Origin of the sequence: Psychrobacter sp. BF1 (assembly GCF_019279065.1) — a bacterium.
GTDB lineage: Bacteria > Pseudomonadota > Gammaproteobacteria > Pseudomonadales > Moraxellaceae > Psychrobacter > Psychrobacter urativorans.
This window is the reverse complement of record NZ_JAGYWV010000002.1, coordinates 403701-461371: the sequence shown is the minus strand read 5'-3', so window position 1 is coordinate 461371 and position 57671 is coordinate 403701. Positions and strand designations below refer to the sequence as shown.

46 protein-coding genes and 1 riboswitch (2 of these 47 cut by a window edge) are annotated in these 57671 nt (G+C 41.9%); of the genes, 36 read left to right on the top strand and 10 right to left on the bottom strand.

Going from position 1 to position 57671, the window contains the following annotated elements; all coding sequences use genetic code 11:
• Both KZA12_RS04835 and thiC read right to left on the bottom strand, forming a co-directional pair.
• On the bottom strand, positions 1 to 1159 hold part of the coding region annotated (locus KZA12_RS04835) for an ESPR-type extended signal peptide-containing protein (protein WP_218689404.1) (this coding region is incomplete at its 3' end). 1120 nt of the annotated region lie to the left of the window's left edge; 1159 of 2279 annotated nt are visible.
• Positions 1160 to 1523: 364 nt separating this feature from the next.
• A complete protein-coding gene (gene thiC, locus KZA12_RS04830) occupies positions 1524 to 3491 on the bottom strand; it encodes a phosphomethylpyrimidine synthase ThiC (RefSeq protein ID WP_218689403.1) in 1968 nt (655 codons plus the stop codon).
• 248 nt (positions 3492 to 3739) lie between these two features.
• Positions 3740 to 3862: riboswitch (TPP riboswitch) on the bottom strand.
• Positions 3863 to 4301: 439 nt separating this feature from the next.
• On the opposite strand from thiC, the gene pstS reads away from it, so the two are divergent.
• The 5 genes from pstS (at position 4302) to phoU (ending at position 9502) form a co-directional block, all read left to right on the top strand.
• Positions 4302 to 5447 (top strand): phosphate ABC transporter substrate-binding protein PstS, encoded by a 1146-nt coding sequence (gene pstS, locus KZA12_RS04825; RefSeq protein ID WP_201621567.1) that lies wholly within the window; start codon positions 4302 to 4304, stop codon positions 5445 to 5447.
• A 183-nt stretch (positions 5448 to 5630) separates the two neighbouring features.
• The gene (gene pstC / locus KZA12_RS04820) at positions 5631 to 6587 is read left to right on the top strand and encodes a phosphate ABC transporter permease subunit PstC (protein WP_201621568.1); all 957 of its coding nucleotides are present in this window, start codon (positions 5631 to 5633) and stop codon (positions 6585 to 6587) included.
• Positions 6588 to 6662: 75 nt separating this feature from the next.
• The gene (gene pstA / locus KZA12_RS04815) at positions 6663 to 7556 is read left to right on the top strand and encodes a phosphate ABC transporter permease PstA (RefSeq protein ID WP_201621569.1); all 894 of its coding nucleotides are present in this window, start codon (positions 6663 to 6665) and stop codon (positions 7554 to 7556) included.
• A gap of 272 nt (positions 7557 to 7828) precedes the next feature.
• The gene (gene pstB, locus KZA12_RS04810; RefSeq protein WP_201621926.1) at positions 7829 to 8608 is read left to right on the top strand and encodes a phosphate ABC transporter ATP-binding protein PstB; all 780 of its coding nucleotides are present in this window, start codon (positions 7829 to 7831) and stop codon (positions 8606 to 8608) included.
• A gap of 141 nt (positions 8609 to 8749) precedes the next feature.
• The gene (phoU, locus tag KZA12_RS04805) at positions 8750 to 9502 is read left to right on the top strand and encodes a phosphate signaling complex protein PhoU (RefSeq protein WP_201621570.1); all 753 of its coding nucleotides are present in this window, start codon (positions 8750 to 8752) and stop codon (positions 9500 to 9502) included.
• Between the two features lie 121 nt (positions 9503 to 9623).
• Here the strand turns inward: phoU and KZA12_RS04800 are convergent, their stop codons facing one another.
• The gene (locus KZA12_RS04800; RefSeq protein ID WP_201621571.1) at positions 9624 to 9917 is read right to left on the bottom strand and encodes an oxidative damage protection protein; all 294 of its coding nucleotides are present in this window, start codon (positions 9915 to 9917) and stop codon (positions 9624 to 9626) included.
• Between the two features lie 292 nt (positions 9918 to 10209).
• Positions 10210 to 11583 (bottom strand): argininosuccinate lyase, encoded by a 1374-nt coding sequence (gene argH / locus KZA12_RS04795; protein WP_201621927.1) that lies wholly within the window; start codon positions 11581 to 11583, stop codon positions 10210 to 10212.
• A gap of 227 nt (positions 11584 to 11810) precedes the next feature.
• On the opposite strand from argH, the gene KZA12_RS04790 reads away from it, so the two are divergent.
• The 6 genes from KZA12_RS04790 to KZA12_RS04765 all read left to right on the top strand — a co-directional run bounded on the left by KZA12_RS04790 (position 11811) and on the right by KZA12_RS04765 (position 18028).
• On the top strand, positions 11811 to 12836 hold the full coding sequence (locus KZA12_RS04790) for a histidine kinase (protein ID WP_227677080.1): 1026 nt from the start codon (positions 11811 to 11813) through the stop codon (positions 12834 to 12836).
• Positions 12837 to 13212: 376 nt separating this feature from the next.
• Positions 13213 to 13950 carry a LytTR family DNA-binding domain-containing protein gene (locus KZA12_RS04785; protein ID WP_201621573.1) on the top strand — a complete coding sequence of 246 codons (738 nt, stop codon included), beginning with the start codon at positions 13213 to 13215 and terminating at the stop codon, positions 13948 to 13950.
• 220 nt (positions 13951 to 14170) lie between these two features.
• Positions 14171 to 15184 carry a hydroxymethylbilane synthase gene (gene hemC / locus KZA12_RS04780; protein WP_218689400.1) on the top strand — a complete coding sequence of 338 codons (1014 nt, stop codon included), beginning with the start codon at positions 14171 to 14173 and terminating at the stop codon, positions 15182 to 15184.
• 152 nt (positions 15185 to 15336) lie between these two features.
• Entirely contained in the window at positions 15337 to 16389 is a 1053-nt protein-coding gene (locus tag KZA12_RS04775) for a uroporphyrinogen-III synthase (RefSeq protein ID WP_218689399.1), read from the top strand.
• A gap of 46 nt (positions 16390 to 16435) precedes the next feature.
• The gene (locus KZA12_RS04770) at positions 16436 to 17452 is read left to right on the top strand and encodes a hypothetical protein (RefSeq protein WP_218689398.1); all 1017 of its coding nucleotides are present in this window, start codon (positions 16436 to 16438) and stop codon (positions 17450 to 17452) included.
• A 12-nt stretch (positions 17453 to 17464) separates the two neighbouring features.
• The gene (locus KZA12_RS04765; protein WP_218689397.1) at positions 17465 to 18028 is read left to right on the top strand and encodes a thioesterase family protein; all 564 of its coding nucleotides are present in this window, start codon (positions 17465 to 17467) and stop codon (positions 18026 to 18028) included.
• Positions 18029 to 18156: 128 nt separating this feature from the next.
• Here the strand turns inward: KZA12_RS04765 and ribBA are convergent, their stop codons facing one another.
• Positions 18157 to 19269: a bifunctional 3,4-dihydroxy-2-butanone-4-phosphate synthase/GTP cyclohydrolase II gene (gene ribBA / locus KZA12_RS04760; RefSeq protein WP_201621578.1), complete on the bottom strand. Its 1113-nt coding sequence runs from the start codon at positions 19267 to 19269 to the stop codon at positions 18157 to 18159.
• 342 nt (positions 19270 to 19611) lie between these two features.
• Positions 19612 to 20919, bottom strand: coding sequence for a replication-associated recombination protein A (locus KZA12_RS04755; protein WP_218689396.1), 1308 nt, complete (start codon positions 20917 to 20919; stop codon positions 19612 to 19614).
• Between the two features lie 302 nt (positions 20920 to 21221).
• Between KZA12_RS04755 and KZA12_RS04750 the strand changes: the two genes are divergently transcribed.
• A complete protein-coding gene (locus KZA12_RS04750) occupies positions 21222 to 21758 on the top strand; it encodes a type IV secretion protein Rhs (RefSeq protein WP_201621580.1) in 537 nt (178 codons plus the stop codon).
• Between the two features lie 204 nt (positions 21759 to 21962).
• On the top strand, positions 21963 to 22835 hold the full coding sequence (locus tag KZA12_RS04745) for a hypothetical protein (RefSeq protein WP_218689395.1): 873 nt from the start codon (positions 21963 to 21965) through the stop codon (positions 22833 to 22835).
• A gap of 429 nt (positions 22836 to 23264) precedes the next feature.
• On the opposite strand, the gene KZA12_RS04740 is transcribed toward KZA12_RS04745, so the two are convergent.
• Together KZA12_RS04740 and gltA are read right to left on the bottom strand one after the other, a co-directional pair.
• A complete protein-coding gene (locus KZA12_RS04740; protein WP_218689394.1) occupies positions 23265 to 23594 on the bottom strand; it encodes a hypothetical protein in 330 nt (109 codons plus the stop codon).
• Between the two features lie 471 nt (positions 23595 to 24065).
• Positions 24066 to 25361, bottom strand: coding sequence for a citrate synthase (gltA, locus tag KZA12_RS04735; protein WP_201621584.1), 1296 nt, complete (start codon positions 25359 to 25361; stop codon positions 24066 to 24068).
• 1018 nt (positions 25362 to 26379) lie between these two features.
• On the opposite strand from gltA, the gene sdhC reads away from it, so the two are divergent.
• From sdhC to KZA12_RS04670, 13 genes are all read left to right on the top strand, one after another.
• Positions 26380 to 26769 carry a succinate dehydrogenase, cytochrome b556 subunit gene (gene sdhC, locus KZA12_RS04730; protein WP_201621585.1) on the top strand — a complete coding sequence of 130 codons (390 nt, stop codon included), beginning with the start codon at positions 26380 to 26382 and terminating at the stop codon, positions 26767 to 26769.
• 20 nt (positions 26770 to 26789) lie between these two features.
• On the top strand, positions 26790 to 27176 hold the full coding sequence (gene sdhD, locus KZA12_RS04725; protein WP_227677108.1) for a succinate dehydrogenase, hydrophobic membrane anchor protein: 387 nt from the start codon (positions 26790 to 26792) through the stop codon (positions 27174 to 27176).
• A gap of 193 nt (positions 27177 to 27369) precedes the next feature.
• Positions 27370 to 29220 carry a succinate dehydrogenase flavoprotein subunit gene (gene sdhA, locus KZA12_RS04720; protein ID WP_201621587.1) on the top strand — a complete coding sequence of 617 codons (1851 nt, stop codon included), beginning with the start codon at positions 27370 to 27372 and terminating at the stop codon, positions 29218 to 29220.
• A 181-nt stretch (positions 29221 to 29401) separates the two neighbouring features.
• The gene (locus KZA12_RS04715) at positions 29402 to 30112 is read left to right on the top strand and encodes a succinate dehydrogenase iron-sulfur subunit (RefSeq protein WP_201621588.1); all 711 of its coding nucleotides are present in this window, start codon (positions 29402 to 29404) and stop codon (positions 30110 to 30112) included.
• A 1047-nt stretch (positions 30113 to 31159) separates the two neighbouring features.
• Positions 31160 to 34027 carry a 2-oxoglutarate dehydrogenase E1 component gene (locus tag KZA12_RS04710; RefSeq protein ID WP_218689393.1) on the top strand — a complete coding sequence of 956 codons (2868 nt, stop codon included), beginning with the start codon at positions 31160 to 31162 and terminating at the stop codon, positions 34025 to 34027.
• Positions 34028 to 34306: 279 nt separating this feature from the next.
• Entirely contained in the window at positions 34307 to 35539 is a 1233-nt protein-coding gene (gene odhB, locus KZA12_RS04705) for a 2-oxoglutarate dehydrogenase complex dihydrolipoyllysine-residue succinyltransferase (protein ID WP_201621590.1), read from the top strand.
• 235 nt (positions 35540 to 35774) lie between these two features.
• Complete coding sequence (gene lpdA, locus KZA12_RS04700) at positions 35775 to 37223, top strand: dihydrolipoyl dehydrogenase (protein ID WP_201621591.1); 1449 nt, start codon at positions 35775 to 35777, stop codon at positions 37221 to 37223.
• A 159-nt stretch (positions 37224 to 37382) separates the two neighbouring features.
• Positions 37383 to 38549, top strand: a complete 1167-nt coding sequence (gene sucC / locus KZA12_RS04695; protein WP_201621592.1) for an ADP-forming succinate--CoA ligase subunit beta — start codon at positions 37383 to 37385, stop codon at positions 38547 to 38549.
• A gap of 136 nt (positions 38550 to 38685) precedes the next feature.
• Positions 38686 to 39561, top strand: coding sequence for a succinate--CoA ligase subunit alpha (sucD, locus tag KZA12_RS04690; RefSeq protein WP_201621593.1), 876 nt, complete (start codon positions 38686 to 38688; stop codon positions 39559 to 39561).
• A gap of 122 nt (positions 39562 to 39683) precedes the next feature.
• Positions 39684 to 40775, top strand: coding sequence for a UDP-glucose 4-epimerase GalE (gene galE, locus KZA12_RS04685; protein WP_218689392.1), 1092 nt, complete (start codon positions 39684 to 39686; stop codon positions 40773 to 40775).
• Positions 40776 to 40938: 163 nt separating this feature from the next.
• Entirely contained in the window at positions 40939 to 41811 is an 873-nt protein-coding gene (locus KZA12_RS04680; protein WP_201621595.1) for a UTP--glucose-1-phosphate uridylyltransferase, read from the top strand.
• A 15-nt stretch (positions 41812 to 41826) separates the two neighbouring features.
• The gene (gene pgi, locus KZA12_RS04675; protein WP_218689391.1) at positions 41827 to 43521 is read left to right on the top strand and encodes a glucose-6-phosphate isomerase; all 1695 of its coding nucleotides are present in this window, start codon (positions 41827 to 41829) and stop codon (positions 43519 to 43521) included.
• 313 nt (positions 43522 to 43834) lie between these two features.
• Complete coding sequence (locus KZA12_RS04670) at positions 43835 to 45193, top strand: UDP binding domain-containing protein (RefSeq protein ID WP_218689390.1); 1359 nt, start codon at positions 43835 to 43837, stop codon at positions 45191 to 45193.
• 128 nt (positions 45194 to 45321) lie between these two features.
• On the opposite strand, the gene KZA12_RS04665 is transcribed toward KZA12_RS04670, so the two are convergent.
• The gene (locus KZA12_RS04665; RefSeq protein WP_218689431.1) at positions 45322 to 46836 is read right to left on the bottom strand and encodes a phosphomannomutase CpsG; all 1515 of its coding nucleotides are present in this window, start codon (positions 46834 to 46836) and stop codon (positions 45322 to 45324) included.
• Between the two features lie 246 nt (positions 46837 to 47082).
• On the opposite strand from KZA12_RS04665, the gene mazG reads away from it, so the two are divergent.
• The 8 genes from mazG to yjgA all read left to right on the top strand — a co-directional run bounded on the left by mazG (position 47083) and on the right by yjgA (position 55001).
• A complete protein-coding gene (gene mazG / locus KZA12_RS04660; protein ID WP_218689389.1) occupies positions 47083 to 47955 on the top strand; it encodes a nucleoside triphosphate pyrophosphohydrolase in 873 nt (290 codons plus the stop codon).
• Positions 47945 to 48337 carry a ComEA family DNA-binding protein gene (locus tag KZA12_RS04655; protein ID WP_218689388.1) on the top strand — a complete coding sequence of 131 codons (393 nt, stop codon included), beginning with the start codon at positions 47945 to 47947 and terminating at the stop codon, positions 48335 to 48337. The genes mazG and KZA12_RS04655 overlap by 11 nt, the downstream gene beginning before the upstream one ends.
• 161 nt (positions 48338 to 48498) lie before the next feature.
• On the top strand, positions 48499 to 50832 hold the full coding sequence (pcnB, locus tag KZA12_RS04650) for a polynucleotide adenylyltransferase PcnB (RefSeq protein ID WP_218689387.1): 2334 nt from the start codon (positions 48499 to 48501) through the stop codon (positions 50830 to 50832).
• A gap of 44 nt (positions 50833 to 50876) precedes the next feature.
• Positions 50877 to 51416: a 2-amino-4-hydroxy-6-hydroxymethyldihydropteridine diphosphokinase gene (gene folK, locus KZA12_RS04645; RefSeq protein ID WP_218689430.1), complete on the top strand. Its 540-nt coding sequence runs from the start codon at positions 50877 to 50879 to the stop codon at positions 51414 to 51416.
• Positions 51417 to 51449: 33 nt separating this feature from the next.
• Positions 51450 to 52250, top strand: coding sequence for a 3-methyl-2-oxobutanoate hydroxymethyltransferase (gene panB / locus KZA12_RS04640; RefSeq protein ID WP_218689386.1), 801 nt, complete (start codon positions 51450 to 51452; stop codon positions 52248 to 52250).
• A 61-nt stretch (positions 52251 to 52311) separates the two neighbouring features.
• On the top strand, positions 52312 to 53187 hold the full coding sequence (panC, locus tag KZA12_RS04635; protein ID WP_218689385.1) for a pantoate--beta-alanine ligase: 876 nt from the start codon (positions 52312 to 52314) through the stop codon (positions 53185 to 53187).
• 154 nt (positions 53188 to 53341) lie between these two features.
• Positions 53342 to 54295 carry an RNase adapter RapZ gene (gene rapZ, locus KZA12_RS04630; RefSeq protein WP_201621603.1) on the top strand — a complete coding sequence of 318 codons (954 nt, stop codon included), beginning with the start codon at positions 53342 to 53344 and terminating at the stop codon, positions 54293 to 54295.
• A gap of 196 nt (positions 54296 to 54491) precedes the next feature.
• A complete protein-coding gene (gene yjgA, locus KZA12_RS04625) occupies positions 54492 to 55001 on the top strand; it encodes a ribosome biogenesis factor YjgA (RefSeq protein WP_201621604.1) in 510 nt (169 codons plus the stop codon).
• Positions 55002 to 55160: 159 nt separating this feature from the next.
• Here the strand turns inward: yjgA and KZA12_RS04620 are convergent, their stop codons facing one another.
• Complete coding sequence (locus KZA12_RS04620; RefSeq protein WP_218689384.1) at positions 55161 to 55781, bottom strand: thiol:disulfide interchange protein DsbA/DsbL; 621 nt, start codon at positions 55779 to 55781, stop codon at positions 55161 to 55163.
• 389 nt (positions 55782 to 56170) lie between these two features.
• Here KZA12_RS04620 and ubiG point away from each other — a divergent pair, with 389 nt between their 5' ends.
• Positions 56171 to 57043 (top strand): bifunctional 2-polyprenyl-6-hydroxyphenol methylase/3-demethylubiquinol 3-O-methyltransferase UbiG, encoded by an 873-nt coding sequence (ubiG, locus tag KZA12_RS04615; RefSeq protein ID WP_201621606.1) that lies wholly within the window; start codon positions 56171 to 56173, stop codon positions 57041 to 57043.
• A gap of 80 nt (positions 57044 to 57123) precedes the next feature.
• Positions 57124 to 57671, top strand: the 5' portion of a protein-coding gene (locus KZA12_RS04610) for an HAD family hydrolase (RefSeq protein WP_201621607.1). Its footprint extends 163 nt past the window's final position; only the first 548 of its 711 coding nucleotides appear in the window; the start codon lies at positions 57124 to 57126; its stop codon lies beyond the right edge, outside the window.

The following is a 57671-nucleotide window of genomic DNA, read 5'->3' as shown; positions in this document are numbered from 1 at the left end:
CAATCATGTTTGCACTGTTCAAACGTGATGCGCTCAGCGTGACCTTTCCTACAGAGCCTTTATTTTTTCCGATCACAATGTCATTAGAAAACGTAGATACTGAACTATCTCCTTCTAGATTCAAATTCGCAACGCTGTCTACACCATTAGCGATAATGATATTCTTATCAGACCGCAAACTTGAATCTGCGCTCAAAGTAGCGTTGGCGACCGTACCATCGCCATTAGCGAGAATAAAATCATCTTTAGAAGATACTGAGCCATTATCTAAGTTAAGACTCCCTGAGCTACCAGTTTGATTAGCGACGATAAAATCAGTCTTGGAACTGACACTACCAGAAGTAGAGATTTGTACAGCACCTTCACCTGCATCACCTATTATAACTCTGCCTGCAGAAATAAATGAATGGGGTCCACTCCTGCTTGGTGTTGACACTTCAACTAGGTTATTTTTGCTACCTGATTTACTACCTACGATAAGGGCTTCTTTAATATTCACTGCGCCTATATTTTTGACAGTGAAATTTCCAGTACCTTCATTTCCAACATATAGGTTTTGTCTAAGACTTACATCAGCTCCTTCGCCATCAATCACAACTTTACCATCACCCGTACTCTTATTACCTATATAAGCGTCTTTGTAAATGAGAAGGGTACCCGTACCTCCTGGTTCTGCATTCGGGTCATCATTTTTTAATGTGAACAAACCTTTACCAGCATCGCCAACGGTCAACGTATTATCAAGATAAAGCCGAGATTTATTTTTAATTAAAACATCACCATTCGCGCCTTCGTTTTGGCCAATAGTAAGTGTAAATGTGTCTAAAGTCCCATTATCAACTAGGGTTAATTTGCCGTTGCCATCTTTACCTACAATCGTTGGAAATTTGGCTTCTATTTCAGTACCTTTACCGCTAACAATCACGTCTTCTGAAATAACATAAGGGTTATCATCAATTACGTGAACTTTACCATCATCATAGGTAACTGCCATTGCCGTCCCTGATAAACCAAGCATCGCTACAGTTAGGGGAGCGAGGATAAGCTTAGTAGCAACTTGAGATTTGCCTGAGGATTTGCCACGAGATTTAGCAAGCTCAGATACGCATTGATATACACCTAGAGAATGATTAAAGACTACACGGTAAATATGATTCATACGAAGACCTTAAGAAATAGTTGACAGTTATGTAACATTTTATTAATTATATAAAGATATATTACAATAGAATATTTTTTTGTCTACGTTTGATTACACAAATGTTCATATTCCATAAAAGGCGTTTAAAGCCTACTATTTAGTGTTTTATGATTATACGTTTGTTACGATGTTATCTAACTTTGAAGCCTGCTCATTGACAGCTTTGATACTACTGATAGCCTAGTATTAGAGGATAATTTATTTTGCCATTATGGTATTAATTAATCATTAAAAACACAAAAAGCCCTGTTAGTTAAAGAGCAGGGCTTTTTCCATAATGAAATAAATTTTAGTGACTAGCTAAGTATTTTCTAAAAAAATATTAGGATTTTTTACTTTGCAAACCAGCTGCATACTCCCGCACGTTTTGCGTAATTTTCATCGAACAGAATTTTGGCCCGCACATCGAGCAAAAGTGTGCAGACTTATGTGCGTCTTTCGGTAAGGTTTCATCATGGAACTCACGGGCAGTATCGGGATCGAGTGCTAGATTGAACTGGTCGTCCCAGCGGAACTCAAAGCGGGCTTTTGATAAGGCATTGTCACGTGCTTGTGCACCGGGATGACCTTTGGCCAAGTCAGCGGCATGAGCAGCAATCTTATAAGTGATAATGCCGTCTTTAACATCCTTCTTATTAGGCAAGCCTAAGTGCTCTTTTGGCGTCACATAACATAGCATAGCGGTACCAAACCAGCCGATCATCGCCGCCCCGATAGCACTAGTAATATGGTCATAACCCGGTGCGATATCCGTGGTCAAAGGCCCTAAAGTGTAGAATGGGGCATCAGCACAGAGCTCAAGTTGTAAATCCATGTTCTCTTTAATACGGTTCATTGCTACGTGGCCTGGACCTTCTACCATCACTTGCACATCATGCTCCCAAGCGATTTTAGTGACTTCACCAAGGGTACGCAGTTCACCAAATTGTGCCGCATCATTAGCGTCTTGTAGACAGCCAGGGCGCAAGCCATCACCCAAACTAAAGGCCACATCATACTGCTTCATAATTTCGCATATGTCTGCAAAATGGGTATATAAAAAATTCTGTTTTTGATGGGCTATGCACCACTGGGCCATGATGGAGCCACCACGTGAGACGATACCAGTCAAGCGTCCAGCAGTTAGCGGTACATATTCCAGTAGCACCCCAGCATGGATAGTAAAATAGTCGACGCCTTGTTCGGCTTGCTCAATTAGAGTATCGCGGAATATCTCCCACGTTAAATCTTCAGCGACACCATCGACTTTTTCTAGTGCCTGATAAATAGGTACAGTACCAATAGGCACCGGTGAGTTACGAATCAACCATTCACGAGTTTCGTGAATGTGATTACCAGTTGATAAATCCATGATGGTATCTGCGCCCCAACGCGTCGCCCAAGTCATCTTTGACACTTCTTCATCGATTGAAGAGCCTAATGCTGAGTTACCGATATTGGCATTGATCTTAACCAAAAAATTGCGTCCGATAATCATCGGTTCAGATTCAGGGTGGTTAATATTATTAGGAATAATGGCGCGACCAGCGGCTACTTCACTGCGGACAAACTCTGGGGTGATAATCGTAGGAGTATTAGCACCGAAACTTTCGCCGTCATGTTGGCGCATATCGGTTAGCTCGTGCTGCTTTTGGGTTTCACGAATAGCGATGTATTCCATTTCAGGAGTAATGATACCGCGGCGAGCGTAGTGCATCTGAGTGATGTTGCCGCTGTGGTCAGCGCCAGTCTTAGCACGGCGTGGCTTATCGATATAAGCGAATCTTAAGTTAGCAGTGCTGATATCGCGTGCGCGCGCTAGTCCGTATGAGCTAGATAAACCACTGAGTTGTTCGCTATCAGCACGTTCATTTATCCAGCCTTGACGCAATTTAGGCAGACCACGAGTCAAGTCGATTTGTACATTGGGATCGGTATAGACGCCAGAAGTATCATAGACATAAAACGCTGGGTTCTGCTGCCAATCACTCTCAGGAATGCCTTCTACTGGAGTATTTGCCAAACTGATTTGACGCATTGGCACTTGGATGTCAGGTCTTGAGCCTTCGATATAGACTTTATGCGAGGCGGGTAGGATACGATGCAAGTCGCGAGCATCTTCTTCAAAACGAGCATCAGCCGCGCTGCGATGGGCAGGTGTTTTAAAAGCATCGGCTTTTTTATTTGATTTTTGCTCTGAACCGGAGTTAGTTGAGCTGGCTGCATTTGCTAGGTAAGTGCTGGCGCTAGGTGTATTGATGTTTGGAGTGGCTTTTGAGCCAAGGCTTGAAGTAGGTGTTGAGATGGTCATATGCTGTCCTAGGATGTTGTCTAAAAGAAAAGGCAACACCGCCAGTAGCTGCGGAGTAAGCATTGGTCATAGCAACAAATTCAATCACAATTTTGAAAATCACGCCATCACCGCTATTAATAGCGGATAAGCTAAAAAGGATTGGTGGACACTACTGATTATTAACCACAGCTCTACAGCATCAGTATTCTATAACTGAGCAGTAGGCTGATAATAAACAGGCATTTCTGCGTGCCCTTTGTATGTATAACATAAGCTTGAGACTTCCCTGCGTCGGTACTAACCGCATCAGGTTCGGCGGGTGATCTCTCAGCGAATGTAGCATGACGGCTTATTATCCAGTCAACTACACCGCACCCCGAGTCTGTCAGTGTTGTAAATCACCTCGATACTAGCAAACTTCTCCCTTAACGGCTAATGCTATTTGTTCATATCACTAATATTAATAAATTTCAGCTCCCCAGCAAAGCTTTTGAGCTGCAATCCTTTGAGTATTGAGCACAGTGATTGATAGCACAGAGCGATTGCTATAAATTTTCTAACCCGCTTTAGCAATCCTAGAGTCAAACCAAGTAGAGGCTGCCAACTACTAGGACTAACTACCCTGCAATAACTCCAAATAGGACTAACTACCCTGCAATGCTTTCAAACTACTATCCTGTTTATATCTGCTTACATTGTCATTGAACTGTCATAAAACCGTCATCGAACTGTCATTAAAGCTTGGCAAACTAGCTCACATCAATAGTTCACATCATTCGACATCAACAGTCATTATTTATTTTATTGGTCAAACTTTAGGAGCATCACATGCGTTATTCAGTATTGGCAATAGCAGTTAGTTGTACCTTGATGCTTACCGCCTGTAATAAATCAACCGATAGCGTTGAATCAGCCAAAGACAGCGCAGCGGTTACTACTACTGAAAAGACTGGCAGCGAAACTAAGCCAGCAGCAGTAAACGATAACATATCCATGAGCATCACTGGCGCTGGCGCCTCATTTCCACAGCCTATCTATGCCAAGTGGTCAGCCGACTATAACGGTGCTACAGGCGGACAAGTCAATTATCAGTCTATTGGTTCATCAGGTGGTATCAAGCAAATTACTGCTGGCACTGTTGATTTTGGTGCATCAGATGCCCCATTGACGCCAGAAGAATTGGAAGCAGCAGGGTTGATTCAGTTTCCGATGGTCATCGGTGGCGTAGTACCAGTAGTCAATATTAAAGGTATTGAGCCGGGCGCGCTCAAGCTAGATGGCAAAGTATTGGCTGATATCTATTTAGGCAAGATTAATAAATGGAATGACCCTGCCATCGTGCAATTAAATCCAGATTTAAAATTACCCGATAGCCCAATTACTACCGTATTTCGCTCAGATGGCTCGGGCACGACTTTTAACTTTACTGATTATTTAGCCAAAGTATCGCCAGAGTGGCAGAGTAGTGTTGGTGTCGATAAGACTGTCAAATGGCCAACCTCTGATCGCGGCGCTGCCGGCAAAGGTAATGAAGGCGTTGCCAGTTATGTGAGTCGTATGGCTAACTCTATCGGTTACGTTGAATATGCCTACGCTAAGCAAAATAACATGGCTCATGTAGCGCTTAAAAATGCAGCCGGTAATGTAGTGCAGCCTTCATCGGCAAGCTTTGCAGCAGCAGGGGATATCGATTGGTCACAGCAAGCAGGTTTTTATAAAGTGATAACCAACTCTGAAACTGCTGAAGCTTGGCCAATAGCAGCTGCTACTTTTATCTTGGTACATAAGCAGCCAAAGGATGCTAAGCAAGTGGCCGGCGTGCTGAACTTCTTTAACTGGGCGTATGACCAAGGTGATGCTGCAGCAACTGAGCTTGACTATGTACCATTCTCTGACAAAGCTGTGGCCTTGTTTAAAGATAGCTGGAAACAAGTAGTCGGTACTGATGGTAAGCCTGTCTACACTGCCCCCTAAGCTTGGATACTAGTCTTAGCTGATAGTCATAGCTGATCAAATACTTTTGCTCAGCTATAACTCAAGTATAAGTAGCGCTGTTTGTTGCTAAATGGTGCTTAAGGCGACATTTATAATAATAAATATAATAATTAAAACACAATAAAAACCACATCATCTATCACAGCGATTATTGGGGCAGTTATGGCAGGGTCTAACTTGCAAACGCAATTGAATAAACAAAAGCGTTTAGATGCGATATTTGTTAATACTACTAAAGCGGCGGCACTGTTTGTACTAGCTAGCTTAGGAGCGATTTTACTATCGTTAATTATTGGCGCTTGGCCGAGTATGCAAGCGTTTGGACTAGACTTTTATACTAGTAATAACTGGGATCCAGTGGCTAATGAGTACGGGGCACTAGCTCCTATCTATGGCACGATAGTTACCTCAGTTATGGCGTTAGTCATCGCTGTACCAGTCAGTTTTGGTATCGCTATATTCTTAACTGAGCTTTGTCCTCCTGTACTTAAAAAGCCATTAGGTATCGCCATTGAGTTGCTAGCTGGTATTCCCTCTATCATTTATGGTATGTGGGGTTTATTCGTATTCGCTCCCTTCTTCGGCAATAATATTCAGCCTTGGCTTACCGAAAATTTAGGCAGTCTGCCGATCATAGGTAAGCTATTCATTGGTGCTCCAATGGGCATTGGCTTATTTACCGCCTCTTTAGTACTAGCCATCATGATCATTCCCTTTATTGCGGCTACTATGCGTGACGTATTTTCTGTAGTGCCAGCCCTGCTAAAAGAATCAGCTTATGGCATGGGCGCTACTACTTGGGAAGTGATGTTTAAGATTATCCTTCCTTATACCAAGACTGGGGTAGTCGGTGGCGTGATCTTAGGGTTAGGGCGAGCGTTAGGCGAGACTATGGCAGTAACTTTTTTGATCGGTAATACCTTCAATATTAACTCTAGTATGTTTGCGTCAGGAGTATCTATTACTTCAGCCTTGGCCAACGAGTTTGCCGAGGCGTCAGATCCATTGCATCTATCATCTTTGTTACATTTAGGATTAATCTTATTCATGATTACTTTTGTGGTGCTATCGATTTCGCGCTTGATGTTACGTGGTATGGATAAGCGTGCTGGACAATAAGCATTAATAATAGACTTTTATAACCATTTAATAGACTGGTTTTAAACTTGCTTCAATTAATAAGGAACTTGCAACATGCCAGCGTTATCCACTATTAATCCTGCCAAAAATGCTGCTGCTGTCACTACTGATCGAGGCTTGTATCGTCGCCGACGCTTGCTGAACAAAGTAGGCTTAGGGTTTGCCGCTTCCGCTATGATATTTGGGCTGTTTTGGCTGACGTGGATTTTGATAACTTTAGGCGTTGAAGGGATGCATGGCCTGCTTGAGATGCCAGTATTCACAGCTGATACACCGCCACCGTTGACTGATGGTGGCTTGCGTAACGCCATCATTGGGTCAGTGATGATTGCTGGTTCTGGCCTGTTTATTGGGGCGCCAATTGGGTTGCTGGCTGGGGTTTATTTAGCTGAATTCTCGCACGGTAATCGCTTGGGACAAGTTATACGTTTTTTGAATGATATTTTACTCTCTGCGCCATCGATTGTGATTGGTCTATTTATCTACGCATTATTAGTCAAAAACTATAGCTTTTCAGGCTGGGCTGGCGCTTTTGCCTTGGCACTTATTGTGATACCAGTAGTAGTAAGAACTACCGAAAGTATGCTGCTATTAGTGCCTAATCAACTGCGTGAAGCCGCTTACGCGCTGGGCACACCGAAGTGGAAGTTAGTATTAGGCGTAACTATGAAAGCGGCGCGGGCAGGTCTAACTACTGGGGTATTGCTGGCTTTTGCCCGTATCACTGGTGAGACTGCACCGCTGTTATTTACCGCTTTAAACAACCAATATTTCAGTCTGGATATGGGTAAGGCGATGGGTAATATGCCCAATACTATCTATCAATTCGCTATGAGTCCTTATGATAATTGGCATGCTCTTGCTTGGGCCGCAGCGTTGCTTATTACCTTTACTGTGCTGACCTTGAACGTGGCAGCTCGCTATATAGGTGGCAAAGAATATAGCTAATTTGGCTGGTGCAACCAATGAGCCGTGCTAATCAATGGCTTTAGCACTAGCCAGCAGCGAACTACTAGCAGTTACTATAATATTTATTGAAGATGACCCCTAATTAATAACTAATAATCGATATCCAGAATCAGTAATTAGCAATCAGGAGCTAGACCATGACTGACACTATTAAACGCTCTACTAAAAAGACTTCGCCAACTATCGCAGTGCCACGCCCTTTCGTTACTGCGCATAACACTGCCCCAGTAATCAGTAGCAATGCTAGCATTATGGCAGCCGTAGTAGAACCGCAAGCTCCTGCCAAAATTCAAATACGTGATCTTAACTTTTACTACGGTAGCTTTCGTGCGCTAAAAGACATCTCTATTGATATTCCAGAAAAGCAAGTTACCGCGTTTATTGGTCCTTCTGGCTGTGGTAAATCAACGCTACTGCGTACTTTTAACCGCATGTATGATTTGTACCCTAATATGCGCGCTGAAGGGGGAATCTATCTCGATGGTCACGATGTATTAGCAAAATCAATGGATGTTAATTTGCTACGTGCCAAGGTTGGCATGGTATTCCAAAAACCAACCCCATTCCCAATGTCTATCTTTGACAATGTGGCCTTTGGGGTAAGACTGTACGAAAAAATGTCAAAAGCTGAGCTAGTAGATCGGGTTGAGTGGGCGCTTAGAAAAGCGGCATTATGGGACGAAGTAAAAGACAAGTTACAAGCTTCAGGCCTGTCACTATCTGGTGGTCAGCAGCAACGGCTCTGTATAGCACGTGGGGTGGCAACTAAGCCTGAAGTCTTGTTACTCGATGAGCCAACTTCTGCGCTAGACCCTATATCGACAGGGGCTATTGAGGATTTGATAGAAGATCTAAAACAGGATTATACCATCGCCATCGTCACCCATAATATGCAGCAAGCGGCACGAATTTCTGATCACACGGCTTATATGTACTTAGGAGATATGGTCGAAATGGGCAAAACCGATCAGATATTTACTAATCCTAGTCAACAAGCGACAGAAGATTATATTACTGGCCGTTATGGCTAACCGCTGACAACCATTGCTGTTAATAATAGCTTTTATCGACACAGCTTTTATCGACACAGCTTTTATTAACGTAGCTATTTATTAAAACTGCTCTTCATAAATACTATTCTTTATTAAAAAGACCACTTACTGAGAATAATTATGCCTAATCAGATGTCCCATACCTCCAAAAGTTTTGACCAAGACTTGAGCGCAAGCACCGATTTGTTTTTAGAGATGGGGATGCTGGCTAGCAATCAAGTAGCGCAAGCGATGCAAGCTTTGTTAGAGAGTGATATGTTGTTAGCGCGGCAAGTAGTTGAGAAGGACAGCGCCATTAATCAGTTAGAAGTGCAGATTGATGAGCATATATTATTACTAGTTGCTAAGCGGCAGCCAGCCGCGCGCGATTTACGTTATGTGATGGCAGTGAGTAAAGGGGTTGTTGACATAGAGCGTATTGGCGATGAAGCGGTAAAAATTGCCCATATGGCGCAGCAAATTGCCAAGGTTAATAGCCATACTTATTGCTACCATGAAGTCCAGCATTTGAGTAACCAAGTAAGAGTCATGCTCAGTAATGCACTGAGGTCATTTGAATACTTAAAGGCAGATAGCGCTTTTGAGGTAATGCGTAGTGACAATGAAGTGGACTTTGAATATCAGTCTGCTATTCGCGCCTTGATGACTTATGTCATGGCAGATGCTAGCCAAATTAGTCAAGTGATCAATTTGATGTGGGTATTGCGTGCGCTGGAACGTATTGGGGATCATGCACGCAATATTGCCGAATTAGTGATTTATATCAGTAGTGGCACTGATGTGCGCCATAGTGACTTTGCCACTGTGCAACAAGCGGTTGATGATGCTGGTAAAGCGGACAGCGATAAAGACAGTGCTGCTAATAATTGCTAATATAGGCCGGCTATTAGCAGTAAATAATATTAGCAGCACAGAGCACTAGCGGTTTGGTTGCCTATAAAACACCAATAAGTAGAGGCTTTGCTAGCTCGCTGTTAAATCTTCATAAGTCTGTTTATTTGGTTTCCGGCGTCCAACCTTGTGGGCGTTCATAATCTTGATTGTCCAAATATTTATCACGCTGCTCAGTCAAGAATTTCTTAGCTTCAGGATCCATCATACTTAAGTGGTTTTCGTTGATCAACATAGTTTGATGCTCAAGCCACTCTTTCCAAGCTTTGTCTGAAACAGTCTGTTGTAGCTCTTGACCTTTTTTATTAGGAAAGGGTGGGTGAGGCATTTTTGGTAAATCTTGCTGATATTTACGGCAAAATACAGTATTAGCTTGTGGGTTAAAGGTCTCGGTCATAAAGGACTCCTAGTTATTCAAAGGGATGTTTAAATAAGTGCTTGCTTCAACGTTACTGAACTATGATAAAGGGGTTAGGGCGCTTAGCAAAGCCTATTCGAGTTATAAAGTTTATCTGAGTGACGCTATCCTGAATTTAGAGCTAGTAGTTGAGCACACAAATAAAAACACCTGCAATCGTAGCAGGTGTAATTAGTAATACAGGGATACTTTTAATCAAGCCACTAGGCAAATGCCTAAGCGACTAGTTAAATAACTGCGCCACTAGGCAAATAACCAAGTCATTAAGCCATTAAGCAAAAACTTCTAGGCGTGTACGTCCGCGAGCAATAGCTTGCTTAACTTGATTTGGAGCCGTACCCCCTAAGTGATCACGTGCCGCCAATGAACCTTCCAAAGTCAAGTATTCGAACACATCAGTACCGATAGCGGCACTAAACTGCTGTAACTGCGCTAAAGATAAATCGCTCAAATCAACCCCTTCTTTAATACCCAAAGCTACGGCATTGCCGACCACTTCATGAGCATCACGGAATGCGACACCATTACGTACTAGGTAATCCGCTAGGTCAGTGGCAGTCGCATAACCTTTCATAGTAGCCGCGCGCATATTTTCTTTATTGGGGGTGATATTGGGCAGCATATCTCCAAAAGCTAGTAGCGAACCGGTTAAGGTATCTACGCAATCAAACAGCGGCTCTTTATCTTCTTGGTTATCTTTATTATAAGCTAGCGGCTGACTCTTCATCAGGCTTAATAAAGTCATCAGCTGACCAAAGACGCGTGCTGCTTTACCACGTACTAACTCAGGTACATCAGGGTTTTTCTTTTGTGGCATGATAGATGAGCCGGTACAAAAGCGATCAGGAATCTGCACAAAATCAAATTGTGCTGACATCCATAAGATAATCTCTTCACTCATGCGTGACAAATGCATCATTAAAATAGAAGCTGCTGAGGTGAATTCAATGGCGAAGTCACGATCGGATACCGCATCTAATGAATTCTGACAAATACCTTCAAAGCCAAGTAATTCTGCGGTAATAGTGCGATCAATCGGGAAAGTAGTACCAGCAAGGGCAGCGCTACCAAGGGGTAGCTGGTTGATACGACGACGGGCATCAACTAGGCGCTCGGTATCACGATAGAGCATTTCAAACCAAGCCATGACATGATGACCGAAGCTAACCGGCTGTGCGGTCTGTAAATGAGTAAAGCCTGGCATAATAGTATCAGTATGCTGTTCAGCCAAATTAAGAAGACCGGTTTGTAAACGCACTAATAGCGCGATAATGTTATCAGTCTCTTCACGTAACCAAAGACGAATGTCAGTAGCAACTTGATCATTACGACTGCGGCCAGTATGCAGTTTTTTACCAACTGCACCAATGATGTCAGTCAAGCGTGACTCAACATTCATATGCACGTCTTCAAGCTCAATAGACCAGTTAAACTCGCCCAGCTCAATCTCAGCCAATACTTGTTCTAGGCCATCAATGATAGTTGCTACTTCACTTTTAGTGAGAATGTCACATTCACCAAGCATAGTGGCATGCGCAATAGAGCCTTCGATATCATGGCGTGCAAAGCGTTGGTCAAAGCCTACGGAGGCAGTAAAAGCCGCAACGAAACTGTCAGTGGCTTCGCTAAAGCGCCCGCCCCACATTTGCTGACTGGGTGAGGAGCTATTTTTCTCAGGATGGTTAAGGTTAGAAACATCTGTGCTAAAATCAGATGAATTTTCATTTTGCTTAGGATGACTAAGGTTTGAAGAGTTGGCGTTCATATAGGTACAAGACAAATCAGAAGAATAAGGGCTCAAGTATAGCAAATGATGAGGTCGCCTTACTAGCTGAGCGTCTAGAGTTTTTTATTCCAAAGCTCATAGATATAATGGCACTTTGGCAATGGCTGCTGTGCATTGTTTTTTGGTCGTTATTTGTCACCATAATCAACCGCTATGAGCTGATAGCTTGGTCAGATTTTTTAATTTCTTTCTCCAGTCTTATCTTGCAAAATATAATAGCTATTTTGCCTGCTCTATATCTTATCGATTATCTACGCCCAGTCATCAAGTATAGCAACCCTATAAAAGTCAGTTTCTATATTCTACTGTTGTTTTTTACTACTAATGGTATCGCCACATCTTTAGTCATGTTGATGAGGATCACTGTCGGCTGGCTTGAATATATTCCGCAAGATTTTATCATAAATATTTTATTCAATATGTTGATTGCTGGCGGTTTCACGCTATTATTTTTACTATATTTTTTGCGTCGTCATTGTGAGCTTATGGCTTTAAAACAATCTTTTGAATACAAGCTCAGCGTTCAAAACGACCTTATTAAGGCGCGTATTGCCCCCCATTTCTTCTTCAACACTATTAATTCTTTGATGACTCTGGTTGAGTCTGATCCACCCCGTGCAGCTGATTTATTACAGCACATATCAGCGTTGTTTCGTGCCAGCTTTAATGGTGCACGTGAGATAAGTTTTGAGGAAGAGGTAGCGCTATGTGAGCATTATTTGGCTATTGAGTCGAGTCGTCTCGCTGATAAACTAGTGGTTAGATGGGACTTACCAGACGATGATATAATGTACGACATGATCATCACTGCCTTAACCCTGCAGAATATAATTGAAAAGATGCTACTGCATGTAGTAGAGATGACTACTGAGACTATCTTTATTGATATAAAAGTAATTTGGCAACAGCACCGTGTAACCCTTACTGTTACTGCACAGCTACCTAGTAAGACCTTAATGATAAGTTATGACTTGCATAACCATGTTGATTTTCATGTTCAAGATGAGCGCCTAAAAACATATTTCGGTAAAAGTGCGTTTATAAAGAGTAAGGTAACTAATAAACAGATAATCACCACTATCGATTACCCTTTACAAGACGTTGCACTTTAATTATATTCACTCTGTTTGCAAATAAGCTAATAAACTGGCATATATATTGCAGTATAATTAGTGGTATAAGTCATAACTATAATTGAAGCTTGAATAACATCACCTCATGTTATCGATTACCTCTATAGAAGAGGGTCTTTATAAGTATAGATTTTTGATTTATATTAAACTAATGTTCGTAATATTTTTACCTACTTTATTAGGGGCTCAACAGAATAAGACAAGATTGTGTATTTAAATAACTGTTTTATAAAATGGTTCTATAAGTCTACATGCTAATGGGTAGAGTTAGATATACTTAGCGTACAAAATGAGTAAGCGCTGTCTTATCAATACGAACTAAAACTGATTCAATAGGTAGTAATAAGGAGTTTGCATGAGGATTGTAGTTTGTGACGATGAGCCTTTAGCGCGCGAGCGTTTAGTCAGAATCGTACAAGAGTCAGGACATCAAGTGGTGGCTCAAGCTACGACTGGCAAAGAAGCTATTAATGCCGTAAAGGAACAGCAGCCTGATGTGATTCTTTTGGATATTCGCATGCCTGAAATGGATGGAGTAACTTGCGCCCAAGGGTTGAATAAACTGCAACATCCGCCAGCTATCATATTCGTTACCGCTTACGATCACTATGCCATCATTGCATTCAAAGCTAATGCTATTGGTTACTTGCTAAAACCTGCCAATAAAGACGAACTTTTAGAGGCGCTTAGTAAAGCTAAAAATTTAAATGCGGCGCAACTGAATGAAATTCGCAAACTTGAAGATCCTACGGCGCGACCTATTCGCGAACATATTGCGGCGCGTACTCATCGCGGTGTTGAGCTGATTAAGTTGGAAGATATCTATTATTTTACTGCTGATCAAAAATACGTCAAAGTTCGTCACAAAGAGGGTGTTGTACTGATAGATGATACCCTAAAAGAGCTTGAACAAGAGTTTGGTGACCGTCTGTTCCGGGTCCATCGTAATGCTATTATTAACCTAAGCTTTCTGGATTATCTAGAGACCGTTGATTCTGGCCAGTATCAAGTGCGTTTTAAGGGTATCGATGAAAATCTAGCGGTTAGTCGTCGCCACTTACCAGCATTAAGAGAAAAAATCCAAAGCATGTAAATGTTTTTTTACTAATTTTAAGCTACTAAATAGTAAATAACTTGATATTGATGGCGGTTGTTGCGCTGTAAAGTCATTAAACAATCCTGTCGTATCATCAAACCCTTATTTATGTTTAAATAGGGGTATTTTTCTGTGCCACTATATATTTTCCTATATCTATTTTATATAACTCGTTGTTTTTTAACACTATATAGCACTTATTCTATTGAGGCCTATAATGAGTATTGTCCAGTCATTACCTTTAACTACTCTAAATATTGCCACTCGTCAAAGCCCCTTGGCTCTATGGCAAGCCGAGCACATACGTGATCGCTTGTTGGCCTTATATCCTGAGATGACCATCAATTTACTAAAAATCGTCACGAAAGGTGACAAGATTTTGGATACGCCACTAGCGAAAATTGGTGGTAAAGGGTTATTTGTCAAAGAGCTGGAACAAGCGTTATATGAAAACCAGGCAGATATCGCCGTACATTCTTTAAAGGATGTGCCTATGCAATTGCCAGAAGGGCTGATGTTAGGGGTTTACTGTAAACGTGCTTCACCAACCGATGCTTTTGTGTCCAATACTTATCAAAATATAGATCAATTGCCTCAAGGGGCAGTAGTTGGTACGGCAAGTTTGCGTCGTCAATGCCAGATTAAAGCTTATCGTCCAGATATACAAATCAAAAGCTTGCGTGGCAATGTAGGTACACGCCTGAGTAAGCTGGATGCTGGTGATTATGATGCTATTATATTGGCAACTAGTGGCCTACAGCGCATTGAGTTAGATGCTCGTATACGCAGTGAGCTAGATATTGATACTTGTTTGCCCGCTGTTGGACAAGGCGCTTTAGCAATAGAATGCCGTGAGGAAGACGCTGCAGTATTGGCGTTACTAGCGCCACTAAATGATGACCAAGCCCGTATTCGTTTGATCGCTGAGCGTGCTTTGAATAGACATTTAGAAGGGGGCTGTCAGATACCTATAGCAGCCTTCGCTGTACTACATGATCAGCACGCGACTGACATGAATAATGATGATGAAGGGGATACTTTATGGTTGCGCGGACGAGTTGGACAACCGGATGGTAGCCAGCTGCTAAAATCTGAAAAGCGCACTATTTTAAGTGGGAGTCAAAGCGAAAAAGAAGCGCAAGCGAATCAGTTGGGTATTGAGGTGGCGAAGTTGTTATTAGCCCAAGGTGCTGGCGTTATATTATCAGAGATTTATCATCCAGAAGCTTAATCATCTATCGGTCGCCATAGTGCAATCGCCACTATACCTTTAGTATAAAAGCGCTAGCTAGTGAGTACAGACTAGTCATTCACTATTAGCGTAAAATGGGTTATCGGTCATGGCATCTTAATAACATGGTGTCTTAATAGTAGGGTGTCTTAATGGATAATCTATTAGCGCAAAAAGTAGCGAAGCCGATGGTCATCAATACTCGACCCGTAGAGCGCGCCGCACCTTTGACTCAGTGTTTGCAAGCGGCAGGGTTTGAGGTTATTGATATGCCAATGCTAGCATTGCAAGTCAGAGCCATTACTGCAACTGATGTAGATATTATGCGTGCTTGGCTGGCAGGAGAGTATCAAGCTTTAGTAATCGTCAGCCCTACAGCGGCGGCGGCGGGCTTAGCTCTATGGCAATCACTTGTTGCCCAGCCAAAGCATAATAAAGCCAATGAAAACCTAGCGCTTGCTAGTAGCCGCAGTTCGCAAGATAGTGATATGGTCAGCAGTACTGACTCTAGTTTGAGGGCTTATGATAGTTCAAATACTGAAGTTAATTTAGATATTAGCAACAGTCAGCTCAGTCAATTGACCGCACCTAGTGAGCTGATTGCGGTAGGGACGGCTACTGCTGAAGTACTACAACAAGCCCATCTGGCTATCAACAGTTACCAAGTGCGCCAGCCGACTATTGCCAATAATGAAGGCATGTTGGCAATGCCAGAAATTGATGGTTTGCGCGCGGGTGATAAGCTGCTGGTGTGGCGTGGTTTAGGGGGTAGACGACTATTAGTAGATACTTTACAAGCACGTGGGGTAACTATCGATAGTATCGCTTGGTACCAACGCACTATACCCAATGAGGCGGCAGCAAACTATCTGCATTGGTGGCAGCAGCACTCATTATCGCAGCCAGCAAAACCGCTACTACCAGTCTCAGCAGAATACTCACCAAGAACTATAGTCATTATCAGCAGCGGTAGTGCATTTGAGAATTGGCAACAAGTGGTTAGCCAAGCGCAGCTTTCTAGCCCAGATCTTGCTATCAATAGCGCTAAGCAATTAAATAGTGACCTGCCCAAATTGACAGATTTTATTTATGTGGTCTTGGGTGTGCGCTTAGCTGCAATGCTTGCTGAGCAGCAGCTTGATTACTTACAAGTAGAGGATCTGTTGCCGGCTACTATTGTTGCTGCCATTCAACATGCTGATTGAAAGCTTACTCTAAGTAGTTATAAACTTATCATTTACGGTGCTAGCCATGTCAACCGAATCTAAGCCATCATCCAAAATGCCAACTGCTGGACAGCAGCGGCAGCAGGCAAATATCTTATTACTGCGTCTACAGTGGTTGATTATTCTATTATTAATCATAGCTTTAGCGTGGCTATATATTAGTCAGCAACGCTTCCAAAATCAAGTCAATGAGCGTTTTAAAAGCAAAGAGCTGGTGACTACTCGCTTAAATGAAATGGATGATCGCTTATTCGCCATCAGTCAGCAGGCGCTACCAACCCCTAGCACTGCTATCGGTAATCAAGCGCAAAATCAGCTGAACTTATTACGTATTCAACTACAAGCTACTGATAGCTTACTAGTTAATAACGACTATAAAGCAGCGATCGATTTACTGCGAGGCTTACAGTGGCAATTGTCACAGAATGCTAATGAGATTGCACCGGCATTAACCGTAGTGATTAAGCAAAGTCTCAGTGAAGACATTGAGCATTTGCAAGCGCAAAGTGCCCAGCCTAGCTCTTGGCAACTACAGAATCTAGCGATTCAAAATATTCAAGAATTCTTGCATAGTTATGAGGGTAGTACTAGGCAAAATGCTACCAATCCCAATAGTGCTAAGTCAATAAATAATAATAAGACAGTGCAACCACCGAGTAACTTATTAACGCGGCAACAGTTAACTATTCATGAAGTGATCATGACTCTCAATTTGGCCATTCAAGCCAGCAATATGCGTGAACAAGATCAACTGGCAAATTACCTATTGCAAGCACGGACGCAACTGCAGACCCTAACCGGCAAGGTAGCTACTAGCCAACAATTAACAAAACCATCTTTACCCGCCATAGCGAAAACTAAAACAGTAGAAGATAACCCAGTAGACCTCTCAGAAACCGATGGTTTAGATAGTATGGCAACCCCGACTAATATAGCAGAAGTTATCGTCTGGCTCGATAAGCTATTGGCCAATGCACCGACCCCGACCCCGTTAGTAACGGCGCAGATATTACAACAACCTAAAGGTCGAAATGACAAATAAAGTAGGTATTTTATGACTAATAGCCCCATTGTTAATCCCAGTAATGTTGGCCTCAATACTAATACTAATACTAATACTAGTGCTAGTAAGAGTGCTGATTCAGCAACATCATCGCTGCCAATTACTACTATTCACGCTATTCCTGAGAGCTTAGCAAATTATGCGGTAATCCATCAGCAGGCTGTACAGTGGGGTGAGATGGATGCCTTTAATCACCTCAACAACGTAGTCTATTATCGTTATGCGGAGTCGGCACGGATTACTTACTTACAAACGCTAGGTATGTTTGATGGCAGTATGATTACTATGCTGGCGCAATCAAGTTGCCAATATTTGCGACCAGTGACTTATCCTGATACCTTATTATTAGGGGTGCGCTGCCAACGTTTGGGTAATACTAGTATCGTTATAGAATATGCTTACTATAGCTGTGAGCAACAAGTAATCGTTGCTAATGCGGAAGCGGTCATCGTTCGTCTAGACAGTTCAGGCAGCAAAAAACTACCTTGGACAGCGGCTGAACGCCAAAGATTATTAGCACTAGAGCAAGACTTTGGTCATACGCCACAAGTATAAAAAGTTGAAGAGTTCGCTAGATTAATCAGCCTGTCATAAGCTTGATAACAGCCGTTAATAAAAAAGGCAGGCTAACTTTAGTTAACCTGCCTTTTTTGATATTTGTTAGATTTTGAAGTTTTTAATGGTTAGTCGTGAGAAGGGGAATTAACAAAATCGACCACGTTTAATTCAAACCCTGATAAGGCATAGAACTTCATAGGCGAGGACAGTAAGCGCATATCACGGACGCCTAAATGACGTAGGATTTGGGCGCCAACTCCGATACTACGATAGGGCTGCTGAGTAATAGTTGATAACGACTTATTATCATCTGCTTTATCCAGCGCTTCTCCTAAATCGATAGGCTGATGGCTACCAATCCAGACCAAAACGCCACGTTCAGAGGCACTGATTTCTTGTAGAGCCGATTGCACGCTCCAACCACTACGACCTGTTGTGTCATTCTTGGCTGCGAACAAATCGCGTAAGGGATGAAAACCATGTACACGTACTGTACTTACGCCAGCGCTCACATCTCCTTTAACTAGGGCTAAATGAGTCTCATCAGCCCCAAACTCGCGGAAACGGTGCAGAGTAAAAGTACCGTATTCAGTCTCAAAAGCACGAGTCTCTATCTCTTCTACGGTCTGCTCATTAGCAATACGATAGTTGATCAAATCAGCGATAGTACCTATTTTTATATCATGCTCTTTGGCAAACACTTCTAGATCATCACGGCGCGCCATAGTACCATCAGGATTGATGATTTCGACGATAACTGCTGCTGGCTCAAGCCCTGCTAAGCGTGCAAGGTCACAGCCTGCTTCAGTATGGCCAGCGCGATGTAATACTCCACCATTTTGTGCCATGATTGGAAAAATATGCCCAGGCTGAACAATATCTTCAGGTTTAGCTGATGAAGCGACAGCGGCTTGAATAGTACGCGCGCGATCTGCAGCAGAAATACCAGTAGTTACCCCTTCGGCGGCCTCAATAGATACCGTAAAGTTGGTGCTGAACTTTGCCTCATTGCGATCTGACATTAAAGGTAGAGCGAGCTGCTGACAGCGTGCTTGCGATAAGGTCAGGCATACTAAGCCACGAGCGTGGGTAATCATGAAGTTGATGTCTTCTGGACGCACATGAGTAGCGGCCATAATAAGATCACCTTCGTTTTCACGATCTTCATCATCCATTAATATAACCATCTTGCCAGCACGGATGTCTTCAATAATTTCAGGAACAGTATTTAAACTCATAAAAGTCTCTATATTTCGTTATTTATCATTATTTAAAAAGCGTAAGGGAATGGCTATGTAGCTATTGTAACAGCTGGCTATATGAGCTGCTGTAAGCATTAATAAATAGTAGTCATTAGTCTTTTTTATTATTAGGGTGGCGAGTTGTTATTGGTCTTGTTATAAGGTGAAGACTCAAACTTAAAGACTTATTAATTACCATAAAGTTATGTTAATAAAAATTATTAGCATATTCTAGCTTGTTTCAGTAGCTACTGCTGCTCCATCGTTAGACCCTTGGGTTTACTGTTTTATTCTATTTCAGCTGTTAGGCCTTGTAAGCGATTAATAACTAGTTCTAGTTCAGTCATTACTGGCAGCTTGGCTTTTTAGCCACTCTATGAACTGCTTACTATGCTGCTCACGTTGATTATCAGCGTACTTATAAAACTGGGTGTTTATTAAAGAATCAGGTAGATAAGATTGCGCATAGTAGTGATTAGGATAATTATGTGGATAAGCATAGCCAACCCCGTAGCCTTGATCACGCATCAGTTTAGTGACCCCATTACGCAGATGTAAGGGTACAGCAGAGGCATCAGTCTCAGCAAGTTTCATTGCTTCATTGATAGCCTGGTAAGTGCTGTTACTTTTGGCACTAGTGGCTAGATATACTACCACTTGACCTAAGATAATACGGGACTCAGGCATACCAATAGACTGCACACTACGCAAGGCCGCATCGGCAAGAAGCAGGGCGTTTGGGTTCGCATTACCGATATCTTCGCTGGCCAAAATCACCAAACGCCGAGCGATAAAGTCAGCTGGTTCGCCAGCAACTAACATTCTTGCCATCCAATATAGTGCAGCGTCAGGATCTGAGCCACGCACTGATTTGATCATCGCAGATATAATGTCATAGTGCTGCTCACCGTCTTTATCGTAACGTACTAGTGCCGTTTGCGCCACACGACCAACCAATTGGTTATCAATAACAATAGGGGCTTGTGACCCTTGGGTGCTAGCCGTATTGTCAGCAGTTTGTACCGCTAGCTCCAACAGATTTAGTGCCTTACGAGCGTCACCATGAGATAACTGATTAATGAAGTCTGATGCTTGCAAATCAATATTTAGCGACTTTAATACTTTGTCTGTACTGATAGCCCGCTGTAATACAACGGCAATTTGCTCAGCGTTTAGTGGCTCTAAGCGATAAACTTGGCAGCGTGATAACAGCGCATTGTTGACACTAAAAGAGGGGTTTTCTGTAGTTGCGCCAATTAAAGTAATATCACCTGATTCTACCGCCCCTAACAAGGCATCTTGCTGGGCTTTATTAAAACGGTGAATTTCATCAATAAAAACTACTGGCGACTCAAAGCTTAATGAGTCCTTAGTATCTAATACTTCTCGCAGCTGTTTTACCCCAGTATTTAACGCTGATAAAGCATGAAAGGGGCGGCCTACTGCAGCGGCCAATAGCATCGCGATAGTAGTTTTTCCGATACCCGCTTCACCATGTAATATAATCGATGGCAGATGATTACGTTCAACCAAGCGTCGCAAAGGTGCGCCGACTGCTAGTAGATGTTCTTGGCCAACAATAGCTTCTAGCGTAGTTGGACGCATGCGCTGGGCAAGCGGTGTATCAGAATGAAAAGATGCAGACATAAGATTCTCTAGCTTATGGATAAAATAGAATTTTTGCCATTATTGGAGCTGTGTAGATTTCTGTACTAACAATAAGCATAGCGGTTGTGTTGCCCATAGGCAAAGTAGTGCTCTGCTTATTGAGTTCCTTAAGGCTAATAATAAAATCGCTGGTAGAGGCTTATAGCTATTAGATTGTCACTATAGCAACCATCAGCAATGAGGATTTATAAATTTTATACAATTGTTTAACTGATATTAGGGCATATTGAGTATTCACAAGTCAGCTGCTTTTGGGTTGCTAAATTAAAAAGGTGTTATCGATGGTTTCTCGTCATGCGCTTAGCTTAGCGCTTAAGCAACAGTGGCAAGCGTTTGAGGCTAAGCCACAATCTCGTTATTTAACCTCAGGCGAGATAGCTTTGGCTTATTCAGTTTTTGCCGATAGTTTAGATGTTTCTGAGATACAGCTTAAAACAGCTTGGTGGGTACTCAAAAACTATGCTGTTAGTCCGAATGGTAATATCTATTTTCATCCAGCGGATTGGTGCCCTGACTTCAGTACAGTGTCTATTGGCAAGCAGAGCTGGCTGATTCATGAGTTGACCCATGTTTGGCAATTGCAGCGTGGTTTAAAGGTAGTGCGCGGCGCAATAATCAACCGTCGTTACAACTATATATTACAAACCGGCAAGTCTTTTTTTAACTACGGTATTGAACAGCAAGCGCGCATAGTACAAGACTATTTTGTACGACGTCAGTTGGGAGAGGACTGTAAAGAGTTAGAGGACTGCATTCCGTTTTTGCAAGCTAAAACCGATAATCCTAGTCAAGCTACCGATAACTCGTTTACGATTTAACGGCTCTATTTAAGCTATGTATTCGACTACTATTTTCGGTAAGCTTAGTTGAACGAATGACTTTATTTAGTTAAGGTAGTCAATAATTATATTGATTGAACAGATTTTTGTTCTGTATTTAGCTAAAAATAATTTCTTGTTGAAAGATATTTTAGCTACTTATAATCATTTAAAATTTTTAAACCGTCAATTAGGAGTGCCATTGTGATCTTTAAATTATCAACACTGTTAACAGCTATGCTAACGGGGACACTATTATTGACCGGTTGTCAGCAGCAATCTGCATCAGTGAACGATGATAAAGACAGCCAAACTAGTGAGCAAGTGGATGCCGAGGATAATAAGAAGGCGGTGCAAAGTGACTCGGCTAAAGCACGTATCGAGCAATTCCAACCTTTATATGTTGCTGAGGTAATGAGTCTACAGCGTCGCTTGCAAGCAGAGTATGATGCCTTTGAAGCCGCTGATACCTCAGTTGATGAGACTAGCTTATTGAATACTGATCCGCTTGCTACTGACGATAAAAACCCTACTGCTAGCAAAACTGAGCCAGTAATTCCACTAGCGCTCGACAGTAAAACTGGTAATAATCCTAAAACTATAGAACCTGATACTAGCGCTAATACTGAAATAAATACTAGCACTGAGATAGGTGAACGTGATCTTGAAGTGCTAAAACTTATCAGCTTGGAGCCGCAACAGCCTAGAATACTGACAGAATCTCAGGCTACTAAACGTTATCAGCAAGCTATGAAAGCCTTGTATCAACCAGTAACGACTGAACTGACCGCCCAAGAAATAGATACTTTGATCACTATAAGTACTCTGCTACCGCAGTTGTTCGAACATGAAGAGATTGCCCAACGGGTTAATGCCAAAAGCCCAGCACTGGCACGGTTGATTGTGCAGTATCAAGTAGGTAAGCAAATAGAAGCCCAACAAGTTTTGGATATGCAGCAGATGAAAGTAACCCAACAACAAGAGTTTGAAGGGTTAATGTCAAAGTTTAATGAAACTATTAAAGGCTACGATGAGCAGATCGCTAAATATGAGCAGACTCTAAAAGATTTTAAGTAGTTAGTTCTGACAGTCATTACTGAGTGCGCTAGTGATTCAGCAAATGTAGAAGCCCAAAACGATATTGAAGCTATATAGTAGGTAAGGCGTTAAGCAAAATTATGCTCAATTCATTAAAGGGTAGGCATATCTGTTAACTAAGCTTAAACACTATAGAGAATAGAAAATAGAGACTATAGCCCATAAATACTAGTTAAAAATATGCATTGAGTATATCTGTTTGGTAAAAGGAAAGTGTGGTAAAACAAAGCGATAGCAAGACTTATGACAATGGTGAAAACATAGGCAGTAATTACTAATGGAGACTAAATAACTACTGGTATAAAACCCCAGTTCACAAACATAATACTGCTATTAAGACAATAAAGTTCTAGAAAATGGTTTTGCGCTCTTAACTCACTAGTTAGTATCAAAATACTATCTATAATTTCATTCATTTTTTAAAAAATTAACAGAGTCATCATAATATGTCATGTCAATTAATTGATTAGCATCTTTAGGTAATGTATCCGAAGAGTAGTCAGTGATATCTCTGTTGCCAAAATTATAACTGACACCAAGAAGCTGCTTGTCACATTTTATACATTGATATTTATTACCCTTTATGCCAATAGGAATTGCTATAGATTTGCAAGGACAATTAACACTGTGCTCTTTTAAAAGCATTACATTCATAAGCATTGGGTCACTAGTATCACCCTTATAATCCACTTTGGATTTATAACTGAATAGCGACATAAGCCTTTTAGTGAAATCCATGAGAACCTTATTGAAACTGTTGCTTTAACTAAGTTTACTGTATGCTCTACAGATCCTGTAAATTAGACTATATCCTATACCTAATATGAGCTTAATGATAATAATTATTATGCCAATATCATTGAGAAGCTACAGAATAATGATAATAATGAAGCTTTAAAAATACTTCGAAACGGCACTTACTAATCCCGCATCGGCAGTATTTGTTATAATTAGTTACTCAGTATACGACTGTAAGTATTGCTAGCCAAGCTATATGCATTTTGCAGATTACAGGCAACAGTATGTTATTGACGGTCAAATCAGTGCAGCTTTAAGCAGATAATGGTTACATTCTGAGTCAAATAAATATTTCAATAAAAGTAATGAATAACTTCGTTGGCTTCCATTACACACTCAAACAGAGCCAAAAAATCCCGCACATGGCGGGATTTTTTGATTTAACAATAGGCTTAATAGAAAGTCATAGCCTTACTTACGATCTTTAACTTCTACGAAGTCACGATGAGTCTCACCAGTGTACAACTGACGCGGACGACCGATTTTGAACGGTGCGCTATGCATCTCAAGCCAATGGCTGATCCAACCTGAAGTGCGAGCCAATGAGAAAATAACTGTAAACATTGAAGTTGGGATACCTATGGCTTTTAGAATAATACCAGAGTAAAAATCAACGTTTGGATATAAGTTACGCTCAATGAAGAACGGATCTTCTAAAGCGATTTTCTCTAGAGCCATAGCCAATTCAAGCTTAGGATCGTTAATACCTAGAGCAGTAAGTACTTCATCACAAGTCTCTTTCAATACTTGTGCGCGTGGATCGAAGTTCTTGTAGACACGATGACCAAAGCCCATTAGTTTCACTTCACGGCTTTTTACTTTTTCCATAAAGGCTGGTACGTTTTCTACGGTACCGATCTCATCCAACATCTCTAGGACTGCTTCGTTAGCCCCACCGTGTGATGGACCCCAAAGTGCAGCAATACCAGCAGCGATACAAGCATAAGGATTTGCGCCGGTTGAGCCAGCCAAACGTACAGTAGACGTTGAAGCGTTTTGCTCATGATCAGCATGCAAAGTAAAGATTTTGTCCATGGCTTTGGCGATGATTGGATTAACCTTGAAATCAACGTCAGCAGGAGTAGCAAACATCATGTAAACGAAGTTTTCAGCATAATTCAAATCATTACGCGGGTACATGAAAGGTTCGCCTTTTGAGTATTTATAACTCATAGCAGCAAGGGTTGGCATCTTTGCAATCAAACGAATAGCAGTAATTTCGCGATGATGCTCATTATCGACATCTAAGCCTTCATGATAGAACGCTGATAAAGCACCAACGACACCAACCATGATAGCCATAGGATGCGCGTCACGACGGAAACCTTCAAAGAATTTACGTAATTGATCATGTACTGCTGAATGCTTACGAACCTTTTCATAGAAGTCTGCTTTTTGCTCAGCATTGGGCAGTTCGCCATGAACAAGCGCATAGGCCACTTCTAAGTATTCAGCGTTGTTAGCCAATTGATCGATAGGATAGCCGCGATATAGTAGTTCGCCTTTACCACCGTCAATAAAAGTTATTTTTGATTCAACAGGAGCAGTTACTTTAAACCCAGGATCATAAGACCAGTAGCCGGCTTCTTGTAAAGCAGCAATATCTAGAACCGGGCGCCCTAAAGACCCCTTGATAACTGGAAATTGGTATTCCTTACCGTCTACATTTAGTGTGGCGTTATTATTAGCTTTGATGTTATCAGCCATAAGTTCCTCTCTATTGGTTTTACATTATTAGCATAAAATACTGGCGATATATGATTATTACATCATGGCCAGATAAACGAACAAACGAACAAACTTAACTATGCTTAGATTGAAGCTATATTAGCAGTAAAGAGTAATGGTTTGAAAAGACTTTTACTAGTAAATCCTCTAATTCACGTGGTTTAATGGGCTTTGCAGCTACTAATTTTTGTATCAAAATATGTCTACTTAGTAATTTTAACTGTTTTCTAATGTTAAGCAGTAGTTAAAAAATCCTCTTTAGCTAAATAACCACGCTATATAATTAGTAAGATTTTATTAACTATTATAATTATTATCAAAGCTAGCATAGACAGGATATGCTCAACAGCGAAACACTGAAGCAATAATTCAGCGCAAGTGGCATATAATAGTAGCGGCTGAATTTTCTAAATCCAAACTATTTTTGATTCTCTAAAGTATATTCGGTATTTAGGGGATAAATTTGTATTTCAGGCATAAGCATTTTATAATTGGCATAATTTGGCTGATACTAAAGATGCGCAAATAAAAAGTATCTGCTTTAGTTTTAATACTTTATTTTAGCTTGTTAGTAATTGCTGTAAAAACTTATACTTTGTTACGATTAATTGACTAATTTATAGCTTTAACAACGGTTTACGCCTTGAATGTTGAGCCCGATTATCCTATTTTGATAGTGCTGGCTATTTAGTCCTACTTAACAAAAGATGACAAATAAAAGTTATCTTTTTTGCGTTAAAGGGCATAGACAAGATTTAATTAACACTATTATAGAATGGTCACTTGATAATAATGACTGTTATGAATATCAGATTAGTTCTGTTAGTTATTCATAATGAGTTACAGTGCTGCTTATAAATAAATTAGACAAAATTAATTTGCGCAAAGTTAGTAAAGTCAGCTAGCTCTTCCTTATTTTATTCGTCCTGTGTAGTGTTAAGTGTGTTTGTAGACGATCATCAAACCATAAGCAGCTACCGGATATAACCACAAAAGGATGCCCGCTGTGAAAAGCAACCGCCCCATAGATCTGCCTTTGAGCCAAGTGATTAGCGTCAATGCAAAGTCGCCTATTGCCGTAGCTTCAATTCTACATCGCGTCTCTGGCATTGTTTTATTTTTACTTATTCCTGTCATGCTTTGGCTATTACAGACTTCATTAGCCTCGCCTGAAAGCTTTGAGACCGTTTTTGATAACGTTCTTGTGCGTTTTGTGGCTTGGATATTCGTCGCCGCTATTGCTTATCATTTTGTGATGGGCATGAAGCATTTATTAGCTGACATGGGTATGAATGAGAGCTTAAAATCTGGCCGCACAGCTGCTGTTGTTGGTTTTGTCATCGCCGCGATCTTGATTGCCGCGTCATTTGTATGGGTGATGTTCTAATGATCAAAAATGATTCAGGAATTAAAAGCGCCACTGGTTTAACTGGCTCAGGATCACGCGATTGGATAGTGCAACGCTTCGGTGCTGTGGTATTAGCCGTCTATAGTGTCGTGCTGCTAGGGTTCTTTTTAACGCACAGTGATGTCAGCTTCATTGAATGGTCAGACTTTATGACTAGCTTGCCAATGCGCTTATTTAGTTTAGTGGCTATTATTGCACTGGCTGGCCATGCATGGGTAGGGATGTGGACAGTATTTACTGACTATATTACTACTAATAAGATAGGGCCAAAAGCTAGTGGTCTGCGCCTGATCTTACAAGCTTTGATGATAGCCGCTATTTTAGTTTATGTATTCTGGGGCGTCATGATCTTTTGGGGTAATGGCTTCGGGGTCATTGCGGTTTAACTTTACTAGTTAGAAATATTTTTAATGTATAAATAGTGATGGACTGCCAAGTCAAGTTTATTGAGGATGTGGATGTTTAAAAGCAACTACGCAATACCATATAAGTAAATCAGCATAAGCAACTTGGTAAATATATTATTTGGTAGCCCGTGTATTGACTCCGCAAGCATTAACAAGCATTAGGAAAACCGTAATGGCAACTAGACAAGATAATACTATCAGCAATATAAAAACTCTAAATTACGATGCGATCATCGTTGGTGGTGGCGGGTCAGGTATGCGTGCCTCATTACACCTAGCTGAAGCAGGTATGAATGTCGCGGTACTTACCAAAGTATTTCCAACGCGCTCACACACTGTCGCCGCTCAAGGTGGTATTGGGGCCAGCCTTGGCAACATGAGTAATGATAACTGGCATTTTCACTTTTATGATACTGTCAAAGGTTCAGACTGGTTAGGCGATCAAGACGCTATCGAGTACATGTGCCGCGAAGCACCAAAAGTGGTTTATGAGCTTGAGCATATGGGTATGCCGTTCGATAGAAACGAAGATGGTACGATCTATCAGCGTCCGTTCGGTGGTCATACTTCAAACTATGGTGAAAAAGCCGTACAACGCGCTTGTGCAGCAGCTGACCGTACTGGTCATGCAATGCTACATACTTTATATCAAAAAAACCTTGAACAAGGTACACAATTTTTTATCGAGTGGATTGCGCTTGATTTGATCAAAGATGAAGCCGGTAACATTAATGGCGTTATTGCTCTTGAGCAAGAAACAGGTACAGTCGCCGTATTCCAAGCCCCTATTACTGTATTAGCAACTGGCGGAGCTGGTCGTATTTTTGCCGCCTCTACTAATGCTTATATTAATACTGGTGATGGTATTGGCATGGCGGTTCGTGCTGGTGTCCCTCTACAAGATATGGAGTTCTGGCAGTTTCATCCAACCGGTGTTGCCGGTGCCGGTGTACTGCTGACTGAAGGTTGTCGCGGTGAAGGCGCTATCTTACGCAATAAAGATGGTGAAGCTTTCATGGAGCGTTATGCGCCAACCGTAAAAGACTTGGCGCCTCGTGATTTAGTTTCGCGCTCTATGGATCAAGAAATTAAAGAAGGTCGTGGTTGTGGTCCTAATGGCGATTATATCGTGATGGACATGACGCACTTAGGTGTCGAAACTATTATGAAACGCTTGCCATCAGTGTTCGAGATTGGTAAAAACTTCGCTAACGTAGATATCACTAAAGAGCCTATTCCAGTTATCCCAACCATTCATTATATGATGGGAGGTATTCCTACTACTATCCACGGTCAAGTGATCACCCCTGATCTAGAAGCTGGCACTGATGAAGAGGGCAGATATACTGAAGGCACTGTAGTTAAAGGTCTTTATGCTATTGGTGAATGTGCCTGTGTAAGTGTGCATGGTGCCAACCGTTTAGGCACTAACTCACTGCTTGATTTACTGGTCTTTGGTCGCGCTGCGGGCAAACACATCGTTGACGAATATCATCATGCCGATCATACCTACAAACCGCTTGATCCGCATGTACTTGATTTTACCGTTAACCGTTTAGACAAGTTACAACAATCCACTGAAGGCTACAACGCACAAGATGTGGCTGATGAGATCCGCGAAATCATGCAGAAGCATGCTAGCGTATTCCGTACGCAAGCTATGATGGATGAAGGGGTTGAAAGAATCTTAGCGCTAGGGGATAAGATTGACCAAATCCACCTTACCGATAAGTCACAAGTGTTTAATACTGCGCGTATTGAGGCCTTTGAAGTAGCTAACTTATACGAAGTAGCTAAAGCTACTATGGTATCAGCCGCTCATCGTCATGAAAGCCGTGGTGCGCACAGTGTAGCGGATTATGATCGCCCAGAAGATGATGATTATGCACCAAACGGTCGTAACGACCACGATTGGATGAAGCATACCTTATGGTATTCTAAAGATAATCGGGTGGTTTATAAGCCAGTTCGCACTGTACCCTTGACCGTAGATTATATTGAGCCAAAAGTTCGCGTCTATTAATATTAAGCGTCAACTGATTAGCAGATAAGTAATCATTCATTATTCATTTATTAAAAGATGACCGCCAGCTACAAGTTTATGCCAGCGCCGCGCTTTTATTGATAAGCCTATTGATAAAAGCTGGCGCAACCATAAAGCAATTCTTGTACGCTCGCCCTCACTTAGTGTGGAGTTTAGTATTATGAGCAGAGGTACTCGCACCATCGAAATTTATCGCTACGATCCTGACAAGGACGCAGCGCCACGTATGCAGACTTATACCATTGAGCTATTAGACTCTGATCGTATGTTACTCGACTTGCTATTACGTCTAAAAAAGCAAGATGAAACTATTACTTTCCGTCGCTCTTGTCGTGAAGGTATCTGTGGCTCTGATGGTATGAACATCAATGGTAAGAACGGTTTGGCTTGCTTGCTGAACATGAATACTTTACCTGAGAAAATTACTATCCGTCCCCTCCCAGGTTTACCTGTAGTGCGTGATTTAGTCGTCGATATGAACCAGTTCTATGAGCAGTATGAAAAGGTTCATCCTTACTTAATCAACGATCAGCCAGCACCACCAACTGAGCGTCTACAGTCGCCTGAACAGCGTGATAAACTTAACGGTCTTTACGAGTGTATCTTATGCGCTTGCTGTTCTACTAGCTGCCCATCATTTTGGTGGAACCCTGATAAATTCTTGGGCCCGTCAGCACTGTTGCATGCTTATCGATTTGTAGCAGATAGCCGTGATAATGATACTCAAGCCCGTTTGGCACGTTTAGATGATCCGTTTAGCTTATTCCGCTGCCGTGGCATCATGAACTGTGTATCAGTGTGTCCTAAAGGTTTAAATCCTACACAAGCGATTGGCCATTTGCGTAATATGCTAATTGACCAAGCAGGGTAGTATCTAGCCAATAGTTGCCGGCAACAGGCAATAGAAGCTATCTAAAAAAACACAGCATAAAACATCGTCAGTAAGCTGGCGGTGTTTTTTTTGGTTTCAGGACATTGAGTAGGGTGTGGTAGACGGCAAGAATCTGCTCTAGATAGTTATTGGCAGCTAGCCCTTGAAATTGATTAGAGTTGTTATGGTCAGCTAGAGTACAAGTGACCAGCTTAGTTATCGACACTATTAGCTATAACCAGCTACTATGACTGCTATCTATCTGCTTGTAATTTTATAATAGCGTCGCGTTGATAGCCTGTAAAAATCTATTTTTTCTTAACTAATGAGCAATAGCTAGTAAAATGCTGATTTTCTACACAATATTTATGATTATGACCAATTACCAAAATAATATAGCGAATTAAAGCCACTATTTTTATAATAGCTGTAAAAACATGCAAATAAAAATGTTATCATAGTCACCGTGCTCAATATGAAGGCTATAATGAATATTTATTACATAAATACCTAGTATTGAACAAACAAACTACCTCAGGTAATTTTTGCATGTTACCCTAAGCAGCAATGTATGTTTAGCACAAAAACAGCGTATATTGATCAAGGAAGAATTTTTGCAGCAGGAAATAGCTGATCTATCGGCTAGCTGAATACCTTAACTATCTACCAATTATTTATCAAAGTTATATTGAAGTTACGATGCTAGCTCATCAAGGTTTTAATAGTGAGCTATGATAATAGGATTAGGTATTAATCTATTAGTTATGGCTGCTTTTAGTATATAGCAATCGATTTTGTGAAACGAGGCTGAAAACAAGACCGGACGTTCACAATTAATGATAACTATAAACTTAGTAGTAACTGGTTTGATGTATTTATTAGTAAAATAACCATCAAAGTAAGTGACCACATAGCCACGATAAGCAACTACATTCCGAGTAACTACTTTCTGATGGTATACGCCAACTGTCCAAGTGCTTAGCATATGACGGATCACACAACAATAAGCACAATTCCATTCATTTATCTATCAAATAGACGATTATTATGAATAGCATAACTAAACAAGTAACTGATTCAGGACACACTGAACTCGCTGCTGACAACGCCCTTTATATCGAATCCCTCTACGAGCAATTCCTAATCGACCCTACTAGTGTCGATACGGATTGGCAAGATTACTTTAAACAGTATCAATCGCCAAACGATGCTCATCATAACGCTATCAAAGATCAGTTTTTATTATTAGCTCGTAACCAAACAGCTAATAAAGGATCTGTTGCGTCTACTGATGGGGCAGCTTCTAATGCTACACACCGTGCAGATCCTAAGCAAATGGGCGTTCAACAGCTCATTTCTGCTTATCGTCGCCGTGGTCATCGTTATGCTCAGCTTGATCCTTTAGGCTTACACCCACGTCCGGAAGTTGAAGACCTAACGCTGGCTTATCATAATCTAGCAGAGTCTGATTTGGACACGATATATCCTACTAGCGATTTAAATATCGGTAAGAGTGAAGCATCGTTACGTGAGATTATCGAAATCATGGAACGCGTCTACTGCCGTTATATCGGTGTAGAGTACATGCATGTCACTAGCAGTACTGAAAAACGCTGGATGGAAAAGTATCTTGAATCTAATTTGGGTCATATCGAATTCGATAAAGAAAAACGTTTAGCTATACTCGAGAGTTTGACAGCAGCTGAAGGCCTAGAGAAATATCTAGCGCGTAAATATACTGGGGTAAAACGTTTCGGTCTAGAAGGCGGTGAGAGCTTTATTCCAGCAGTTAATGAAATCATCCAACGTGCTGGTAGTTATGGTACTAAAGAGATGGTTATCGGTATGGCGCATCGCGGACGTCTTAACCTGTTGGTTAACGTTTTGGGTAAAAACCCCGCGGATTTATTTGATGAATTCGACGGCAAAGTGCAGCCAGAAAAAGGCTCCGGTGACGTTAAGTATCACAATGGTTACTCATCAAACGTGATGACTCCAGGCGGAGAAGCACATTTAGCTTTAGCCTTTAACCCATCACATCTTGAGATTGTTGCTCCAGTACTAGAAGGCTCAGTACGTGCCCGTCAAGTACGTCGTAACGATACTGATGGTAACTTGGTATTGCCTATAGTAGTTCATGGTGATGCGGCGTTTGCTGGTCAAGGCGTAGTGCAAGAGACCTTCCAGATGTCACAGACTCGTGCTTATACTACGGGTGGCACGCTACATATCGTTATTAATAACCAAGTCGGCTTTACTACTAGCCGTCAAGAAGATGCGCGTTCGACAGAATACTGTACTGACGTAGCAAAAATGGTTCATGCGCCTATATTACACGTGAATGGCGATGACCCTGAATCAGTAGTATTTGCCTCACAATTAGCGTTAGATTATCGCCATGAGTTTGGTAAAGATATTATTATTGATTTATTCTGCTATCGTCGTAATGGTCATAACGAAGCCGATGAGCCATCAGCAACTCAGCCTTTGATGTATGCCATTATCAAAAAACTAGCGACTACTCGTACTATCTATGTACAAAAATTAGTTGCAGCGGGCGTGATCAGCGATGCTGAAGCTACCAAATACGAAGACGAATATCGTGAATCGTTAGATCGTGGTGAATACGTAGTAAATGCTTTAGTTCTTGAGCCAAGCGAAGAGTTATTCGTTGACTGGACCCCTTATCTAGGCCATGAGCTACAAGATGATTGGGATACTAGTGTCGATATAGAGAAGCTTAAAGCTTATGGCCGCAAAATGGCTGAGATGCCGGAAGGCTATACTTTACAACGCCAAGTTCAAAAAGTTGTTGAGCAGCGTTTAGCGATGCAAACTGGTACAGAGCCATTGAACTGGGGAGCAGCTGAGACTTTAGCTTATGCTTCTTTAGTTGATAACGATGATATTATGGTGCGTATCACTGGTGAAGATGTGGGTCGTGGTACTTTCTCTCATCGTCATAGCGAACTGTATAACGTCACTGATGGCAGTATGTATGTGCCGCTAGCTCACATGAGTGAAAAACAAGCACGCTTTGCTACTTATAACTCTTTGTTATCAGAAGAGGCGGTATTAGCCTTTGAGTATGGTTATGCGACTACGGTTCCTAATGCGGTAGTTATTTGGGAAGCGCAGTTTGGTGACTTCGTCAATGGCGCGCAAGTTGTTATCGATCAGTTCATCGCTAGCGGTGAGACTAAATGGCAGCGCGTTTGTGGTCTGACTATGTTATTGCCACACGGCTTTGAAGGTCAAGGCCCTGAGCATTCTTCAGCCCGTCTTGAGCGTTTCTTGCAGTTATGTGCTGAAGACAATATGCAAGTAATCACCCCAACTACGCCAGCGCAAATATATCATGCGTTACGTCGCCAAGGTGTCCGTCCTATCCGTAAGCCACTGATTGTAATGTCGCCAAAAAGCTTGTTACGTCATAAGCTGGCAACTTCAGAATTAGAAGAGCTGGCTAACGGCAAGTTTGAGACAGTATTGTCAGAGATAGACAATCAAGATGCTAGCAAAGTAACGCGTTTGGTACTTTGTGGTGGTAAGGTTTATTATGACTTATTAGAGCAGCGTCGTGCTTTAGGTCTTGATCATGTGGCTATCGTCCGTATCGAGCAATTGTATCCGCTACCAGAAGCACGCATGGTTGCTGAGATCGAAAAATACAGTAATCTTGAAGAAATAGTTTGGACGCAAGAAGAGCCGTTGAACCAAGGCGCTTGGAATTACTTAGCACCAAATATGTTCCGTATCGTAGTACCGCATCCAACTAAAGCGGAGCTTATGAGACCAGTTGCACGTCCTGCTAGTGCAGCTCCTGCAACAGGATCTGCAAAACTGCATGTCCAGCAGCAGCAAGCTCTAATTGCTGGTGGTCTTGGCATAACAGTAGACCAACTGGCTAAATAGTTAAAAAACTTTGAATGACAGTGGTCAGCGTTCTATATAAAACGTTGAACGCTGTTGCTCAAATTATTAGCATTTATAGTATTGGTAAAAACAACACTAGTATCCAAAGTATTAATATCGAGTATTTAAAGCATCAGTACTATTTAAAGCATTAGAATATAGCAGCATCCGTATCAGGCGATAACAGTCAGCAGCTAACTATTTATACTAGTTATTCGCGCTAACTGCCTATCACGACTTTATAATAAATAGTAATATCTAAATCTAAGGAGTATATCGATGGCTGAAATTAAAGCCCCCGTGTTTCCAGAATCGGTTGCCGATGGCACAATCGTTGAATGGCACGTCACTGAAGGTCAACAAGTTAATCGTGATGACCTACTAGCTGAAATCGAAACTGACAAAGTAGTACTAGAAGTAGTTGCGCCAGATAATGGTGTGGTCACTAAAATCGTCAAGCAAGTTGATGATACTGTATTGTCTGACGAAATTATTGGTGAGTTTGAAGCTGGCGCTAGTGCAGCACCAGCTGTAGATCCAAATCTACCAGCTGCTCCTGTACAAGAAAAGCAAGCAACTGATGGCGGTGAGCCAGTACAAGCTACTGCTAACACTAGTGGTCCTGAAGCTGATCATAAAGATCAAAGCCCAGCAGTACGCAAAGCAGCAAAAGAGTCTGGCGTTGATCCAAAAGACGTTGAAGGTAGTGGTCGTGGTGGTCGAGTTACCAAAAGTGACATGAGTAGCCCAACCCTGAAAGCTGATAGCAGTATCAAAACTGACAGCGGCCAACCAGTTGCTGAAGCCGGCGCACGTAGTGAAAAACGTGTTCCTATGACCCGTCTACGTAAGACAGTTGCAAATCGTCTGCTAGCGGCGTCTCAAGAAACGGCTATGTTAACTACGTTTAACGAAGTCAACATGAAGCCATTGATGGAACTTCGTGCTCAATACAAAGATCGTTTTGAGAAGCGTCATGGTGTACGTTTAGGCTTTATGTCATTATTTGTGCGTGCGGCTACTGAAGCGTTAAAACGTTTCCCAGCAGTCAATGCTTCATTAGATGGCGATGATATTGTTTATCATGGTTACTATGATATCGGTGTTGCTGTATCATCAGATCGTGGTCTAGTAGTACCAGTACTACGTGATACTGATCAGATGAGCATGGCTGATGTCGAAAGCCGTATCCGTGAGCTTGGTGGCCTAGCGCAAAAAGGCAAACTAGGTCTAGAAGATATGATGGGTGGTACTTTCACTATCTCTAACGGTGGCGTATTCGGTTCATTAATGTCAACTCCTATCTTGAACCCACCACAAACTGCTATCTTAGGTATGCATGCTATCAATGACCGCCCAATGGCGGTTGATGGTAAAGTTGAAATCCTACCTATGATGTATTTAGCATTGTCTTATGACCATCGTATGATTGATGGTAAAGAAGCAGTACAGTTCTTAGTAACCATCAAAGAATTGGTCGAAGACCCATCACTGCTATTATTAGATTTATAAGCTCATAAGCTTGTATTGGCTAACGTTGATACAAGCTTTTTAGTTATGATCTATGCTGCAACCAGTCTACTTTAGGCTATAAAATCATCTTAGTTATTCTGTAATACTCATTATATAAATCAGCGTTATTGCCAATCTTCGGCACATAAGTCACAGATTAATAGCGATTGCGCTAGAGTTAATAACTCAGATAATTACTATCATTTAAGCTATAAATAAAATATGGAAATCCATTATGAAAGACAATTATGATCTAGTCGTTATCGGCGGCGGTCCTGGTGGTTATGTAGCTGCTATTCGTGCAGCTCAACTAGGTATGAGCGTAGCTTGTATTGAAAAACGTATTTATAAAGGCGCGCCAGCACTTGGCGGTACTTGTTTAAACGTTGGTTGTATCCCTTCAAAAGCTTTGTTAGATACTTCACATCGTTATGAAGCTACTAAACATGACCTTGATGAGCATGGTATTAGTACTGGTGACGTTGCTATCGATATCGAAACGATGATCGGCCGTAAAGAAGCTATCGTTAAGCAGCTAACTGGTGGTATTGCCGCTTTATTCAAAGGTAATGGCATTGACTGGCTACAAGGTTGGGGTACTTTACTCGACGGTAAAGGTAGCGATAAAAAAGTTAAGTTCACAGCTGAAGATGCTGCTGAGTCTACTATTACTGCTAAAAACGTTATTCTTGCTTCAGGTTCTATCCCTATCGATATTTCAGTTGCCAAAACTGATCATGATCGTATAGTTGACTCAACCGGCGCTTTAGATTTCACTGAAACTCCTAAGCGTTTAGGCGTAATCGGTGCTGGTGTTATCGGTCTTGAGCTAGGTTCTGTATGGCGTCGTCTTGGTAGTGAAGTAGTAGTGTATGAAGCATTACCTAGCTTCCTAGCAGCTGCTGATAAAGACATGGCTAAAGAAGCGGCCAAAATGTTCAAAAAGCAAGGCCTTGATATCCGTGTTGATACCAAAGTTATTAAAGCTGAAGTTCAAGGTGATGAAGTTGTGGTCACTAGTGAAAATAAAGGCGAGTCATCAGAGCAGCGTTTTGATAAGCTAATCGTTTGTGTTGGTCGTCGTGCTTATTCTGAAAAATTGCTAGGTGATGACAGCGGTATTAAACTGACTGAACGTGGCCTTATCGATGTCGATGATCAGTGTAAGACTAATCTTGATGGCGTCTATGCTATCGGTGACTTAGTACGTGGTCCGATGCTTGCGCATAAAGCTTCAGAAGAAGGCGTAATGGCTGTTGAACGCATCCATGGCGAAAAAGCACAAGTTAACTATGACACTATTATTAATGTCATTTATACTCATCCAGAAATCGCTTGGGTAGGTATGACTGAGCAAGAAGCTACTGAAGCAGGTTTTGAAGTGAAAACCGGTTCATTTAGCTTAGCGGCTAATGGTCGTGCCTTGGCTCAAAGTGAAGCTGAAGGTTCTATCAAAGTAGTAGCTGATGCTAAGACTGATCGCCTGCTAGGTATGCATGCTATCGCTGCTGGTGCGGGTGATATCGTTCATCAAGGTATGATTGCGATGGAGTTTGTTTCTAGTATCGAAGACTTGCAGTTGATGACGTTTGCTCATCCAACTATATCAGAAGCAGTGCATGAAGCCGCTCTATCAGCGGATGGCCGTGCTATTCATACTATCCAACGTAAAAAACGTAAGTAGAGCATAATCTGCTTATATGAAGTACCAATTATCCCAGACAGTGCTGAAGCGCTCACTATTATCGTAGTGCTTCAGTAGCAGTAGTAAGTGCGCTAGATGGATACTAACGTGCACTTATTTTCACTTTTTATTAATTGTAAAAAATAAAGGATACAATCAATGAATTTACATGAGTATCAAGCAAAAGAGCTATTAAAAAGCTACGGTTTGCCAATTCAAGAAGGCATTATTGCCTATAGTGGCGACGAAGCAGCAGCAGCTTTTGATAAAACCCCAACGGATATTGCGGTTATCAAAGCGCAAGTACATGCTGGTGGCCGTGGTAAAGCGGGTGGCGTTAAATTAGTTAAAACTCGTGAAGAAGCTAAGCAAGTTACTGATGAGCTTATCGGTACTAACTTAGTTACTTTTCAAACTGACGCCGATGGTCAGCCAGTCAACTTCGTATTGGTTGCAGAAGATATGTATCCAGTACAGACTGAGCTATATCTTGGCGCTGTTGTGGATCGTTCTACTCGTCGTGTTACCTTCATGGCATCAACCGAAGGTGGTGTTGATATCGAAGAAGTCGCTAACGAGACTCCAGAAAAAATCTTTAAAGTTAGCGTTGATCCTTTAGTAGGTCTAATGCCTTATCAAGCGCGTGACATTGCGTTTAAATTGGGTCTAGAAGGCAAGCAGATCAATCAGTTTGTAAAAATCATGACTGGCGCTTATCATGCCTTTATTGATAACGACTTTGCTTTGCTTGAAGTTAACCCATTAGCAGTTCGTGAAAACGGCGAGATTGTTTGTGTTGACGGCAAAATTGGTATCGATTCAAACGCTCTTTATCGTTTACCAAAAATCGCTGCTCTTCAAGATAAAACTCAAGAAAATGAGCGCGAGCTAAAAGCAGCTGAGTTTGACCTAAACTATGTGGCTCTAGAAGGTAACATCGGTTGTATGGTTAACGGTGCTGGTCTAGCAATGGCTACCATGGATATCATCAAGTTGTATGGCGGCAAGCCTGCTAACTTCTTGGACGTTGGCGGCGGGGCAACTAAAGATCGTGTTGTTGAAGCTTTCAAAATCATTTTGGAAGACAGCAGCGTTGAAGGTGTTCTAATCAACATCTTCGGTGGTATCGTACGTTGTGACATGATTGCAGAAGCTATTATCGCTGCTATCAAAGAAGTTGACGTAAAAGTACCTGTTGTTGTACGCCTAGAAGGTAACAACGCTGAAAAGGGTTCACAAATTCTAGAAGAGTCTGGTCTGAAACTTATTTCAGCTCAAGGTCTTGCCGACGCTGCCCAAAAAATTGTCGATGCTGTTAAAGCCTAAGCTCCTAAACGCTTAAGCAAACGAGCATAGTAGTCAAAGCGTAATAGCGGCAGTTCAATAGAGTAGTTATCAATATTTAGTAACTCTCTATACGAAGGGCTGCTATTACAAGACAACCGCATACAAGGAATAAATAATGAGTGTATTAATCGACAAAGACACCAAAGTATTGGTGCAAGGTTTTACCGGTAAAAACGGTACTTTCCATTCTGAACAAGCTATCGAATATGGTACTAAAGTTGTTGGTGGCGTAACGCCAGGCAAAGGCGGTCAAACGCATTTAGGCTTACCAGTATTTGATACTATGGCTGAAGCTATGGAAGTGACTCAAGCTGACGCTTCTGTTATCTATGTACCAGCTCCATTCGTACTAGATTCAATCATTGAAGCTATCGATGCTGGCGTTAAGCTAATCGTAGTAATCACTGAGGGCGTACCGACTATCGATATGCTAAAAGCCAAGCGTTATCTTGAAGAAGCTGGCGATGTACGTTTAGTTGGTCCTAACTGCCCAGGTGTTATCACTCCAGGTCAGTGCAAAATTGGTATTATGCCAGGCCATATCCATTTACCAGGTAAAGTGGGCATCATCTCACGCTCTGGTACTTTGACTTATGAAGCAGTAGCTCAAACTACTAAGCTTGGTTTTGGTCAGTCAACTTGTATCGGTATCGGTGGTGATCCTATCCCTGGTATGAACCAAATCGATGCATTGAAACTGTTCCAAGATGATCCACAAACTGAAGCTATCATTCTGATCGGTGAAATCGGCGGTACTGCTGAAGAAGAAGCAGCTGCTTACATCAAAGACCATGTCACTAAGCCAGTTGTTGGTTACATCGCTGGTGTTACTGCTCCTGAAGGCAAGCGTATGGGTCATGCCGGCGCTATCATTTCAGGCGGTCAAGGTACAGCTGAAGAGAAATTTAAAGCTTTTGAAGATGCAGGCATTGCTTATACCCGTGATCCTTCTAAACTTGGCGAAAAGCTTAAAGAAGTTACTGGCTGGTAATATAGGCTTTAGTCTATACTGATAACCTATGTAGCTAACTACTATAATGACATTGAAAATTATCAAAGACACCCCTACAATGGGGTGTCTTTTTTTATTCAAAAATTGCTCTAGGTGATGAAATGCAGCAGAAAATATTAGTAACAGGCGGTGCAGGATATATCGGCTCACATACTTGTATAGCGCTGCATGAAGCAGGCTATGGTATCGTTGTTTATGATAATCTAACCAATAGTAGTCGCGAAGCTATCAATCGTGTTGCGCAGCTTATTGATGCTCCGATCGAGTTTATTGAAGGCGATGTGCGTAATACTGAGCAGCTTCGAGAAGTGTTCGCCGCGCATCAGTTCTTTGGGGTGATTCACTTTGCGGGACTAAAAGCGGTTGGGGAGTCAGTTGCCAAGCCGTTGATGTATTACAATAATAATGTCAGTGGCACTATTGCTTTGCTAGAAGTGATGGCGGATCATCAGGTCAAGAATTTAGTGTTCTCATCCTCTGCTACAGTATATGGTGATCCTGAAACCTTACCTATCGATGAAAGCTCGCCACGTTCTTGTACTAACCCTTACGGTCAAAGCAAGTTAATGGTTGAATATATCTTAGAAGATTTGGCAGTATCTGATGATGATTGGAACTTAGTAACGCTTAGGTACTTCAATCCAGTAGGCGCGCATATATCCGGTCAAATTGGTGAAGATCCTAATGACACTCCTAATAACCTGATGCCGTATATCTCGCAAGTGGCTGTAGGTAAGCTTAAAAAGTTAAGTATCTTTGGTAATGATTACCCTACGGTCGATGGCACAGGGGTTCGCGATTATATTCATGTGGTTGATTTGGCAGCTGGTCATGTGGCGGCTTTGCAATATCTAGAGCAGCAAGCCGACTTAGCAACTAACGATTTAGCAACTAACGATACGGTAACCAACAGTTCGGCGATCAAAACTTCAGTAGGCTTTTTACCTATTAACTTAGGTAGTGGCAAGGGCAGCTCAGTATTAGAGTTAGTCACTGCTTTTAGTGAAGTAACTGCTCAAAGCGTTCCTTATCAGTTTGCGCCCCGTCGCGCTGGTGATATTGCTAGTTGTTATGCCAGTGCAGACAAAGCTAAAGCGCTGTTGAATTGGCAAGCCCATCTCTCGATTACTGATATGTGTGTCGATACTTGGCGTTGGCAGAGTATGAACCCTAATGGCTATCGCCCGACTTAAATTTTATTAGCTGATCTTTATTAGATAGCTTTTATTGAAAGGCTTTTACCAGATAACTTTCTCAGAGAGTTTTATCTAATAAGCTTGCACTACCAGTTATAAATAGTAAGTGACTATCAGTCATCATCCTAATTGATCTTATTTTTAATGTAGCCTAATACTTATGAAAAAAATCACTCACGCTGTTATTCCAGTCGCCGGCTTCGGTACCCGTATGTTGCCTTTGTCTAAAGCGGTTCCTAAGGAATTATTGCCTCTAGGCAATCGTCCTGCTATTCATTACGTAGTCGAAGAAGCTATCGCTGCTGGTATCAAGCATATTGTGTTAGTTGGCCATGCGCAAAAAAGCGCGATTGAAAACTATTTTGATATCAATGCCGAGCTTGATAATCAGTTGCGTCATAAAGGTAAGGATGAGCTAGCGGATAGCTTAAACTGGCTACCAAAAGATGTGACTGTATCAATGATACGTCAAGGCCAAGCTTTAGGCTTAGGCCATGCAGTATTAGCCGCACGACCGATCATTGGTGAGCATGATTTTGCGGTACTGCTACCTGACGTGGTATTAGATCCGTTTACTACTGATCTACAGAGCGATAATTTAGCTTTTATGCTCAATGAATTTACTCAGAACGGCTATTCACAGATCCTAGTCGATAAAGTAGCTGATGAAGAAGTGTCTAAATATGGGATAGCTAAACTCAGCGCTGATACCAATTTTGAGGACATTGCTACTGATACTACTACCGTTAACGCTAGCTTTAAAGTAGCGGGCTTTGTAGAGAAACCGAGTCTAGCGGATGCTCCTTCGCGTTTAGCGGTTGTTGGCCGTTACGTGTTTAGCAATCAGATTTTTGACTATTTAGCCAATACCAAGGCCTCCGTCGGTGGAGAAATTCAGTTAACGGATGCTATCGATGCGCTAATTAGTCAGCAAGGTGTTGAAGTGACTACTATGTTGGGTAATAGCTATGATGCTGGCGATATGCAGTCTTATATGCAAGCCTTTATTTATTTTGCTCAACAACAATTATAAGACGATAAATAGCCGATGAATAATTCACTATTTGATAGTAACGACTTAGCCAGCAGTGAGATTAATAATATCCATCCTAATGCCCGTGGCTCTAAGCACTGGACAACTCTGCAACAGCTTGCTGAGCAGCCTTTGTCATTGGCGGCCTTGTTCGCTCAAGACCAGACTCGCACGCAGCGTTTTAGTAGCCAAGCGGGTGCGCTGTATATGGATTATAGCAAGCAGGGTATCACTGATGAGGTGCTAGCAAGCTTGCTCAACTTAGCGCACAGCTGTGATTTAGAAGCTCGTATAAAAACCCTGATGCAAGGGGCGATGGTTAACACTAGTGAAGAGCGTGCGGCATTACATACAGCGCTGCGCTTGCCTGAAGGGGCCAAACTGCAAGTAGGCAACCAAGATGTAGTGAGTGACGTGCATAATAGTCTAGCGCAAGTAGCCCGCTTATCGCAGCGTATTCGTAGCGGTAACTGGCGTGGATTCTCTGGCAAAGCCATTACTGATGTAGTCAATATCGGCGTTGGTGGTTCCGATTTAGGGCCCTTAATGGCGGCTACGGCTCTTGATGAATGGGCAGATACTGAGATCGTCGTCCACTTTGTGTCGAACATGGATGGCAGTCAACTTGATAATTTGCTTAAACGCTTAAACGCCGAAACTACCTTGTTTATTATTTCTTCTAAGTCTTTTGGTACAGTTGATACGCTGTCTAATGCTAAGACTGCTCTATCTTGGTTGTTGGCTACGGCAACCCTACGTGCTGGTACTCAAGATAGTGTATTGCGTCGGCATTTTATTGGTATATCGGCCAATAACGCTAAAATGACTGCTTGGGGTATCCACCTTGAGAATCAGTTGCAGTTATGGGATTGGGTCGGTGGTCGCTTTTCTTTATGGTCAGCAATTGGCCTAGCTATTGCTATTCGTATTGGTATGCCTCAATTTCGTGAGCTATTAGCCGGTGCGCATAGCATGGACATGCATTTTGCTACTGCTGATTTTTCCGATAATCTGCCAGTGTTGTTAGGCTTACTTGCGGTTTGGAACAGTACTTTTTTACACATTCACGCGCATACGGTATTGCCTTATGATGGGCGCTTGGGTTATTTACCTAGTTACTTGACTCAGTTAGAGATGGAGAGTAATGGCAAATCAGTCACTCTTGGCGGTGAGCATGTAGACTATGATACTTGTCCTATATTATGGGGCGAAATCGGCTCTAACGCCCAGCATGCATTTTATCAGCTGTTGCATCAAGGTACGCAGCATGTCTCCTGTGATTTTATAGCCTGCGTGCGTCACTATAGTGATGAGGTGCAGAACGCATCGTTACAACATCAACATGAGTTATCATTAGCTAATTGTTTGGCACAAAGTCGAGTGCTAGCATTTGGTAACGCCGCGGTAGCTGATATCACTGATAGTTGTGAGGCTGATAAATACAAGCATTATCGTGGTAATCAGCCATCGACTACTTTGTTGATAGATGAGCTTACACCGCACAGCTTAGGGGCTTTAGTGGCTCTTTATGAACACAAAGTTTACGTGATGGCCAGTATTTGGGATATCAATCCCTTTGATCAGTGGGGCGTTGAGATGGGTAAGCAGATGGCCGAGTCGGTGTATCATGCGCTACAAGATAATAATAGCATTAGCCCTTTTGATAGCTCTACTAATCAGCTATTGGCGCATATTAGACAGCTTTCTTAGGGTATGTCTTCACTACAAAGAGTTATTATTCAATCGTATTAAAACAGCTATGTTTTCGCCACGGTTTGCAAGTTCATAGCTAATAAGGTGCGGTTATTGCTTACAAAACCTCCTTTGAGCTGCAGCAATATAGCTTGTTTTTATCCTTATAACTCAGTTGAAGATACCCCTTATTACTAGCAATAATGCTTTTAACGCTATTCTGATTAAATACAGCTAGGGTTTATGCCAAACTATATAAGTTGTTAAAGCTGTATAAGTTATCTGCATAACAGTAGCTATTCATGCCATAAAAATACAAAAAGGTAGCACTATGCCCTCTGATTCCACCCAAAACTCTATAGCTTATGATGCTGAAAACTTAAAAGTATGCGTTATTATTGGTCATGATATTGAGGCCATTACTAGCGCCGTAGTGCTGGCAAGTTTAGGTCGAAGTGTGCATCTATATGCGGACAGAAAAATATTAAATCAGCAATTACAACAGTATGGCTTTGAGCATCATCTGCAAGCGTTGTGGCAGCTGTATACTCAGCAGCAGCAAATTATCAGTCAAGACTTACCTGAGAGCGCAGATCAGCTAATTAAACGTTATGAGCAAGTGGCTACTACTGATAACACTCACACCCCAGTAGCACTGTACTGGTTATTTTTAGATAGTATCAAGTCTGTCTGGTCGGATGACCATTGGTTAATGGCTTTTAATCATAGCCAACAGCAAAACTTGCCAGTTATTATTAGTGCTATCGAGCCATTAGGTTATATTCCTGCATTGGCTGAGCGCCTACAACGGGCATGGGTTTACTATATACCTTTTGTATTCTTACAAGATGGCGAAGCTTATAGCTCCATGCTGACCCCTTCGCTTTGGTTGCTCGGTGAAAAAACCGCAGATAGTAGCCAGCATCTATCAGCACTACAGCCCTTAATTCAACACGCTCAAGCTCATCATCATGCTGATATTGCCACTATAGAGTTTGCGCGTAGTAGTATTATGGCGATGCTAGCGACGCGCGTCAGTTTTATGAATGAGATGTCGCGTTTGGCAGATAGTCACCAACTTGATATCCAAAAAGTCAGTAGTATTATGGGGCTTGATGCGCGAGTTGGTAGTAGTTATCTGCAGGCTGGCTGGGGGTTTGGTGGTAACACTCTGCCTACAGAGCTTGATAAGCTACAGTGCTCTGCTCAAAATAATAGTGTCAATATGCCCCTACTACAATCGGTTATGCATATTAACGAAGATCAAAAAGAGCTCATATTCCGCAAATTTTGGCAGTATTTTGATGGCTTTATCGATGACAGGACTGTGATGATTTGGGGAGCTAGTTATAAACCCGGCTCAGGACGCACAGCAGGTTCAGCGATACATCCTTTATTAGAGCTGCTATGGTCTTATAATATACGCACTATCATTTATAGCGACAAAGCCAAGAGTGAGCTTGCCGAGCGTTATCGTGAGCAGCCTCTATTAGAGCTGGTAGACAGCCCTTATGAGCAACTTAATGCTGCGCAAGCCGTGTTCATCATTACCTTATCGCCACAGCATAGACTTGATGTGGCGCAGCTTAATCATCAAGCTATCCCTATATTTGATGCTCAAAATGCGCTTTCACGCGCCCAGATTGATGCTTTAGTAGGCGGTTATGTGGGTATCGGCCGTACTAAGTAAGCGCAGAAAATGGTTATGATATAAAGTTTTGATTAATAAACTATAGCAATCCATAGCAAAAAAAACGCCTATCAATCTAGAGTTGACAGGCGTTTTGTTATTATAAACCATAGCTTGTATAGAATAGCTTAAGCTGGAACTGCACCTTGTAAAGCTAACCATTGCTGAATATCTTGAGTTTTGCTTGCTAATAATTTCTCATCGCCACGAGTTTCAATATTTAATCGAATCAAGGGTTCGGTGTTAGAAGCGCGCAAATTGAAACGCCAATCCTTGAAGTCAAGACTTAAGCCATCGAGAGTCGACTTAGTAGGGATTTGGCTACTGAATTTTTCTTCTATATCATTGATGATAGTTGCCGCATCATGTTTAGTGAGATGAAAATTTAATTCGCCTGAGCTTGGGTAAGCGGCAATGTAACCAGTGACTAATTGTGAAAGGGTTTTGCCAGTAACTGATAACAGCTCAATGGTCAATAACCACGGAATCATGCCACTATCACAATAGCAGAAATCACGGAAATAGTGATGCGCTGACATCTCACCACCATAAACAGCGCCCGACTCGCGCATTACTTGCTTAATAAATGAATGTCCTGATTTACTAATAACCTTTTGTCCATTATGGGCGTCAATCACCGCTTCGGTATTATAAAGTACCCGTGGATCATAAACGATAGATTGGCCAGGATACTTATTTAAAAAAGCTTGCGCCAGCATACCGACTATATAGCTACCATCAATAAACTCACCATTTTCATCGAATAAAAAGCAGCGGTCAAAATCACCATCAAAAGCTATACCTAAGTCTGCTTTGTGCTCGATAACGGCCTGTTGAGTGGATTGTCTATTGGCCAAAATCATAGGGTTAGGAATACCGTTAGGGAAGCTACCATCAGGCTGATGATGCAGCTTAATGACTTTGATCGGTGCGCCAGCTTGCATTAGTTTGTCGACCAACAAATCGACTACAGGCCCTGCACTGCCATTACCTGAGTTAATAACTAAGGTTAAAGGTTGTAATTTGCTGGTATCAACAAAGCTCATTACGTGATCTATATAAGCGCTTTTATCGGTTAATAACTGTCGCTTTCCTAGCCGATAATTTGCGCCTTGTTCATTGCCAGTAGTGAATCGACCAGACTCAGCTAATGCTTGGATCTCAGCTAGACCATCATCGGCACTAATAGGCTTTGAATGCTCTTTAACCAATTTTAACCCATTATAATTGATAGGGTTATGACTAGCGGTCACTTCGATGCCTCCTAGCGCTTGATAATGGCTAGTAGCAAAATAGACTTCTTCGGTCCCAGTCATACCTAAATCTATGACATCAATACCAGCATCTAGGATACCAGTGATAGTTGCTTGCTTAAGTTGCTCACTAGAGTCACGGATATCACTGCCGATAACAATAGCCGGTTTGAGTTGTTTTAACTCATTATTAGTAGCACTATCATCATTAGCATCAACGCGCTCAGATAGAATCTGTGCAAAGGCGCGGCCAATACGATAAGCAATATCTTCATCCAAATTGACCCCAAGCTCACCACGAATATCATAAGCCTTAAAGGAATCAATAGTAATAGCTGTAAATTCAGTATGGGGAGAAGTATAGCTTACAGAAGTAGCACTATCAGACATAGACATGGCTAGAACATTCCTTGAGTTAGAACAGTAAAGTGGCTATAAAAATAACAGTTATGAGTATAAGGTAGTAAATATTAAATGATACACTAACTGATGAATCAATAGGGTAAAAGCCTGTCTCTAGCTTAGCTTATTTAGCCTCACTTTACTGCATTTGCTAGCTATAATAATGAGTTTTACAGCTGTTGTTTACCTTGCTATCTTTTATAAAAATTAACTAAAAACACAAGAGTAGCTTTTATGACTGAGCAAAATATCATTAGCGCACCGACGCCAGTACAAGGAACTCCTGAGGCTAGTGGCGAATTAACTGACTTGTTAGGCTTGATGGCACGGCTGCGTGCGGATTGTCCATGGGATCAAAAGCAGAGCAATCATAGCCTAATACCTTATGCTATCGAAGAAGCTTATGAGCTGGGCGAAGCGGTACAAGCTGATGATGATGAAGATATCAAAAGTGAGCTTGGTGATGTTCTGCTACAAGTTGTTTTTCATTGTCAGCTCTATGCTGAGCAAGGTCGTTTCGATATCAGTGACGTCATAAGCACCTTACAACAGAAGCTGATTCGTCGCCATCCACACGTGTTTGAAGCCGAAAATCTAGTTGATGAAGCGGCAGTTAAAGTCCGTTGGGATGAAATCAAAGCTGAGGAGCATCAGGCTGCTGCTGCTCGTGGCAAACCGCGCCGTCGGTTGGATGCCATAAAAGCCGGTAGTGCCTTGATGCAAGCACAAGAGGTACAAAAGCAAGCGGCAAAGTTAGGCTTTGATTGGCCAGGCATTGAAGGGGCTTTCGATAAGCTTGATGAAGAGATTAGTGAATTAAAAGCGGAGGTTAGGGACAAGTCAAAATCGGCTGCTAAATACAATATAAGCAAAGCCAATATTAGAGACATTGAAAAAGAGCTTGGCGATTGTTTTTTTGGCTTAGTCAATGTAGCCCGTAAATTAAACTTGGACGCTGAAGCCGCAGCCCTCACTTGCGTGCACAAATTCAAATCACGCTTTGCTTATATCGAAACCCAATTAGAGCAAGTAGATAAAAGTGTAGAAGATAGTGATTTAACTGAGATGGATAGGCTATGGGAGGCCGCCAAACAGTATGAACGCTGAAAACAGGTCGTTTTATGGCTTTAGTTTCACTAAGTCAGCTACACTGGCTTGGGGCTTAGCTTTTGCCTTATTTTTTAGTTTCGGTACAGTGGTTAATGAGGGACAAGCAGCGCCTTGCTTCGGTAATGCGCAAAGCGCCTATAATTATTTGCTAACCCAAGAAGAGTTGGAAAACCAAGCCCTAAGCCAAAATAGCATTAATATCAATCGTGCTAGTGAAGGTGAGCTGACATCGCTAAAAGGTATTGGTAGCAGTAAAGCACAAGCTATTATCTTATACCGCGAAATGTTCGGCGACTTTAAAAGTATCGATGAATTGGCAAAAGTAACAGGTATTGGGGCTAAAACCATAGAGAAAAATCGATCCCGTTTACAACTATAGAATTAAATATTTTTTAATTGACGATAATTTTGACAAAATTGCGTGTAAGTAAATATCTAAATACACCCACCGTGCATAAAATTTGTTAAACTAGCAGGTACATCCGCCTGACAAACGCTGTGTTGGTCAGGGTGGTTAAGAATATGGCAAGGAGTAGATGCATGGCCGAGCGTGCCGCCAAGCAGTTAGAACTGAATAAATCTGAATTACCTAATTCCATTACTGAAGTAATTGCCACTCTATCCCGAGCTGGGTTTGATGCCTATATCGTCGGCGGAGGAGTGCGTGATACTTTATTAGGACTGCGTCCAAAAGACTTCGACGCGGTTACTGATGCCAAGCCATATGAAATCAAAGATGTGTTTGGTAAGCGTTGCCGCATTATCGGTCGCCGCTTTCAGTTGGCGCATGTGTATTCTGGACGTGAACTGATAGAAGTAGCTACTTTTCGTGGTCCACCCAATAATGATTCCAATACCAATCAAGACGGTATGATCATACGTGACAACGTTTGGGGTGATATCAAACAAGATTTCTCTCGTCGTGATTTCTCTATCAATGCGCTGTATTATCAGCCGCTCAAAGGCGTAGTCCACGATTTTTGTGGTGCTCTTGATGATATCGATAACAAGATAATTCGGTTGTTGGGCAATGCACCAGTACGTATTGAAGAAGATCCAGTGCGTCTACTGCGGGCCTTACGTTTCAAAGCGAAATTAGGCTTTGAGTTCGATAAAGAGTTAGCCGAGCAGTTTCATGATGGTAATTGGGCATTGTTAGAGCAAATATCACCGCATCGTCTTTATGATGAAACTCAGAAGATGTTTACTGGTGGTTATCTAGTACCATTACTACCTTTATTGTTTGAATCAGGAGCGATTGATAGCCTTATCATCTATCCGCCTGCTGACCCGAGCCCATTAGTGCAGCAAGTAGCTATTAATACAGACAAGCGTATTGGTGCTGGTAAAAGTATCAATCCAGCCTTCTTTTATGCCGCCTTGCTGTGGGAAAACTATTTACACCAGTTAGAAAAAGCTAAAAAACGCAATATGCCATTCGCTGAAGCACAAATGCAAGCGGCTGGTAAAGTTATTGATCGTCAACGTATCAAAACCGCTATTCCTAAATTTGCTGAGCAGTTCATTCGTGATATTTGGCTATTGCAGCCAAAACTTGCCGCACCGCGTAGTAAGCAAATAGAGCAGTTGGCTGAGCATCCGCGTTTTCGTGCTGGCTTTGACTTCCTGTTATTACGTGAGCAGTGTGGTGATGCTGAGCATCCGTTGTCAGAGTCAACCAATGATATGGGGGACTGGTGGCAGACTTATCAGACTTTGTCTGAGTCGCAAAAACAACAAGCAATCGAAGATTTTGATGAAAATATTCGTCGTGGAGCTTATAAGCAAGCGAAGAATGGGCCACGTGGTCGCGGACGTAATCGTCAAAATCAACAAGATAGTAGCGATAACGAGCAAGCACAGCCAAGCGATATTAACAGTCAAAACAACAGTAGTAAAAAAGAGCAATTGATGACGAATGCGCAGCCCACAGCTATTAATGACGCCTCAAACGTACCGTCACGTCGTCGCCGTCGTGCTGATAATGCCTCGGAGGCTTTGGTGACAGCGCCGCAAGCTGACGCCAGTTTACAGTCATCGTCGCCACAATCTGAACCGTCAAAATCGCGCCATAGCAACAGGTCTGCTAATAAGCTGACGCCGCGACAGAAGCATGATAGTAATGAGCTGGCACAATTACAGCAGCTGTCATTGGCTTATAGTAGTGCTGAGTCTAATATAGACCAAGCCTCTAGCCCTGCGCCCCTGTTTGTGATTGAGCATGATAACGTCGTTCCGCCACTGAAAAAGCAACTGGCAGAGCAAACGCAGAAGCCTAATGCCAATTCAAATGCTAATACCCGTGCTAATACTAGTACTAGTGTTGAACAAAAAACGGCAGTATCTAAAGTTAAGCCTAAGCTACAACCTAAGCCGGAGCAAAAACTGGATCAAAAGTCAGCTAAATCTGTAGTTATTGAAGAAAAAGCCAAGCGCCCACTGACTTCTGTAGCAGAAACCCAAGTAGCACAAACGCCAAAATTGGTTAGTACTAATAATGAACCGATACCGCATCAGCGTCGTCGCCGTCAGCCAAGTACCGTAGAGGCAATGCCTACGGTTAATGGTTCAACTACTCGTTATGAGAAAAAACCACCTAAAGTAGTAGTGCCAGTCGATACTGAATCCAAAGCTAATTCTAAGCCTGAGTCTAAGCCTAAGTCTAAGTCTAAGTCTAAGGAAACAACTGCCAAGTTAGCTGGAGGCGGTAAAGCTGGTGAGCAAGCTAAGATCCCTAAAGTGGCTTCTGAAAAACAGGCTAAGGTTAGCCAAAAAACAGCTAGCAGTAGTAATGTTAAAGGCGCTGTACCTTCAAAGCGTCGCCGCCGTCAGCCTAGTACTGATATTACGGTGACGGAACAAGAAGGTAAGTAATGCTCATAAAAGCTGAGGCAAATACAGACGGCATTGCTAGCAGTATGAACGCTGAGGCTAGCAGTTGGATTAAATGCTATTTAGGCTTGGGTAGTAACTTGGCCAATGATTTAGGTTCACCAACTGAACATTTGCAGCAAGCGTTGAGTGCTCTACGTCAGTATAAACAGATTCGCAAGGTAGAAGTCTCTTCGTTTTATAGCTCGGCGCCGATGGGACCGCAAGATCAAGCTGATTTTGTTAATGCTGTGGCGGGACTTGAGACTACGCTGGCGCCACTTGAGCTGCTTGATGTTTGTCAGCAGCTAGAGCAAGGAGCTAAGCGGACGCGTCTGAGACACTGGGGTGAACGTAGCCTGGATGTAGATATTCTACTTTATGGTCAACAGCAAGTGAGCGAGCCAAGCTTGATAGTGCCGCATGTCGGGCTAAGCGAACGCAATTTTGTCTTAGTTCCATTGCGAGAACTGGCGCCGGAACTAATGATTTTACAGCAGTCTATTAGCGATTACCCTTTAAGTGTAGACTGGACAGCGCTACAGCGTCTAGATGAGCCTAAGCTGCGTTTAGATAATTCTGAGTAATACCCACATTAATAAAGCCTTATCGAGGGTCATATGACGACTTTATCGACTTTAAATAAGTTTAAAAAAGACGGTATCAAATTTACTTGCCTAACTTGTTACGATGCTATGTTCGCACGAATGATGGACAAGGCACAGATAGATACTATCTTGATTGGTGATAGCTTAGGCATGGTGGTACAAGGCCATGACTCGACTTTACCAGTTACAGTAAGCGATATGGCTTATCACACTGCTAATGTCGCTCGTAGCAACAAGCAGGCATTGATTTTAGCTGACTTGCCTTTTATGAGTTATGTTACCTTAGCCGATGCCATCGCTAATAGCCGTCAGCTGATGCAAGCTGGTGCTCATGTGATCAAGGTTGAAGGCGGTAGTGAGCTGTGTGATTTAGTAACTACGTTAGCCAATGCCGGTACACCAACTTGTGTGCATTTAGGGTTAACCCCGCAATCAGTCAATGTCTTTGGGGGTTATAAAATCCAAGGGCGTACTGAGGATGCTGCGGACAAATTACTATCTGATGCGCAAGCAGTAGTAGCTGCTGGAGCGGCGCTATTAGTCCTAGAGTGCGTTCCTGCCAAGCTTGCCAAACTAGTAACAGCAACTGTTCCAGTACCAGTCATTGGCATAGGTGCTGGCGCGGATACTGATGGTCAAGTACTAGTCATGCATGACATGTTAGGAATGGTGCATGGACGAGTACCACGATTTGTCCATGACTTCTTAACCGATGTGCGCAATAGTGATCATAATATCGAAGGGGCATTTGCCTTATATCAGCAAGCAGTACGTGAAGGTAGTTTTCCTACTGAGCAGCATCAATTTAGTTAGTAGCTGATTGCTTCTGTTATCCTGACTAACTTTTTATAGCACCCTATAACCAGAGTTTATAATGCCTATTATTCATCACCATATTGACTCTTTGCGCGCAGCTTTGCAGCCGTATCGTAGCGAGCAACGCATTGCTTTAGTGCCGACGATGGGCAACCTACATCAAGGGCATTTGCAGCTAGTAAAGCTGGCCAAACAGCATGCAGATATTGTGGTGGTGAGTATTTTTGTCAATCCTACTCAGTTTGGTGTAGGCGAGGACTTTGATAGCTATCCACGTACCCTTGATGCGGACGTAGCCATGCTAGCTAGTGTGGATGCTGATTATGTCTTCGCACCTAGTAGTGATGAGATGTATCCAGTGCTACCACCAGCGACTGCGATTACTGCTGGTGCTATTACTAGTCAGTTATGTGGCCAGTCACGACCGACCCATTTCGATGGTGTGGGCATTGTGGTGGCTAAGCTGTTCAATATTGTCCAACCTGATGTATCCATATTCGGACAAAAAGACTATCAGCAACTAGCTATTATCAAACAATTAGTTGGTGATTTGAGTTATCCAATTGCGATTATTGGAGCGCCAATAGTTCGTGCCAGTGATGGTTTGGCTTTATCCTCGCGCAATCAATATCTCAATACGGATGAGCGCCAGATAGCGCCTATTTTGCATAGTGAGTTACAACGCCTAGCGCAGCAACTGACTGAGGCACCAGACTATAAGTCCGTATTGCAATCACTGCTAACAGACAGTGCTAAACGTATTACTGACGCAGGCTTAGTTATTGATTATCTAGAAGTAAAAACTACCGATCTTGCAGCCATAGATACCCAAGACTCTCAGCTTACTAATAGCCAAGATTTAATTATTTTAGTCGCTGCTTGGTTAGGTCGTGCTCGTTTATTAGACAACCAGTTACTGACAGTCAACCCTTAATAATTAACCGTTTTAATAGCAATGCTCTACTAGTAATCTACAATCTAGCTTGCTATAGATTCAGTAATAGATTTGATAGTTATCAGCAAACAAGCCATAAATAGACCGGGCATAGTAGTGATTCAATGGACTTAATAAGACAGGGTAGTGAGTCATGGAAGCAACAGGTAAAGCTCAACAGCAGAATACAGTAGTAGCCTCGAATTCAGAAGATGCTATCAATGTATTAGTCATCTCTGGTCGTTCAGGATCAGGTAAAACTTCAGTATTAAATATACTAGAGGATTTAGGCTATTATTCTATTGATAATTTGCCATTATCCTTAGTGCCTGAAGCAGCGCATAAGCTGATTAGCGAGAGCGGTCTCAAACGTATTGCTCTAGGTGTTGATATTCGCTCACCGCGTGCCGATTTATCGAATTTCTCTGCCATACACGATACTTTAAAACAGACTTACGATGAAAAAAACGTGCAAGTGATTTATGTCACTGCACAAGAAGGCACCCTAGTTGCGCGCTTCAACGCCACTCGTCGCGTGCATCCGTTGATGGCACAAGATAGTGAAGATTCGGAGCATACTAGCTATAACTTGCCAGCCGCTATCAAAAAAGAGGTTGAGTTATTGCAACCTATTGCTAGTCATGCTGATATTATTATTGATACTACTAAGCTGAATATTCACCAATTAAAAGAGCGTCTACGTGAACAAATAGGTGCTGAAAATAAAATTGTCATTAACCTATTATCTTTTGGCTTTAAGTATGGCAGTCCTATTGACGCCGACTTTGTATTTGATGTTAGAATTTTACCGAATCCGCATTGGAATCCTGCGCTGCGTAGCGCTACTGGACTCGATGGTGAAGTGGCAGAGTTCTTTGCTGATTATCCTGAAGTTGCAGAAATGACGGATGATATCGATAAGTTTCTAAATCGTTGGCTACCAGACTTCTTGCATAATAATCGTCATACAGTGACTATAGGTATAGGCTGTACTGGTGGCAAGCATCGTTCAGTATTTATCACTGAACAGCTACGAAACAGGCTGGCTGCTAGTTTACCAGCAGAGTTAACGGTCATTGCCAAGCATCGTGAAAAGAGTCGTTGGTAAGGGACAGCTGCTAACCGTTGACCATACCTAAGAATAGCTTTGACCAAGCGCTAACTGTTTTTTAGTTGAGCTGGCAAGTACTACCATTTAGCAGTTTCATTAAACATTTTCATGAAACGCTATTACTAGATATTATGATTAATATTGAAATCATTTTTTAACTATTATTTTTTAACTACTATTTTAGAGAGCTTATATGATTGACTGGTCAGAACAGGACATGCGAGTTTCGCGCACTGAACTAAAAAAAGCTCATGAGCGCTTACAAACATTATCTATACCGCTATCAAACTTGTCAAAAAAGCAGCTAAAAAAAATTCCTGCCAGTGAGTACTTTATGGCAGAGTTGATGGCTTTAGCAGATATCACTAGTGCCACTGCTCGCATTCGTCAAACCAAACGTGTTGGCAAGCTTATCAGTGAAGAGAACCGTCATGAGCTAGTAAAAGCGCTGTTTGAGGCTCATTTCGCTAGTGAGCAAGTGGCTAAAATTGAGAGCTGGCATAGCCGATTGAATATCAATGATGAAGGCACCCTCAAGCAGTTTGTGAAGCAGTACAAAATCTCTGAGCGTAATAGTCTTTATCAGTTATTATTATGGATTGAGTATGCCAAACATAATCAAGATGATGAGTTAATGGCAGAGTCGAAAGAAGACCTAGTAAGCTACATCCGTGAAGTCGCTATTTTATCTGATCTTAAGTAATCCTGAGCTTACAGTATTATTAGTTAGCAGTATAAGTAACCATAAAAAAGCCAATCATAATAAAATGATTGGCTTTTTTACTGAGTTAATTTTTAACTCATTAGACTAGCAACTGGTTATATATTGCGTCTTATTATTTAACTGGCCTACTTAGGACAATTATTTCTTCTCAGCACGAACTTTATTGACTAGATAATCGACTACTTTAGGGACTTCAGCGCTTTCACCTGTGACTACATATTTGCCTTGTATGACTACGGCAGGTACGCCACTCAATTGATAGCGCTTGGCTCCAGCTTGCGAACGACCTATTTTGGTACCCACAGCGAAAGAGTTATAAAGACTATTGAATTTCTTTTGGTCAACGCCTTTAGAAGCATACCATTTGCTTAATGACACTTGGTCAAATATCTGTTTGTTATCTTTATGAATAGCATTGAATAGGGCATCATGAGTTTTGTTCTCATAGCCTAATAATTGCGCAGCATAGAAACCACGAGCACTAGCTTCCCAAACAGGATTTAGAGCTGCTGGAGTTTTAAAGAAGGCTACATCTTTAGCTTTGGTTGCTGCCCACTTTTCCATAAATGGATTTAAGGTAAAGCAGTGTGGACAGCCATACCAAAAGAACTCACGTACAATGATAGCATTACCGCTAATTTTTTCTGGATTATCAAGTACACGGTAGTCTTTACCAGCAACGTAGTCTGCTGCTTGTACGCTCATAGTGGTAAGCCCAATAGCAAAAGCCAAGCCAGTCAATGCGATAACACGTTTCATAATTATTCCTTCAGATACTTAAGGGGTGAGTGCTTAATATTAGCTTTGAGTTATAAAAAGCTTATTTAAAGAGTGGTAATAAATGGCTAACAGCTAGCTATAATCTGCCTATAATAACGTAAAACGCGGTCAGTTGTTAACCGTATTCTTAACCAAAAGTTGCAAAGGTGTAGCCACTATTTAGAGCTGCTTATGGTAACTGACTAAAACTAGCGAGTTAATGAGAGCTTTAGTCGAAAAAATTGAGTAGTGATGTATCAATAATAACCTACACAAACCGTCACTATGTGGTCACGACAAAGCGGTCATGGTCATGCTAACATTGAACAACTATACAAAATATATAATTTTAATGATCCTATTTATTAATGAAACTGAAGGAAAATGCTATGAGTTCAGTTGTACCTCCTAACGCTACTGTAAATGATGCCAATGTAAAGCATGGCAATACTGATGTAAGCCGCCATGATAATGCGGATTTTTATCGGTCAACCACCACTAATGTGGATCCTAGTGAGGTTGATAAATTCAATAAACTGGCTACTGAATGGTGGGATAAAACCGGCGCATTTGCAACCTTGCATGAGATCAATCCACTGCGCCTTAATTGGATAGAGGACAATGTAAAACGCGGTTATCAGGCCGATACGTCCAGCTTAGCTGCAGATCAGAATACAGCAGAGTCAGGCTTATCAGGCAAGAGAATAGTCGATGTAGGTTGTGGTGGTGGTATTTTATCTGAGTCTATGGCGCGTCGTGGAGCACAAGTAATAGGCATTGATTTAGGTACTGAAAACCTAAAAGCTGCTAGCCTACATGCTGAGCAGAGCGGCCTGACTGAGACTTTAAGTTATCAACATATTGCAGTTGAGAGTTTTGCGGCTAAACATGCCGGTCAGTTCGATGTAGTGACTTGTATGGAGATGCTGGAGCATGTGCCAGACCCTAGCGCTATTGTACAAGCTTGCTTCGATATGTTGGCGCCTGGTGGTGTTTGTGTGCTCTCTACCATTAATCGCAATCCTAAGTCTTACCTGTTCGCCATTATTGGTGCTGAGTATGTCTTACGCTTGCTAGATCGTGGTACTCATGATTACGCAAAGTTCATCACTCCAGCTGAGTTGGATAAGATGGCTGCCACTGCAGGCTTTACTCGTCAAGATATCATCGGCCTGCATTATAATCCAATAACTAAGCGCTATTGGTTGGCGCAGAATGTCGATGTAAATTATATGATGGCAGTACAAAAGCCTTTGTCTTAGGCCTAATATCATTGGGCTATAGTATGAACACATGATAAATATTCTAAAATGTCACTTTTAATAAAAGAAGAGCTATTCTCATGACCAATTTTGTAAAAGCAGTGCTGTTCGACCTCGATGGAACTTTAATTGACACTGCTGCTGATTTTGTACGCATTATTGGCAAAATGAGTGATGAAAATAATTGGCTAGCACCCGCTGAGAGTGACATTCGTGAGCAAGTATCTGCTGGCGCTTCTGCTATGGTAAAGTTGATGCTGCGCCATAATCAGCAGTCAGAGGTGACGGAGGAGACTTTGCTAGCTTTTCGTCAGCAGTTTTTAGACGATTATGAAGCAGATATTTGTGTCGATAGCCGCTTGTTTGATAATCTTCAGGAAGTATTGGCTTTTCTGGAAACCAATCAAGTACCTTGGGGCATTGTTACTAATAAGCCGCGCTACTTAGCAGAACAGTTATTAGAGAAAATGCAGTTAACTGAGCGCTGTACGGTGCTAGTGTGCCCGGATGATGTTTCACGCCCTAAGCCTGATCCAGAACCGATGTACTTGGCATTAGAGAAATTGGGTATACCGCGAGGTGGCGCCGCTAGTGTGTTGTACGTAGGCGATCATATTCGGGATATCGA

Excerpts from the sequence above, each read along its gene's own strand:
- thiC (WP_218689403.1), bottom strand. The coding sequence starts at position 3,491 with ATGACCATCTCAACACCTACTTCAAGCCTTGGCTCAAAAGCCACTCCA.
- pstS (WP_201621567.1), top strand. The coding sequence starts at position 4,302 with ATGCGTTATTCAGTATTGGCAATAGCAGTTAGTTGTACCTTGATGCTT.
- pstC (WP_201621568.1), top strand. The coding sequence starts at position 5,631 with ATGGCAGGGTCTAACTTGCAAACGCAATTGAATAAACAAAAGCGTTTA.
- pstA (WP_201621569.1), top strand. The coding sequence starts at position 6,663 with ATGCCAGCGTTATCCACTATTAATCCTGCCAAAAATGCTGCTGCTGTC.
- pstB (WP_201621926.1), top strand. The coding sequence starts at position 7,829 with ATGGCAGCCGTAGTAGAACCGCAAGCTCCTGCCAAAATTCAAATACGT.
- phoU (WP_201621570.1), top strand. The coding sequence starts at position 8,750 with ATGCCTAATCAGATGTCCCATACCTCCAAAAGTTTTGACCAAGACTTG.
- KZA12_RS04800 (WP_201621571.1), bottom strand. The coding sequence starts at position 9,917 with ATGACCGAGACCTTTAACCCACAAGCTAATACTGTATTTTGCCGTAAA.
- argH (WP_201621927.1), bottom strand. The coding sequence starts at position 11,583 with ATGTGGGGCGGGCGCTTTAGCGAAGCCACTGACAGTTTCGTTGCGGCT.
- KZA12_RS04790 (WP_227677080.1), top strand. The coding sequence starts at position 11,811 with ATGGCACTTTGGCAATGGCTGCTGTGCATTGTTTTTTGGTCGTTATTT.
- KZA12_RS04785 (WP_201621573.1), top strand. The coding sequence starts at position 13,213 with ATGAGGATTGTAGTTTGTGACGATGAGCCTTTAGCGCGCGAGCGTTTA.
- hemC (WP_218689400.1), top strand. The coding sequence starts at position 14,171 with ATGAGTATTGTCCAGTCATTACCTTTAACTACTCTAAATATTGCCACT.
- KZA12_RS04775 (WP_218689399.1), top strand. The coding sequence starts at position 15,337 with ATGGATAATCTATTAGCGCAAAAAGTAGCGAAGCCGATGGTCATCAAT.
- KZA12_RS04770 (WP_218689398.1), top strand. The coding sequence starts at position 16,436 with ATGTCAACCGAATCTAAGCCATCATCCAAAATGCCAACTGCTGGACAG.
- KZA12_RS04765 (WP_218689397.1), top strand. The coding sequence starts at position 17,465 with ATGACTAATAGCCCCATTGTTAATCCCAGTAATGTTGGCCTCAATACT.
- ribBA (WP_201621578.1), bottom strand. The coding sequence starts at position 19,269 with ATGAGTTTAAATACTGTTCCTGAAATTATTGAAGACATCCGTGCTGGC.
- KZA12_RS04755 (WP_218689396.1), bottom strand. The coding sequence starts at position 20,919 with ATGTCTGCATCTTTTCATTCTGATACACCGCTTGCCCAGCGCATGCGT.
- KZA12_RS04750 (WP_201621580.1), top strand. The coding sequence starts at position 21,222 with ATGGTTTCTCGTCATGCGCTTAGCTTAGCGCTTAAGCAACAGTGGCAA.
- KZA12_RS04740 (WP_218689394.1), bottom strand. The coding sequence starts at position 23,594 with ATGGATTTCACTAAAAGGCTTATGTCGCTATTCAGTTATAAATCCAAA.
- gltA (WP_201621584.1), bottom strand. The coding sequence starts at position 25,361 with ATGGCTGATAACATCAAAGCTAATAATAACGCCACACTAAATGTAGAC.
- sdhC (WP_201621585.1), top strand. The coding sequence starts at position 26,380 with ATGCCCGCTGTGAAAAGCAACCGCCCCATAGATCTGCCTTTGAGCCAA.
- sdhA (WP_201621587.1), top strand. The coding sequence starts at position 27,370 with ATGGCAACTAGACAAGATAATACTATCAGCAATATAAAAACTCTAAAT.
- KZA12_RS04715 (WP_201621588.1), top strand. The coding sequence starts at position 29,402 with ATGAGCAGAGGTACTCGCACCATCGAAATTTATCGCTACGATCCTGAC.
- KZA12_RS04710 (WP_218689393.1), top strand. The coding sequence starts at position 31,160 with ATGAATAGCATAACTAAACAAGTAACTGATTCAGGACACACTGAACTC.
- odhB (WP_201621590.1), top strand. The coding sequence starts at position 34,307 with ATGGCTGAAATTAAAGCCCCCGTGTTTCCAGAATCGGTTGCCGATGGC.
- lpdA (WP_201621591.1), top strand. The coding sequence starts at position 35,775 with ATGAAAGACAATTATGATCTAGTCGTTATCGGCGGCGGTCCTGGTGGT.
- sucC (WP_201621592.1), top strand. The coding sequence starts at position 37,383 with ATGAATTTACATGAGTATCAAGCAAAAGAGCTATTAAAAAGCTACGGT.
- sucD (WP_201621593.1), top strand. The coding sequence starts at position 38,686 with ATGAGTGTATTAATCGACAAAGACACCAAAGTATTGGTGCAAGGTTTT.
- galE (WP_218689392.1), top strand. The coding sequence starts at position 39,684 with ATGCAGCAGAAAATATTAGTAACAGGCGGTGCAGGATATATCGGCTCA.
- KZA12_RS04680 (WP_201621595.1), top strand. The coding sequence starts at position 40,939 with ATGAAAAAAATCACTCACGCTGTTATTCCAGTCGCCGGCTTCGGTACC.
- pgi (WP_218689391.1), top strand. The coding sequence starts at position 41,827 with ATGAATAATTCACTATTTGATAGTAACGACTTAGCCAGCAGTGAGATT.
- KZA12_RS04670 (WP_218689390.1), top strand. The coding sequence starts at position 43,835 with ATGCCCTCTGATTCCACCCAAAACTCTATAGCTTATGATGCTGAAAAC.
- KZA12_RS04665 (WP_218689431.1), bottom strand. The coding sequence starts at position 46,836 with ATGTCTGATAGTGCTACTTCTGTAAGCTATACTTCTCCCCATACTGAA.
- mazG (WP_218689389.1), top strand. The coding sequence starts at position 47,083 with ATGACTGAGCAAAATATCATTAGCGCACCGACGCCAGTACAAGGAACT.
- KZA12_RS04655 (WP_218689388.1), top strand. The coding sequence starts at position 47,945 with ATGAACGCTGAAAACAGGTCGTTTTATGGCTTTAGTTTCACTAAGTCA.
- pcnB (WP_218689387.1), top strand. The coding sequence starts at position 48,499 with ATGGCCGAGCGTGCCGCCAAGCAGTTAGAACTGAATAAATCTGAATTA.
- folK (WP_218689430.1), top strand. The coding sequence starts at position 50,877 with ATGAACGCTGAGGCTAGCAGTTGGATTAAATGCTATTTAGGCTTGGGT.
- panB (WP_218689386.1), top strand. The coding sequence starts at position 51,450 with ATGACGACTTTATCGACTTTAAATAAGTTTAAAAAAGACGGTATCAAA.
- panC (WP_218689385.1), top strand. The coding sequence starts at position 52,312 with ATGCCTATTATTCATCACCATATTGACTCTTTGCGCGCAGCTTTGCAG.
- rapZ (WP_201621603.1), top strand. The coding sequence starts at position 53,342 with ATGGAAGCAACAGGTAAAGCTCAACAGCAGAATACAGTAGTAGCCTCG.
- yjgA (WP_201621604.1), top strand. The coding sequence starts at position 54,492 with ATGATTGACTGGTCAGAACAGGACATGCGAGTTTCGCGCACTGAACTA.
- KZA12_RS04620 (WP_218689384.1), bottom strand. The coding sequence starts at position 55,781 with ATGAAACGTGTTATCGCATTGACTGGCTTGGCTTTTGCTATTGGGCTT.
- ubiG (WP_201621606.1), top strand. The coding sequence starts at position 56,171 with ATGAGTTCAGTTGTACCTCCTAACGCTACTGTAAATGATGCCAATGTA.